44 protein-coding genes and 4 tRNA genes (2 of these 48 cut by a window edge) are annotated in these 57671 nt (G+C 42.8%); 22 read left to right on the top strand and 26 right to left on the bottom strand.

The window, feature by feature from the left end:
* The 10 genes from tpiA to FTU66_RS03550 all read left to right on the top strand — a co-directional run.
* A protein-coding gene (gene tpiA / locus FTU66_RS03595) for a triose-phosphate isomerase (RefSeq protein WP_180112320.1) crosses the window boundary here: on the top strand, window positions 1-163 show its 3' portion. Its footprint begins 629 nt before the window's first position; 163 of the gene's 792 nt are visible here — the last part of the coding sequence; its start codon lies off the left edge, out of view; the stop codon is at window positions 161-163.
* A 13-nt stretch (window positions 164-176) separates the two neighbouring features.
* Window positions 177-506 carry a preprotein translocase subunit SecG gene (secG, locus tag FTU66_RS03590; RefSeq protein WP_004975868.1) on the top strand — a complete coding sequence of 110 codons (330 nt, stop codon included), beginning with the start codon at window positions 177-179 and terminating at the stop codon, window positions 504-506.
* A 53-nt stretch (window positions 507-559) separates the two neighbouring features.
* Window positions 560-644, top strand: a tRNA-Leu gene (locus FTU66_RS03585).
* Window positions 645-693: 49 nt separating this feature from the next.
* Window positions 694-770 (top strand) — tRNA-Met (locus tag FTU66_RS03580).
* Window positions 771-847: 77 nt separating this feature from the next.
* Window positions 848-924, top strand: a tRNA-Met gene (locus FTU66_RS03575).
* Window positions 925-1058: 134 nt separating this feature from the next.
* A tRNA-Met gene (locus FTU66_RS03570) sits at window positions 1059-1135 on the top strand.
* 322 nt (window positions 1136-1457) lie between these two features.
* Complete coding sequence (gene rimP, locus FTU66_RS03565; protein ID WP_180112319.1) at window positions 1458-1982, top strand: ribosome maturation factor RimP; 525 nt, start codon at window positions 1458-1460, stop codon at window positions 1980-1982.
* Between the two features lie 35 nt (window positions 1983-2017).
* Window positions 2018-3502 carry a transcription termination factor NusA gene (gene nusA, locus FTU66_RS03560; protein WP_180112318.1) on the top strand — a complete coding sequence of 495 codons (1485 nt, stop codon included), beginning with the start codon at window positions 2018-2020 and terminating at the stop codon, window positions 3500-3502.
* A gap of 10 nt (window positions 3503-3512) precedes the next feature.
* Window positions 3513-6236 (top strand): translation initiation factor IF-2, encoded by a 2724-nt coding sequence (infB, locus tag FTU66_RS03555; RefSeq protein WP_180112317.1) that lies wholly within the window; start codon window positions 3513-3515, stop codon window positions 6234-6236.
* Window positions 6236-6640, top strand: coding sequence for a ribosome-binding factor A (locus tag FTU66_RS03550; RefSeq protein ID WP_168417577.1), 405 nt, complete (start codon window positions 6236-6238; stop codon window positions 6638-6640). The genes infB and FTU66_RS03550 overlap by 1 nt, the downstream gene beginning before the upstream one ends.
* A 78-nt stretch (window positions 6641-6718) precedes the next feature.
* Here the strand turns inward: FTU66_RS03550 and FTU66_RS03545 are convergent, their stop codons facing one another.
* The 14 genes from FTU66_RS03545 to FTU66_RS03480 form a co-directional block, all read right to left on the bottom strand.
* A complete protein-coding gene (locus tag FTU66_RS03545; RefSeq protein ID WP_168417576.1) occupies window positions 6719-7117 on the bottom strand; it encodes a Na+/H+ antiporter subunit G in 399 nt (132 codons plus the stop codon).
* An 11-nt stretch (window positions 7118-7128) separates the two neighbouring features.
* On the bottom strand, window positions 7129-7404 hold the full coding sequence (locus tag FTU66_RS03540; RefSeq protein WP_104852958.1) for a monovalent cation/H+ antiporter subunit F: 276 nt from the start codon (window positions 7402-7404) through the stop codon (window positions 7129-7131).
* Window positions 7401-7934 carry a Na+/H+ antiporter subunit E gene (locus FTU66_RS03535; RefSeq protein ID WP_168525195.1) on the bottom strand — a complete coding sequence of 178 codons (534 nt, stop codon included), beginning with the start codon at window positions 7932-7934 and terminating at the stop codon, window positions 7401-7403. The genes FTU66_RS03540 and FTU66_RS03535 overlap by 4 nt, the downstream gene beginning before the upstream one ends.
* Before the next feature lie 2 nt (window positions 7935-7936).
* A complete protein-coding gene (locus tag FTU66_RS03530) occupies window positions 7937-9745 on the bottom strand; it encodes a monovalent cation/H+ antiporter subunit D (RefSeq protein ID WP_180112316.1) in 1809 nt (602 codons plus the stop codon).
* Window positions 9745-10110, bottom strand: a complete 366-nt coding sequence (locus FTU66_RS03525) for a Na+/H+ antiporter subunit C (RefSeq protein WP_180112315.1) — start codon at window positions 10108-10110, stop codon at window positions 9745-9747. The genes FTU66_RS03530 and FTU66_RS03525 overlap by 1 nt, the downstream gene beginning before the upstream one ends.
* A gap of 4 nt (window positions 10111-10114) precedes the next feature.
* Entirely contained in the window at window positions 10115-12952 is a 2838-nt protein-coding gene (locus tag FTU66_RS03520; protein WP_180112314.1) for a monovalent cation/H+ antiporter subunit A, read from the bottom strand.
* Window positions 12953-13559: 607 nt separating this feature from the next.
* The gene (locus tag FTU66_RS03515) at window positions 13560-14933 is read right to left on the bottom strand and encodes an AAA family ATPase (protein WP_180112313.1); all 1374 of its coding nucleotides are present in this window, start codon (window positions 14931-14933) and stop codon (window positions 13560-13562) included.
* A gap of 16 nt (window positions 14934-14949) precedes the next feature.
* A complete protein-coding gene (locus tag FTU66_RS03510; protein WP_180112312.1) occupies window positions 14950-16452 on the bottom strand; it encodes a UvrD-helicase domain-containing protein in 1503 nt (500 codons plus the stop codon).
* Window positions 16453-16478: 26 nt separating this feature from the next.
* Window positions 16479-17261: a bifunctional phosphoribosyl-AMP cyclohydrolase/phosphoribosyl-ATP diphosphatase HisIE gene (hisIE, locus tag FTU66_RS03505; protein WP_004975893.1), complete on the bottom strand. Its 783-nt coding sequence runs from the start codon at window positions 17259-17261 to the stop codon at window positions 16479-16481.
* Between the two features lie 126 nt (window positions 17262-17387).
* Window positions 17388-18467, bottom strand: coding sequence for a patatin-like phospholipase family protein (locus FTU66_RS03500; RefSeq protein WP_180112311.1), 1080 nt, complete (start codon window positions 18465-18467; stop codon window positions 17388-17390).
* 193 nt (window positions 18468-18660) lie between these two features.
* Window positions 18661-20280: an AarF/ABC1/UbiB kinase family protein gene (locus FTU66_RS03495; RefSeq protein WP_168541347.1), complete on the bottom strand. Its 1620-nt coding sequence runs from the start codon at window positions 20278-20280 to the stop codon at window positions 18661-18663.
* Between the two features lie 13 nt (window positions 20281-20293).
* The gene (locus FTU66_RS03490) at window positions 20294-21007 is read right to left on the bottom strand and encodes an SCP2 domain-containing protein (protein WP_180112310.1); all 714 of its coding nucleotides are present in this window, start codon (window positions 21005-21007) and stop codon (window positions 20294-20296) included.
* Between the two features lie 11 nt (window positions 21008-21018).
* On the bottom strand, window positions 21019-21963 hold the full coding sequence (gene ubiE, locus FTU66_RS03485; protein ID WP_004975907.1) for a bifunctional demethylmenaquinone methyltransferase/2-methoxy-6-polyprenyl-1,4-benzoquinol methylase UbiE: 945 nt from the start codon (window positions 21961-21963) through the stop codon (window positions 21019-21021).
* 168 nt (window positions 21964-22131) lie between these two features.
* On the bottom strand, window positions 22132-22836 hold the full coding sequence (locus tag FTU66_RS03480; protein WP_180112309.1) for a hypothetical protein: 705 nt from the start codon (window positions 22834-22836) through the stop codon (window positions 22132-22134).
* A 246-nt stretch (window positions 22837-23082) separates the two neighbouring features.
* On the opposite strand from FTU66_RS03480, the gene FTU66_RS03475 reads away from it, so the two are divergent.
* On the top strand, window positions 23083-24501 hold the full coding sequence (locus tag FTU66_RS03475) for a phosphate--AMP phosphotransferase (protein WP_180112308.1): 1419 nt from the start codon (window positions 23083-23085) through the stop codon (window positions 24499-24501).
* Window positions 24502-24551: 50 nt separating this feature from the next.
* On the opposite strand, the gene FTU66_RS03470 is transcribed toward FTU66_RS03475, so the two are convergent.
* Window positions 24552-25061 carry a hypothetical protein gene (locus tag FTU66_RS03470; RefSeq protein WP_218945596.1) on the bottom strand — a complete coding sequence of 170 codons (510 nt, stop codon included), beginning with the start codon at window positions 25059-25061 and terminating at the stop codon, window positions 24552-24554.
* Window positions 25062-25297: 236 nt separating this feature from the next.
* Here FTU66_RS03470 and FTU66_RS03465 point away from each other — a divergent pair, with 236 nt between their 5' ends.
* The 6 genes from FTU66_RS03465 (at window position 25298) to FTU66_RS03440 (ending at window position 39559) form a co-directional block, all read left to right on the top strand.
* Window positions 25298-29038, top strand: coding sequence for an exodeoxyribonuclease V subunit gamma (locus tag FTU66_RS03465; protein ID WP_180112307.1), 3741 nt, complete (start codon window positions 25298-25300; stop codon window positions 29036-29038).
* A gap of 44 nt (window positions 29039-29082) precedes the next feature.
* On the top strand, window positions 29083-32805 hold the full coding sequence (locus FTU66_RS03460; RefSeq protein WP_180112363.1) for a UvrD-helicase domain-containing protein: 3723 nt from the start codon (window positions 29083-29085) through the stop codon (window positions 32803-32805).
* A 109-nt stretch (window positions 32806-32914) separates the two neighbouring features.
* Window positions 32915-34657 carry an exodeoxyribonuclease V subunit alpha gene (gene recD, locus FTU66_RS03455; protein WP_218949287.1) on the top strand — a complete coding sequence of 581 codons (1743 nt, stop codon included), beginning with the start codon at window positions 32915-32917 and terminating at the stop codon, window positions 34655-34657.
* Window positions 34658-35478: 821 nt separating this feature from the next.
* Window positions 35479-35748, top strand: coding sequence for a 30S ribosomal protein S15 (rpsO, locus tag FTU66_RS03450; RefSeq protein ID WP_004975922.1), 270 nt, complete (start codon window positions 35479-35481; stop codon window positions 35746-35748).
* Between the two features lie 261 nt (window positions 35749-36009).
* Window positions 36010-38097 (top strand): polyribonucleotide nucleotidyltransferase, encoded by a 2088-nt coding sequence (pnp, locus tag FTU66_RS03445; protein WP_171257431.1) that lies wholly within the window; start codon window positions 36010-36012, stop codon window positions 38095-38097.
* A 223-nt stretch (window positions 38098-38320) separates the two neighbouring features.
* Window positions 38321-39559, top strand: a complete 1239-nt coding sequence (locus tag FTU66_RS03440) for a magnesium transporter CorA family protein (protein ID WP_004975927.1) — start codon at window positions 38321-38323, stop codon at window positions 39557-39559.
* 287 nt (window positions 39560-39846) lie between these two features.
* On the opposite strand, the gene FTU66_RS03435 is transcribed toward FTU66_RS03440, so the two are convergent.
* From FTU66_RS03435 to FTU66_RS03405, 7 genes are all read right to left on the bottom strand, one after another.
* Entirely contained in the window at window positions 39847-40110 is a 264-nt protein-coding gene (locus tag FTU66_RS03435) for a YdcH family protein (protein WP_026438326.1), read from the bottom strand.
* A gap of 90 nt (window positions 40111-40200) precedes the next feature.
* Complete coding sequence (locus FTU66_RS03430; RefSeq protein ID WP_004975930.1) at window positions 40201-40536, bottom strand: chaperone modulator CbpM; 336 nt, start codon at window positions 40534-40536, stop codon at window positions 40201-40203.
* A gap of 382 nt (window positions 40537-40918) precedes the next feature.
* A complete protein-coding gene (locus tag FTU66_RS03425; protein WP_154321103.1) occupies window positions 40919-41380 on the bottom strand; it encodes a DUF2147 domain-containing protein in 462 nt (153 codons plus the stop codon).
* 209 nt (window positions 41381-41589) lie between these two features.
* A complete protein-coding gene (locus FTU66_RS03420; protein ID WP_004975938.1) occupies window positions 41590-42054 on the bottom strand; it encodes a DUF2147 domain-containing protein in 465 nt (154 codons plus the stop codon).
* Window positions 42055-42311: 257 nt separating this feature from the next.
* A complete protein-coding gene (gene hslO, locus FTU66_RS03415) occupies window positions 42312-43187 on the bottom strand; it encodes an Hsp33 family molecular chaperone HslO (protein WP_004975941.1) in 876 nt (291 codons plus the stop codon).
* 50 nt (window positions 43188-43237) lie between these two features.
* Complete coding sequence (locus tag FTU66_RS03410; protein WP_154321101.1) at window positions 43238-45079, bottom strand: monovalent cation:proton antiporter-2 (CPA2) family protein; 1842 nt, start codon at window positions 45077-45079, stop codon at window positions 43238-43240.
* 72 nt (window positions 45080-45151) lie between these two features.
* Window positions 45152-47374, bottom strand: coding sequence for a primosomal protein N' (locus tag FTU66_RS03405; protein WP_180112305.1), 2223 nt, complete (start codon window positions 47372-47374; stop codon window positions 45152-45154).
* Window positions 47375-47526: 152 nt separating this feature from the next.
* Between FTU66_RS03405 and gspF the strand changes: the two genes are divergently transcribed.
* Together gspF and gspG are read left to right on the top strand one after the other, a co-directional pair.
* Window positions 47527-48732, top strand: a complete 1206-nt coding sequence (gspF, locus tag FTU66_RS03400) for a type II secretion system inner membrane protein GspF (protein WP_004975948.1) — start codon at window positions 47527-47529, stop codon at window positions 48730-48732.
* Between the two features lie 76 nt (window positions 48733-48808).
* Window positions 48809-49243 carry a type II secretion system major pseudopilin GspG gene (gene gspG, locus FTU66_RS03395; RefSeq protein WP_004975950.1) on the top strand — a complete coding sequence of 145 codons (435 nt, stop codon included), beginning with the start codon at window positions 48809-48811 and terminating at the stop codon, window positions 49241-49243.
* Between the two features lie 111 nt (window positions 49244-49354).
* Here the strand turns inward: gspG and lnt are convergent, their stop codons facing one another.
* The gene (gene lnt / locus FTU66_RS03390) at window positions 49355-50911 is read right to left on the bottom strand and encodes an apolipoprotein N-acyltransferase (RefSeq protein ID WP_004975952.1); all 1557 of its coding nucleotides are present in this window, start codon (window positions 50909-50911) and stop codon (window positions 49355-49357) included.
* The gene (locus FTU66_RS03385; RefSeq protein WP_004975954.1) at window positions 50908-51747 is read right to left on the bottom strand and encodes a CBS domain-containing protein; all 840 of its coding nucleotides are present in this window, start codon (window positions 51745-51747) and stop codon (window positions 50908-50910) included. Before FTU66_RS03385 ends, lnt begins: the two co-directional genes overlap by 4 nt.
* A gap of 197 nt (window positions 51748-51944) precedes the next feature.
* On the opposite strand from FTU66_RS03385, the gene tusA reads away from it, so the two are divergent.
* The 3 genes from tusA to FTU66_RS03370 all read left to right on the top strand — a co-directional run bounded on the left by tusA (window position 51945) and on the right by FTU66_RS03370 (window position 55066).
* On the top strand, window positions 51945-52202 hold the full coding sequence (gene tusA, locus FTU66_RS03380) for a sulfurtransferase TusA (protein WP_004975955.1): 258 nt from the start codon (window positions 51945-51947) through the stop codon (window positions 52200-52202).
* A gap of 726 nt (window positions 52203-52928) precedes the next feature.
* On the top strand, window positions 52929-53585 hold the full coding sequence (locus tag FTU66_RS03375; protein ID WP_180112304.1) for a hypothetical protein: 657 nt from the start codon (window positions 52929-52931) through the stop codon (window positions 53583-53585).
* A gap of 20 nt (window positions 53586-53605) precedes the next feature.
* Entirely contained in the window at window positions 53606-55066 is a 1461-nt protein-coding gene (locus tag FTU66_RS03370) for an autotransporter outer membrane beta-barrel domain-containing protein (RefSeq protein WP_180112303.1), read from the top strand.
* A gap of 137 nt (window positions 55067-55203) precedes the next feature.
* Here FTU66_RS03370 and FTU66_RS03365 read toward each other — a convergent pair whose 3' ends face one another.
* Window positions 55204-56337, bottom strand: a complete 1134-nt coding sequence (locus tag FTU66_RS03365) for a hypothetical protein (RefSeq protein ID WP_104852982.1) — start codon at window positions 56335-56337, stop codon at window positions 55204-55206.
* 409 nt (window positions 56338-56746) lie between these two features.
* Window positions 56747-57671, bottom strand: partial view of an electron transfer flavoprotein-ubiquinone oxidoreductase gene (locus FTU66_RS03360; protein ID WP_004975965.1) — the 3' portion only. The gene runs 788 nt beyond the window's last position; only the last 925 of its 1713 coding nucleotides appear in the window; its start codon lies off the right edge, out of view — the gene reads right to left on this strand; its stop codon occupies window positions 56747-56749.

Genomic DNA, 57671 nt, shown 5'->3' with positions numbered 1-57671 from the left:
TTTTGCCGTGACTTTACCGATTTTATATGGTGGTAGTGTAAAACCAGAAAATGCCGTAGAGTTAGCAGCTTGCCCAGACATTAATGGTGCCTTGGTGGGTGGTGCATCACTGAATGCAGCATCGTTCCATCACATTGCACAAGCCTTTGCAAATACACAATAATGAGGAGTTCAGCATGCAAACATTTGTGCTGGTAGTACATATTATCTTGGCCATTTTAATGATTGGACTAATTTTGGTTCAACATGGTAAAGGTGCAGATGCGGGCGCTTCTTTTGGTGGCGGTGGTGCGGCAACCGTATTTGGTGCGTCAGGCTCAGGTAACTTTTTAACCCGTTTAACGGCAATTTTAACAGCATTGTTTTTTGCAACCAGTTTAACTTTAGCGGTGTTTGCCAAGAAACAAACCACAGGTGCATATAGTTTGCAGACTGTACAAACGACTGCACCTGCACAGCCAGTATCGCCTGAAACTTCACCAACTGCGCCTAAAAGCGCTGAATAATTTTATTTAGCACTTTCTTTTTTCGCATGATGCGACTAGAATGCGTCACAGCTGCGGTGGTGGTGGAATTGGTAGACACGCTACCTTGAGGTGGTAGTGCTTTCGGGCGTGGGGGTTCAAGTCCCCCCTTCCGCACCAACTTATAATCCAGAAAACATAAGTTGGTGTTAAGCAGCAAATCTGTTGATGCGGGATGGAGCAGTCTGGTAGCTCGTCGGGCTCATAACCCGAAGGTCGTTGGTTCAAATCCAGCTCCCGCTACCAATCAATCCTAAGCTTATCGTGAATTAAGCGTAGGCAACTTAAATTATTTTAGGTTGAGATAAGTATTTACATGTTGTTGCGGGATGGAGCAGTCTGGTAGCTCGTCGGGCTCATAACCCGAAGGTCGTTGGTTCAAATCCAGCTCCCGCTACCAATATTTTAAAAGTGTGATTATGCTCTAATATGAGTTTTACGATTTATACTGACTAAGGTGCAACTTAAGTCAGGCAAAAATGCTAAGTTTGATTGAAAACTTATTCATATTTGTATATAATTTTTGCACGTTGATGCGGGATGGAGCAGTCTGGTAGCTCGTCGGGCTCATAACCCGAAGGTCGTTGGTTCAAATCCAGCTCCCGCTACCAAGTTTCTAATGGTGTGGTACGTTAGTTTTAGTTGATTGAATTCAGCATAATAAACTAGCAAAGATGGTTAGATTTAGTCTAATCCCCGCAACCAAGTTTCTAAAGAGGCTCACAACTAGGTGGGCCTTTTTGCACAGTGGATATTGGTTTTACTGTGCAAGAATAGGGGCGATTACGCCCTTTTTTATTGGCTATCGTGTAGTGTCGATACAAGCCGTGCGCGGCCTAAAGTCAAAGTGTCATGTTTCACTACTACTATAGTTTGTATGAATGTGTAGTGGTCAAATAAGACCATTGAACCGCAGCAGAATGACGAGAGTAAATGAAGCTATCAAATAAAACTCAAGCACTTCAGGACTTAATTGCGCCAGCAGTGCAAGCATGTGATGTGGATCTTTGGGGAATCGAGTTTATTCCACAAGGTAAGCGTTCTTTGTTACGTATTTATATCGACAAAACTGTCGATGAAAATGCAGAACCTGTCTTAAATGAAGATGGCGAATTAGAGCAAGGTCGTGGTATTGGTGTGCAAGATTGTGTACGTGTAACCCAGCAAGTTGGTGCAATGCTTGATGTGCATGATCCAATTTCAGGTGAATATGCACTTGAAGTATCCTCTCCGGGTTGGGATCGTCCATTTTTCCAATTAGAGCAATTGCCTGCATATATTGGGCAAACCATTGCGTTACGTTTAATCAGTGCTGTAGAAAACCGTCGTAAATTTCAAGCGAAATTGGTTGCTGTAGATCTGGAAAATGAAACCATTCAGGTCGAAGTGGAAAAACAGCAGGTATTGGAGATTGACAGTCACAATATTGATAAAGCAAACCTGATTTACCAAGATTAATCAAATTAATAAGAATCTGAACGAATAGGTGACTTATGGCACGTGAAATTCTTACCGTCGTTGAAACGGTTAGTAACGAAAAAGGTGTAAGTCGTGAGGCAATTTTTGAGGCGCTTGAACAGGCTCTTGTTGCTGCGACGAAAAAGAAATTCTACGAAGGCACAAACTCAGAAGAAGCACGTTTACGTGTGGAAATTGATCGTAAAACAGGTGACTACAGCACTTTCCGTCAGTGGGAAGTGGTGGCAGATGAAGATCATGAAATGCCTGCATGCCAAGATGCAATTTCTGATGTAGACCCTGCAAAGTGGTCAATTGGCGATATTCGCGAACTTGAAGTTGAGTCAATTGACTTCGGTCGTATTGCTGCGCAAATTGCCAAGCAAGTGATTGTGCAAAAAATTCGTGAAGCAGAACGCGCATTGGTTGCAGATGCTTATGAAGCCAAAGTAGGCGAGCTGATTTACGGTGAAGTGAAAAAGCAAACTAAAGATGGTTTTATTATTGATTTAGGCGATAACGCAGAAGCGTATTTGGCACGTGAAGAAATGATTGCCAAAGAAATTTTGCGTCCTAAGCAACGTGTGAATGCAATTTTGTACAACGTAAACCGTGAAGGTCGTGGTGCACAATTATTGTTGTCACGTGCTAAGCCTGAAATGCTGATTGCTTTGATGAAGAAAGAAATTCCAGAAATTTCTGAAGAAATCATCGAAATTAAAGCAGCAGCGCGTCAGCCGGGTGTACGTGCAAAAATTGCCGTAAAAACCAACGACCATCGTATTGACCCTGTAGGTGCATGTATTGGTATGCGTGGTACACGTATCCAAGCAGTACAACAAGAGTTGAATGGTGAGCGTATTGACGTCGTGGTATGGTCTGATGATCCAGCTCAATATATTGCCAGCGCTTTAGAGCCTGCCGATGTATCGGGTATTGTGATTGATGAAGAAGAACGTACGGCTGACATTATTTTTGCAACCAGTGATCAGTTGGCACGTGCAATTGGTTCACAAGGTCAAAACGTACGTTTAGCGTCTGAACTTACAGGTTATAAGCTGAATATGATGCTTGAAGAAGAGTATCACGCACGTCAGCAAAACGAAGCACAACAGTACTTAGATTTATTTGTTTCACGTTTAGACATTGCTGAAGACTTGGCAATGGCTTTGGTTGAAATGGGCTTCACTTCATTAGAAGAAATTGCGTATGTTCCTGCGGAAACATTTGACGAAATTGATTTAGATGAAGAAATCGTTGAAATGCTACAAAGCCGTGCCAAAGAAGTGGCATTGGCAGATGCATTGCAACAGCAAGAAAATATTCAAGATCCGAGTGACGAACTTCTGGCAATGGAAGGCATGACACAAGAGATCGCTTATGCGCTTGCCGCTCGTGGTGTCATCACAGTTGATGATTTAGCTGACCAAGCAACTGACGATATCGAAGATATTGAAGGTTTAGGTTCAGATAAAGCGGGTCAATTGATTATGAAAGCGCGCGAATCATGGTTTAACTAGGAGGTAATGTATGACGGACAAGTCGATTAAAGAGTTAGCGCTCAGTGTAGGTCGTCCAGTTGAGAAGCTCCTGGAACAGGTTCGTGACGCAGGTTTACCACAGCGTAAGGCTGACGATATTATTTCCACTGAACAACAAAATACCCTAGTGAACCACTTGAAAAAGGTTCACGGTCAAGAGGGTAATGCAGGACAAATCACGTTGAAACGTAAAACCACCAGTACGGCTAAAGTGGCAAGTACTTCGGGCAAGGCGAAAACGATTAATGTAGAAGTTCGTAAGAAACATACATTTGTAAAGCCAGACCCTGAACAAATTAAAGCGGAAGCACTGGCAAAAGCACAGGCTGAAGCAGCTGAAAAAGCTCGTGCGGAACAGCAATCACAAGCGACTGCAAAAGTACAAGCAAAAGCTGATGCGCCGCAAGCAGGTGCAGCAAAAGCAAAACAAGCTTTAGATGCAATGCGTGCAGCAGCAAAACAAGAAACAGCGAAGCAAGAAGTGGCTAAAGCTGCGGTTGTGGTGAAACGTAAGTCAACCAACAAGCCAATTGTGAAGCAAGCGGTGAAGGTGACTGAAACACCTGAACAGAAGAAAGCGCGTGAAGCACAAGCGGCACAGTTGAAAGCGACTGAAGAAGCAGCACGTCGTAAGGCAGCTGAAGAAGCGCAGCAACGTACGCTTGAACAAATGCGTCAGATGGCATCTAAATATTCAAATGAAGATGCTACTGCAACTATTCGCGTAGTAGATGATTCTCCATTGGCCGCTGGTTTGGTTGGTCAAGCGTATGAAGATTCATTCGCGAAAGAAGACCGCGAAATCAAACGTGGTACCAATACTACCAATACACGTTCACAGAAAAAAGGTGGCCGTCGTGGTCAAGAAGAGCAATCGTTTAGCCAAAACCCGCATAAACGTGGTTTAAAAACTAGTCAAGCGAATAAGCACGGCTTTGAAAAACCAGTTAAAAAACAAGTTTATGATGTTGAAATTGGTGCAACCATTGTTGTCGCTGATCTTGCAGCAAAAATGGCCATTAAGGTGCGTGAAGTAATTAAGTCACTTATGAAAATGGGTGAACTTGTAACGCAAAACCAAGCGATTGAGCAGGAAGTCGCGGCACTTGTAGTTGAAGAAATGGGCCATAACCCAGTATTGGTTTCAGATACTCAAGCCGAAGATAACTTACTTGAAGCAGCAGAAGAGGCACGTGGTGTTCAAACGACTCGTCCACCTGTTGTAACAATTATGGGTCACGTTGACCATGGTAAGACATCATTACTTGACCGTATTCGTCGTGCCAAAGTGGCTGCAGGCGAAGCGGGTGGTATTACCCAGCACATTGGTGCATACCACGTACAAACCGATAAAGGCATTATCACCTTCTTAGATACACCGGGACACGCAGCGTTTACTGCAATGCGTTCACGTGGTGCGAAAGCGACAGATATCGTGGTATTGGTCGTTGCGGCAGATGATGGTGTGATGCCACAAACTGCAGAAGCCATTGACCATGCGCGTGCAGCGGGTACGCCAATTATTGTTGCCATTAACAAAATGGACAAAGAATCGGCTGATCCAGACCGCGTATTGAATGAATTGACCACCAAAGAAATCGTACCTGAACAATGGGGCGGTGACGTACCTGTTGCAATGGTTTCGGCGCATTCAGGTCAAGGTATTGATGAACTTCTTGACTTAATTTCAATTCAAGCAGAAATGATGGAATTGAAAGCATCTGAAGAAGGTGCGGCGCAAGGTGTGGTAATTGAAGCACGTGTCGATAAAGGTCGTGGTGCAGTGACTTCTATTCTGGTACAAAACGGTACCTTGAATGTGGGTGACTTAGTACTTGCTGGTTCATCTTATGGCCGTGTACGTGCCATGACGGATGAAAATGGTAAACGCATTAAATCTGCAGGCCCTTCAATTCCAGTTGAAATTTTAGGTTTACCTGAAGCGCCAATGGCGGGTGACGAAGTTCTTGTTGTGAATGACGAGAAGAAAGCCCGTGAAGTTGCAGATGCACGTATGGATCGTGAGCGTCAAAAACGTCTTGAACGTCAAAGCGCAATGCGTCTTGAAAACATCATGGCATCAATGGGCAAAAAAGACGTACCATTTGTCAATGTGGTATTGAAAACAGATGTACGTGGTACTTTAGAAGCCTTGATCGTAGCGTTAGGCGAATTGTCTACCGATGAAGTACGTGTTCGTGTGATTGGTTCAGGTGTAGGGGCAATCACTGAATCTGACGTGACATTGGCAGAATCTTCTGAAGCGGTATTACTTGGCTTTAACGTACGTGCGGACAATACTGCACGTCAAAAAGCAGATGCAGATGGTATCGATATTCGTTACTACTCAATCATCTATCAATTAATTGATGATGTGAAAGATGCGATGAGCGGTAAGCTTGCACCAGAACACCGTGAAACGATTCTGGGTGTTGCTGAAGTACGTGAAGTGTTCCACTCAAGTAAATTCGGTGCAGCAGCAGGTTGTATGGTACTGGAAGGCGTACTTCACCGTAACAAACCGATTCGCGTTTTACGTGATGACGTGGTGGTATTCCAAGGTGAGCTTGAATCACTTCGTCGCTATAAAGACGTGGTGGAAGAAGTTCGCGCTGGTATGGAATGTGGTCTTGCAGTTAAAGGCTATAAAGACATCAAAGCACTCGACAAGATTGAAGTGTACGATGTTCAATTGATCAAACGGAGTCTTTAATGGCGGGTAGTCAACGTCTGAAGCGTATGGCCGATTCAGTACAGCGTGAGCTGTCTGAATTGATTCGCCAAGAGCTGAAAGATCCACGCTTAGGTGGTCTTGTGACCATCTCTGCGGTGAAGGTGAGCCCAGACTTAGGATATGCCGAAGTGTACGTAACCGTAATGGGACGTGAATTAGGCGATGAGCAAAGCGAAGCGGCAAACAAAGAAACATTAGATGTATTAAACAAGGCGTCAGGTTTCTTGCGCCATGAGCTGAGCCGTCGTATTAAAACACGCATTACTCCACGTTTGCGTTTCCACTACGACAAAACCAATGCCTATGGTAACTATATGTTTGGTTTAATTGCAGAAGCAGTCAAAGATTTGCCACCTGCAGAACCTAAGCAAGATGATGAATAATCGGATCGAGAAATTCTAAATAAAAATGCCACCTCAGGGTGGCATTTTTTATGGTTAGAAAATAATGAAAGTTCAGTATTACATCAAATCATCATTAGACTTTTTTTCATAACGACGCAAGTTGCGACGTTGGCGTTGCCATGGCAACGGACGCTCTAAGGTTTCAGGTACATTACCACTCATTGAACGTAAGCGTAAATGTAGTGCTGCTTGCGCCATTAAATTGGCTGAAACAGGCGCAGTAATAAACGCAAATAGGGTAATTAACACTTCAGCAAAACCAAAGCGACCTTCAAATGCTGCATAAATAATTGCGGCAATTAAAAAGCTCCCTAATCCTAAAGTACTGGACTTGGTTGGTGCATGTAAGCGCATGAATAAGTCAGGCAGACGCACCATGCCAATGCCGCCGACTAGCATAAAAAACGCCCCAATAATTAAAAAGAATGACACCGAAATTTCCATGAGTAATTGCATGTGTATTCTCCTTAATCAATCACGTGGCCACTAGTAAAGTAGCGCGCCAGAGCAGCTGTTGATACAAAGCCCAACATCGCCACCAATAAAGCGCCTTCAAATAATGAGGTACTGCTCCAATAAATGCCCAATACCACCACCAAGCAGGTTGCGTTTAAAAACAGGGTATCTAATGCCAACAAGCGGTCTACAATTGAAGGGCCAAGAATCAGGCGGAACAAGCACATTAACATTGAGATGGTGATCGCAATCATACAAATCCCAAGGGCATAGGGTAGGATGCTCATACCTTCTCTCCTGTTTGTGCACCAAAAATTTCAATTAATGGTTTTTCATAACGGTTTTTAATGTCCTGAATATCCACATTTTCATCTTCAGTGCTCAGGGCATGTACCAAAATATCACCACGATCTTGATCAATACCTGCGGTAACAGTACCAGGAGTTGTGGTGATGATCATTGCCAGAATACTGTTAACTTGCTCATGTTGCGTTTCCAGTGGGACACGGAACCATTTTGGCTGCATTCGGTCTGTCGGGCCAAGTACCAGTTTTGCGACACGTACATTGGAAATAATAATGTCCCAGAGCACCACAAAAAATAGGTGAATGGCTGCAGTCCATTTGATATCGGGCGTGCGAGCAATAAAAGGCTGAATCAATTTTGGAATTAGTAAAGCCAAAACCAAAGCCATCAACAAATTGCCTGCAGAGATACTATGCGCCAACATTAGCCAGCTCAGTGCGACCAACACTGAAACAAAGGGGTGGGGGAGCAACCTGTCCCAAAACGAAGTTTTTTGTCTCGTTTTTTGCATGTTTAAGGCTCCGCAGGTTTGAGTTGAGTATCACTAGGTTGCTGTGCTTCCTGTCGATTTTGCTGTTGAATCTGACGTTGCTTATAGTCAGAAATATGTTCACCTTCCAAAGTGTTCGGGTGAATCACGTATGGAATTAAGTGTGCATTAGCATCCAGACTTTCTCCACCATATTTGGTTTCAGGTAAATATAGCGGGTCATAAGGTTGTACGCTAATCACATTACCCGCACGGTCTTTTTTCAAAATAATGGCTTCATAGGCCGCATTATTCTGAATTTGCTGGGCTGTACTGGCCATATAGTGCTGAATTGGGTTGGCAAATACTACATACAGCATCAAGCCTGCCAATAAAAAGTAAATCACACGGTCATTACGTGGTGGTGCAATAGCAGGCAGTGCTTGGTACTCATGGTAAGCTTCAGCTTGAATGTCATCTTCAGGTTTGGTTGCACGCCAGAACAGAATAAAACCAACACGAGTAAAGGCAATAATACTCAGCAAACTGACCAATAAAATGATGCCAATAATCCAGCCTTGATAAGGGACATTGGCCGTGGCTTGTAAGATAAAGACTTTACCCAAAAAGCCGCTAAACGGTGGTAAGCCTGCCATCATTAAAGCAATGATAAAGTATGTTAATGCAACCACTTTATGCTGTTTCATTTGTGGTGCGATGGTGAAATGATCTTTGAATTGTCCACGTTGTGAAGTAATCCAACCGCAGAGCAGATAGAACGCAGCAGCAATGAGCGTACTGTGTACCAAATAATACAGTGCGGCAGACCAAGCCTGCGTGTTCATCATGGAAATGGCAATCAAAATGGTGCCAATTGAAGACAGCACCATAAAACCAACAAAACGGCGCAGACGTTCTGCACCAATGGCGCCAATGACCCCATAGAGAGAGGTAATGAGACCAATTGGCAGCAGCCAGTTTTGTAGAATTTTATGGCTGAGCGCATCATCAAATACAGTACCGTTGACCCGTAAAATCGCATAAACACCGACTTTGGTCATGATGGTGAACAAAGCTGCTACAGGGGTCGTAGCCACGGCATAGGTTTTAGGTAACCAGAAACCTACAGGCAACATGGCGGCTTTAATACCAAACACTACAAATAACAGTAACCCACCTGCAACGGCAATTTTGTGAGCATCGGCATCTAACAGCGGGATGAGACGAGCAACATCAGCCATATTCAGGCTGCCCACACTGCCGTAAATCATGCCTAAACCAATCAGGAATAGGGCAGATGCCAGCAGGTTGATGGTGACGTAGTGAATCCCGAGCTGAAAACGTGCTTTACCTTGTCCGTGTAATAACAGGACATAAGAGGCTAGCAATAACACTTCAAAGAAAACGAACAGGTTGAATAAGTCACCTGTGAGGAAGGCACCACAGAGGCCCATGAGTAGGAAATGCACCATGGTGTGGAAATAGCGACCACGTTCATCCCATTTTTTGCTGGAGAACCACAGCAATGGCAAGGCTAGGGCATACGTCAGGACTAGCATTAAAGCCGACAATTGATCCAGCACTAAAATAATGCCAAACGGTGCTGCCCATTCACTCAAATTATAAATAATAATTTGTCCGCTACTGACTTGAATCAGGTAGCTGATGGCAGTGATTAAACCAAGTGTAGCCGAAAGATAGCTGATACCACGACGCCACGGCTGACGCCAGTCACGTGCGAGTGAACCAAACCCCGGGTTACCCAACAGCACTAAAATAAATGCGGTAAAGGTTGGAATTAGAATGCTAAAAATAGGCGAGTGCTGGGTCCAAAATTGGAGGAAATCAGTCATTATGGCTCATCCTCACGTGGATCTAGCAGCGGGTATTCTTCTTTGGCATCGACATGGTCACTACCGGTTTCATAGCGACTGCGCAGTGCCAATTGCACAATAAAGGCAGTGGTAGCAAAACCAATGACAATGGCTGTTAAAACCAAAGCTTGTGGGAGTGGGTCACTGGTTTTACTGGCTTCGGTCAAAATAGCAGGTGCATTTAATTGAATACGCCCCATACTGAATAAGAAGATATTGACCGCATACCCAATCATGGCCAAGCCCAGTACCACAGGAAAGGTACGAGCACGTAAAATTAAATAAATGCCTGTCGCGACTAACATTCCAATGGCAGACGCAATTAAAATTTCAAGACTAATCATTGCATTACTCCTTTGGAAGTGGGCCAGACATGCCTGAGTGACGTGAGTCGCCCAAGACAGAAATCATCAACATTACCGCACCAACCACCGTGACATACACGCCTACATCAAATAAGGCAGCCGAAGCGAGGTGCATTTCACCAATAATCGGAGGATTGACATAAATATGTGCGCTAGTGAGGAATGGACGTCCCCAGAACCATGCGGCAAGTCCTGTCAGACCTGCAATACTTAAACCCACGCCAATCCAGATTTCGTATAAACGTCCAGATTTAGCTTTGAGCATTTGTTCGGTGTGGTCTTGACCAAGCGCAATGTATTGGATGATCAACGCCATTGCGGTAATTAAGCCCGCAATAAAGCCACCGCCTGGTAAGTTGTGACCGCGCAAGAAAATATACAGGCTGACCACAAGGGCGATAGGTAAAATCCATGAGGCGGTAATCCGCAGCATCAACGGTGAAGGATTAAAGCGATAGGTTAAACCTTGGGTCATGATAGTGCCGTGCGCACGCATACCATCCATTAAACACAGCGTACCAATCGCAGCAATGCCCAAGACGGTAATTTCACCAAAGGTATCGAAACCACGGAAGTCCACCAAAATGACGTTGACCACGTTGGTTCCGCCACCGAGTGGAATGGATTGCTGATTAAAGAACCATGAAATTGAATTGTGGTCGCGAGTCATAACCAGCCACGCAATCCAGCCGATACCAATGCCGCCACCAATCGCAATGAAGGCATCTCGCCAACGACGTGAACGGCTAGATTCATACGGGGTCAATTGTGGGAGCAGCGATAGACTCATCAGCAATAAAACAGTGGTGACGACATCAACCGTGATTTGAGTTTGTGCCAAGTCGGGCGCAGAAAGTCCTACAAAAATCATGGTTACGACTAAACCAACCGCACCGCTTATTAAGACAGCCTTGATGCGTTCATGGTGGAACCACAGCATCATCCAACAGGCAGAGAACAGCAATAACCATAAAACAATGGCAATCATAGGCGCATGTGTGAGTTCACGTGTGCCAGTTGTTAATCCCTGATTGAATAATGGTAGCGCGACCATGAATACCGTAAAAGCAATGATCCACACCAAATAGCTTTGCAGTGAACCATTTTCGGTTTTACGTTTGATTTTGCGTGAAACTTGTAGCAAATGTTTTAAGAATAATTCAAACAGCAGTTTGCCTTGGAATTGACCTAAATGTGGGTCGAGGTCAATTTCACGGATTTTTCCACCTTTGGCGAGCGAGAAATAGAAAATGATCCCGCCAAGCAGTGCAATAACACTCATCAGCAGGGGAAGATTAAAGCCATGCCAAATTGCCAGATGTGTGCCTTCAAACTGCGACAGTTGGGTACTGGCACGAGTCGTGCTATTGACAATATGCTCGACCAATAAGGCAGGCATCAAGCCGACTAAAATACATAAAACAGCCAATAAAGTTGCGGGTGCACGCATGCCAAACGGAGGTTCGTGAGCTTCTTTGTTTGGGACATCTTTACCAATTGGACCATCAAAGAAAACGCCGTGTACCAAACGTATTGAATAGGCCACTGCAAAAATACCCGCCAGTGTCGCAACAATTGCAGAAACCAACAGTACAGGGCCAGATAAGTTTGCTACCAGTTCAGTGAAGAACATTTCTTTGGACAAAAAGCCGTTGGTCAACGGTACGCCAGCCATAGAGGCCGCGGTAATCATAGTGAGGGTGGCGGTAAAGGGTAATAGTTGCCATAAGCCACTAAGTTTACGTAAATCACGTGTGCCTGATTCGTGGTCGATAATTCCTGCAATCATAAACAGGGCCGCTTTAAAGGTGGCGTGGTTGATGATGTGGAAAATTGCAGCAGCTACTGCTAACGGTGAACCAATGCCGAGTAAGCACATGATCAGACCTAAATGACTGATGGTGGAATACGCCAATAAGCCTTTTAAATCTTCTTTGAAAATGGCAAAGAATGCTGCCATACACAGGGTAAATAGACCAATAAAGGTGACTAGGTTGTGATATAACGCTGCGCCTGCAAAAATTGGCAATAAGCGCGCCAGCAAGAAAATCCCTGCTTTGACCATCGTTGCCGAATGTAGATAGGCAGAAACAGGCGTGGGTGCAGCCATGGCATTGGGTAGCCAGAAGTGAAACGGAAATTGCGCACTTTTGGTAAATGCACCCAATAAAATCAGCAATAAAGTTGGTACAAATAAATGATGACTTTGAATTTGTTCAGTCATCATTAAGATTTGGTCAATTTGATAGGTGCCTGTGATTTGCGCCAATAACACAAAACCACCGAGCATGGCGAGTCCGCCCATGCCTGTAATGGTCAGTGCCATACGTGAGCCGCGTTGTGCTGCCTCGTAATTGCTCCAATAACCCACCAATAAGAAAGAGGAAATACTGGTCAGTTCCCAAAAAGTCAGCAACAAAATCAGGTTATTGGAGAGCGAAATTCCCAACATGGCAGCCATAAACAGCATGAGGAGAACATAGAGTTTACTGAGCGAGTTTTGTGGACTTAAATAATAATAGGCATAAATAAAAATGAGTGTGCCGATCCCCGTGATCAGCAAGGAGAATAATAAACCAAGCGCATCTAGACGAAAGCTTAAATCAATCCCCAACTGTGGCAGCCAAGACCATGTTTGAATGATCGTTTCGCCATTAAAGACTGCTTTTGCTTGAGTCAGGAGCAGAATAAGACTGCTCAGACTGACGCCAATCGCCCCTAAAGCCGTTACCCCGCGTGAAAATTGTTTCAGCCACGAGACAAGGGTTGTGCCCAGTACTAACGGTAACAATATAATAATCGGTAGCACACTCATATCCATTGTCGTGAATAGGTTGAAAACCTAAAGGATGAATCTTATCTTCCAAGGATTACAGGACAGCAACACACCATCCAAAAGATTCAATCTTGAAAGCCAATCAGTCGTGTCAGTAAACACGTAGTCTATTGTTTTGATGAGCGTATTGTCGCAACTTAAACTCAAAACAAGATCATGCAAAAATAATTTTACATGGCTAGGCGGCTCAAGCAGCAAAAAATATGCTGATCTTTCGCTGACGATGCAGCGAATAAGGTTGTGCTTGGTTTGGTTAAAGCTGTGTTAAAAATATTTAGATGCGTCAATCTACAACCTAGTTGAACTATGGATGAAGTTGATCTGCATCTGCTGCATTTTTACAGCATTCACCGTGTTTGAAAGGTCAATAGACACTATTCAAGGTATAAAAAAAGTTGTATTGCGCAACTTTAAAAACTACAGCAAAATCGGATTTTACTATAAAAGTTCAAAATTAATCTGATTTTATTACATGAATAAAACAACATCAATTTTTTTTGCATACAGCAAAGTCATTATATACCGTCTGTTATATGCGGGATAAAGTATTTCCTTGCTTTTTGCCCAAGTATGCGTTGAAAGACTTCGGCAATTAAGATTCAGGCAATTGATCAGGTGTTGGCTCACTATCCAATTGCTGTAAGCGTTGCAGCAATTCCTGTTTTTGTTCGGCAGTTAAATGGTTTTGAATCTGCTGCAAAATTTCAGCCGTGCCTAATTGTGTTGGGTTTTGTTCTTGTAGGCTGACGTCTTCTGTCGTGTGAGTGGTTTCTAGCACATCAGCATAAATTTCTGCAAACTGCGGTTGTAAACTTTGCCATGCGATGGGATGCAGCTGTTGATGTTCCAGTTTTAAACATTGAAAGCGTTCCGCTTGTTCCAAAAGTTCGCTGCGGTTGCCTGTGGCAATAATTTGTAAGCGCGGAAAAGCTTGATGTAAACGGGTCAGTATTTGTGCGGCCTGTTGTTGATCGAGCTGATGATCAATCTGGTCAATCAACAAAATACCATCTCCCTCGCGACACGGATACAAACTGTTTGGGTTTAGCAAACAGAGGCGACGTACAATATCGCCTACCAGAGCAATCCAGTTGCGCTGACTGTTCGACAATTGCTGATACAGCATATCTTTGCCCTGACAGCGCACCATGAGTTGTAATTTAGGCAGATGTTGTAGATATAGGTCTTCAATTTCAGGCAGCACGATTTGTAAGGCATCTTTCAGTGCTTGTAAACTCGGTGCATGCATTTGGGTATAGGCATGCAATAAGGACTGATTCAGGGTTTGTGCGAGTTCGCTTTGTTGTTGCTGATATAGCTTGTGTAAAAGCTGCGCACTTTGGGCATTTTCAATATCGGAAATTTCCCGCAACCATTCAAAAAAACGAGTAAATGTCGTGAATGGAATCGCAGCAATTTCGTAGGCATGTCCAGGTTGTAAAATCAGCGGATTATTTTTATTGAGTAAATTAACTTCATTCACGAAGCGTTCTGCAGGGTAGTAGGCAATCAGCGGTAGACCTTGCATCGGGTCATGTTTAATGGCGTGTTGATAGAGCTGCACCATTTTTTCAAGCTTGGCGGTTTCTGCTTTGCTTACTCCTACGCCGCTACTATTCAGGGTTTTATATAATTGCCAGTCACAATGTTGGGTGCTTTCAATTTGCGTGTTGCTTGATTCTGCCAAACTGCCTATTTCTGCTGGAATTTCCACACAAACATCAATTTTAGCTTGCAAGCGGTTGAACAAAATATCTTGATCTTGCATCACCAAACCCGCAGTGCGTAAGTCTTTATAGCGAGCGGCAAACCAAGTCAGTGCTTGATAACTAAATCGTAACAGCGAGGTTTTACCCGCACTTTGGTCTCCTAAAATAAGGGTGATGTGAAGATCGTGATAATTCAGTTCAAGTTTTAAGTCTGCAAAATGGGTGATGTGTCTGAAATGAACCGATGTAATTTTCATAGCGCACCTGCTGCAATTACCCCACCGCTTTGCGTAACGATGTCGGCATTTTTATTTTCAGTTGTTGTACCAAATCGTAAATATGATGAATATTTAAACTTACTTTAGCACGTGTGCAGGCCACGTACAGTAATCTTAACTCTTCATCACTAATTTTATGTTCTTTGTCATTCAGCTTAAACTGGTAGTCATCTTCAATATGTACCCGATTCCATTCCAGACCTTTGGCCTTATGCGCTGTTGAAATAATATAGTCAGCTTGGTCAATGGGGGTAATTTTAGCCAGTGCCCGTTTGAGTGGATCGGTACCGTGATCATCCACCAGTTTTACCAAGGGTTTAATGTCACTACCATCGTTAGTTTCGCAATATTCATGGACATCATGCCATGAGTTGAACCACGCCAGTTCAGGTACATCGGTCACGCGTTTGCCTTGTTTTAGCATCGCAGCAGCATCAACAAAACGGTTTAAACGCACATGGTCGGCCTGTAAACTGACTTTATCGCCATGCACCAAACCTGCCAGTAACAATTCCATAGCACGGGCATTGGTGCGGCATAAAATTGCATCACGCATTTTGGTGTGTGGCTTGTTCACTACTTTTGAGTGTAGTTGCGGATTACCAAGCAAAGGCACGGTTTCATTCAGTCCGCCTAAAATGGCATTGGCCGTCAGCGCAATTTCTTCACCAAAACGGAAAGATGTGGTCAGGCGTGATTCAGGCAGGGGTAGTTGTTGCATGGCATTGACTGCACCACGCCATGCATAAATTTGTTGGTGCGCATCGCCCACATAAATCACCTGCGTATTGCGTTGCTTGAGTAAAATACCCAACATGAGCGGGTCAGCATCTTGCGCTTCATCAAACAGGACATAATCGGCAGGAATGTTCGGTTCAGACAAAGCCCAAAGTTTGAGGTAAATATCGTGCCCAATACCAGCCTGATGATTGGGGTCAATCGACTCCAGCCAACGCCGCTCTACCGCAGGGTAAAGATGTTTTTGTAAAGTGTCGATGTCGTCTGGGTGTAACCAACTAGGTGCTTGTAAATGCCGTGGGGCAGGGTATTGCGAACTGGTTGAGCAGAAATAACTGACTGCGTTTGCGACTAAGCTAGCCAGTCGACTTGGCATCAGCACATATTTTTCATAACGTCCGCCCATCATCCGTCTAAGGGTAATTGGCTCTAAACGGTACTCTTTTGCAATAAAGCTAGGGCTTAAGCGTGGCAGACGTAATTTGTCGGTGACTCCACGTGGAATGCTGCGGTAAGCAAGCGAGTGGAAAGTGCGACAATCGACCTGACGGTGAAATTTACTCTGTGCTTCAGAGGCAATGGCTTTGTTAAAAGCCAAATACATGCCACGCCGCTCAGGCATGGCATCACTGATCATTTGTAAGGTCGTGGTTTTACCTGTGCCTGCATAGGCAATCACTTTAAAGGATTTACCCAGACGTGCGTTGTCTATGGCAGTGGCTTGCTCATAGGTCGGGCTGGGCTTGATAATGACAGACACAGATCAGCGTTGGTTTTAATTAAGCGTTAGTGGCTGCGGTTGGCTTTTTCAACTAAGCCAGATAAGCCTTGACGACGTGCCAATTCATTCAGTACCACTTGCGGCTCAATGTCGAAATAACCCAACATCACAATGCTGTGGAACCATAAATCGGCCACTTCATAAATTAGGTCATTTTTATTGTTGGCATTGGCTTCGGTGTTGAAGTCTTTGGCTGCAATAATCGCTTCTACGGTTTCTTCACCGACTTTTTCCAAAATTTTGTTCAAGCCTTTGTGGTACAGCTTTGCTACATAAGAAGAGTCAGGATTGGCGGTTTTACGCTCGCTCATCATTTGCCCTAAATAGGCCAAAACTTCAACTTGCTCAGCTTGTGCTTTAGATTGGCTCATGGCTAAGGTGTGAGCATTGGCGGCTTGTTCACCATAAATTTGATTCGGGTCTTTCAGCTGTGCATCTACAATTTCCCAACCATTGGCGGTGAGTTTGCGATAGAAACAAGATTCACGCCCTGTGTGGCAAGCAATTCCACCATGTTGTTCAATTTGCAGGATAATCACATCGGCATCGCAGTCCAGACGAATCTCGTGCACAGTTTGAAAGTGTCCAGATTCTTCACCCTTGTGCCACAATTTATTGCGCGAACGTGAAAAATACACCGCCTGATTTTTTTCGGCAGTTAGTGCCAAGGCTTCACGGTTCATCCATGCCACCATCAACACACGTCCTGTTTGATGATGTTGTGCAATGGCAGGCACTAATCCTTGTTCGTTAAATTTTACTTCATCGAGCCATTGCAAGTTATTCATGAGTTGTTCACCAAAATTAATTTAAATTGTATGGACGCCATTTTCTAAGCGCACGATTTTGCATCGTCCCTATAGTGTACGTGATTCAGGACAATTTACCTAAATTATCTTGCTAGATTTATGCTGTCAAAGCGTTTGCATAAACTGCGGGAAGTTTTGTTTTTCCACCATTTCCAAGAATTCATCACCCAAACGTTGGCTTTCCGCTACGGACTGTTTCCATAAGCGAATTCGCTGCGCTTGATCTAGACCTTTTAAAGTGAAGTCTTTACGATCTGGCAAACGGCCTAAAGGCAGGCTGCTCAAATATTCTGCCGAAGGTGATAGCAAAAGTGTACGTGCCTGATTTTCAGGATTGGCCTTGCGGTTTTTCAACATTTTATCGAACCAGCCCGGAGTGATGCTGTCAGTAAAGTGTGGATACAGCACGATGCCCTGACTTTGGTATGGCAAATCTAAGTGGTAGTCAATCAAGCCACCATCCCGATAACTGCCCACTGGCGCATCAGGAATGTCACGAATTGCAGACATGACCCCTGGAATAGACGCTGAGGCGAGTAGCCACGGTGCGACATTTTGCTCATTTAGGGCTTGATAATGGGTGACAAAATCATCCTCAACCATAAACTGTTGCCCTTGCGCAGGTTGGCTGATGACCCGTTGCATAAACAAGCGGTTGTGTTTACGTGCAATGGCATTGCTACCAATAATTCCTGCCACAGAAGCGAGCAAAGGTAAGGCTTGGTCACTTTGGAAAATATGCTGAGCTTTGACTGAAATGACCGTTAGGTGATAGTCAGGGTGGTTGATCAGTTGCTGTTGCTGTCCTTGAATCAGTTCAAACAGCATGTTCTGACAAATCTCAGCCACCTCTTGGCGTGACATTTTTTTATGAAAATATAGGTTGGTGTATAAATCGGACAGGCGCTCAGTACCTTGTTTTGCACCCCAAGCCAAAATACTGGCAAAGCGCCAACTGCCAATGGAAGAACCGACAACTGTACGGCGTTTAGGGGCTTGGGCAAAAAACTCACCAAAAATAGCTTGATCTAGTCCTTGTATGCCAATGCCTTTGGGGCCGCCTGCTGCACCAGGAATAATATCAACCTGTTGGGCGTGTAAACCTTCTTGTTCAATCAGTTGGCGGGCCAAATGTCCTGCACGGATACTGAGGGCAGGGGCACGTTTCTGCAAAATCTGAGTCATGCTTAATCTATAACGCTACAAATGTGCATTAATTGTAGGCGTGGTGATTTTTGCAGCAATGGCGAGAGGCATCACTTGGTGACTGATCAGTCATAGAGCTGTTTGTGGTGATGCTGATATTTAGAGGATAAAAAATCCTGCTTTTAAAGCAGGATTTTAAATATTGATGATCTGTTGATCAAACAATGTAACTTTATTTGACTACACGCCAAACCGCCAAAAAACTTGCCAAGACAATCAAAACAATAGAAACATACCACGGTGCAATAATTGCAATGGATAGGAAAATGGCCATGATGCTGCCAAAAATCCAACTGCGTTTTTGCTGATGTTCCATTTGCAGGCGCATGCTTTGTAATTCATGCAATTGTTTAGAATGCCATGCTGACTGGTTTTTAAGTCCGTTTAGGCTGTCAATCATTAAACTTGGCAAGTCTTGCGCACCCAACAGCAGGTCAGGAATTTGCTGACCAATTTCTTTGACATTTTTGACAGGATTCATATTGGCTTTAATCCAGTCGGTCAGAATTGGTTTTGCCAGTTTCCAAATGTCCAGTTCAGGGTATAAGTCTGTGCCTAAGCCCTCAACATGCACCAAGGTTTTAAGTAGCAGCATCAATTGCGGTGGAATTTCCAAATGGAATCGGCGTGCAATGTCCATGACTTGAATCAGGATGCCGGCAAAGTCCAATTCGTGCATTGGTTTTGACACCATTGGCCCGACAGTACGGCGCATTTCACGGGCTAAGGCATCTTGATCTGTGCCTGGTGGAATCCAACCTGCCTGATGTACTACTTGAATCAACTGCATGAAGTTGCTGTTCATGACTGCGAGCAGCATACGTGCCACGGTCATTTGGTCATGCTTGGACAACTCCCCCATAATGGCACAATCTAGGGCAATAAAACGCGGATTGTTGGGATTAATGGTTTCCACAAAGACGTTGCCTGGGTGCATGTCGGCATGGAAAAAGTTGTCACGGAATACTTGGGTAAAGAAAATGGTCAGGCCTTTTTCAGCCAAATCGGCACGATCCATGCCCAAACGGTCAAAAGTGGCTGTGTCAGAAATTGGCACACCAGTAATGCGCTCCGCCACCATGACATCTTTACTGTCCATATAGACTTCAGGCACGTACATCATGCTTGAGCCAGTAAAGTAATGGCGCATGCGGCGAGTATTGTCTGCTTCTAAGGTCAAATCTAGTTCGTTTAGAATAATTTGACGATAGTCCTGAATAATTTCAGACAAATGCAAGGCGCGTGCAGCTTCCAGACGTTTTTCCAGTGCAGCACCTAGCCATTCCAAAATTTCAAAATCTTGCAAAATTTGCTGGCGAATATCGGGGCGGGTGACTTTTACCACCACTTCACGACCATCATGCAAAGCCGCTGTATGTACTTGTGCGATGGATGCTGCTGCTAAAGGCTGTTCATCAAAACGAGCAAATAGGGTGTTGATGTCTGCCTTGAGTGATTGCTGAATCCGCATTTGTGCCACATCAGAACCAAAAGGTTTGACACGGTCTTGCAGCAAGACCAACTGCTGTAAAACTTCAGGCGGAATCAGGTCACGACGAGTAGACAACAACTGACCAAGTTTAATAGCCAGTGGCCCCATTTCTTCTAGGGCTTCTTTTAGCTTAAGCGGGTTTTTACGCTCTTTACTTGACCATGCTGCAGGGTGCATGCGAATCAAACTGAGCGCATGACGTGCCTTTTCTGGTAGTTCTTCCGCAGGAAACAACGTGTCGAGTCTATAGTGCGCGGCAATGCGCCAAAGTTCGAGTAAACGTGAAACGTGCGGAATCATAAAGACTTATTCCCTAGGGTTGAGTGGAGTTTAAGGTGTCAGAAGCGGTATCTGGCTGTGCATCAAGCTGCGCTTGTAGCTGTTGAATTTTGGCTTCGGCGCGGTCTAAATTTTGTTGAAAAATGCGCGTGTCTTGTTGTAAGTCATCCATTTGCCAGCGTGGGGCAAATAGACCACTGTCTTCTTTTAGGGCATCTTCAGCAAAGAACAAATGGCTGTGTAGACTGCGTTTTAAATGCTTGGGTGCAAGCTGAATTTTGCCAACTTCATGAGCCAAAGCAGGACCAATCCAAGGGCTTAAATGTGCGGCCAAGTCTAGTTCAGCCTGCTGCATAATGCGCTGAATATCTTGTAAAAGATGATAGTCACCTTGTAGGGGAATATTGCCCACTTCATCGGATAGCAACAGTTTGAGCAATTGCACCACATTTTTAACATGCAAAGTGGTCGTTGCGGGGCTGATATTTTGCGCTTGATCAAACCTTGCGAAGCTAGAGCGCTTCTCATGCTCAAAAATAGAAGGCTGCTCGCTGTGACCTGTTGCAGTAGGTTCTAAACGAACTTTGTTGTCATCAAAAAAGACATCTACAGAAAGCTGTGGCGAATCGAGCACCACACGCAACATTTTGCCGTGTAGTTGGTTGATTTGGATGCGAGTAATCGCATCCAAATCAATAACATGATGAATCAGTTTCTCAACTGCACCAAGGGCGAGAATTGACCACATTGCGGTACGCCTTAGAGTTTAAAACCACGGTGAACGGCAACAATACCACCAGTCAGGTTGTGGTAATCACAGTTTTGGAAGCCTGCCTGTTCCATCATGCCTTTTAAAGTGCGTTGATCTGGGTGCATACGAATAGATTCAGCCAAGTATTTGTAGCTTTCTGAGTCGTTTGCGACAATTTTACCCATCAATGGCAATGCTGTGAATGAATATAAATCGTAGAGTTTTGAGAACGGTTCAAATACTGGTTTTGAAAATTCTAAAATCAATAAACGACCACCCGGCTTGAGTACGCGGTACATCGCTGCCAAAGCTGCATCTTTATCGGTCACGTTACGTAAACCAAATGAAATAGTCAGTAAGTCAAAGCTGTTGTCTTCAAATGGTTCTAAAGTTTCGGCATTCGCCAACACGAAATCGACATTGGTACAGCCTGCATCAATTAGACGGTCACGGCCAACATTCAGCATAGATTCGTTAATATCTGACAGTACCACATGACCTGTAGGGCCAACTTCACGGCTAAAGACTTTGGCTAAGTCACCCGTACCGCCTGCAATGTCCAGTACGCGCTGACCACGACGTACACCTGACATATTAATCGCAAAGCGTTTCCATAAGCGGTGAATACCAAATGACATTAAGTCGTTCATAATGTCGTATTTGCTTGCAACCGAGTGGAAGACTTCTGCGACTTTCTGGGCTTTATCTTCACTGCTGACGGTTTGGTAGCCGAAGTGTGTGGTTGCACCGACATTGCCTGTGTTGGCACCGCGCGGCAAATTATATTTTGGCACTGAACCCGTAACAGGTGTATCCGTTAATTTTTGTTCTAAAGATTGTTGCTGACCTTGTGGAGCGCCTTGCGGTAGAGGTTCGGTTAAGAATGGACTCACTTTGTCTGTTGGTTGTGCCGACTCGGGAGTAGCGGTAGGCGTTTGATTTTCATTCGACATTGGAGTCACTCCTCAGGATAAAAAGGCTTAAGGCTGCAGTGTATGCATGATGACAGATTCTAAGCACTTGTACAGTAATCATCATGCAATTGTTATGAATAATATACAGAAAAAACCAAAGATAGCGTAAGTGTGCTGAATAAGTGTTGGTTATTTCACACATTGGGATTATGAAAATGGATGTAAATCACCTGCATGTACTTTGGCAATAATTTCCCGTTCTGTGGTAGTAAATTGCTTCACAAATTTCTCTGCAGACTTTAATGGTTTCATGGCTAAAAAGCCATCTTGCATAAACTCATACATAATTTGAAAACTGTATTTTTGCGCCGCGCCTTTACACATTTTAAAAGCGGTATAGACCACAAAAGAGCGCATATATTTATCTAGGTTTTTACCCAGTTCATCCAACATATTTAATTGTTTTAAGCGTGCTTCGCCCTGATCGAGCTTTAAATAAGTCAGACGCATCATCTCATCATTTAAAGGCATATTTTCAGGATAGTCCTGTAGCAATTGTATCGCGACTTGTTCATCTAACTGCACTGCCAAAATCGCCAGACTTACCCCAGAAGTCCCTGTTTTGATTGTATTTTCAGGGATGATTTTTTCAGCTTTGTGTGCATATTTCAGTAGGCGAGCAATTTGACCTGCCAAAGCGTCAAAATCTGGACCGCCATATAAGCGGTTTAAAAAATATTCGGCCATCAAGACATTGTGCTTTTCGGCAAACTGTGTGGCATGGGTGCGTTGCATACGCTGTTTTTGCCATGCTTGAACATCTTGTAAGCGTTGAAAAAGCATAGGATTTTTATGATATTTAAATTGATAATACAGTTCTAACAGCTCATCTAAAGCAGCAAGTTTAGACATAGGGTGTCTCATTATTGAGTTGAATGGGCAAATCTTAATGTGAGTTTGATCTCGTCGCTATGACAAATTACACAGAATTCCAAACGGCAAAGGTCAGTGTGTGAGATTAATCTACAAAAATAAGCGAAAAGTTGTTAAAAAATGGGTCGATATTCGTATACTGATCAAAGTCTGTCGCTCATTCTAATATCGTAAATATAGATGAATGATCAGCAGAGCTTAAATAACACAACAATAGGGTAGATGATGTCACAAGCACATACTGAATTTAAACTCATGGAAGACGAACAACTTTCAGTCGAGCTAATTGAAGCCCAATATGCTTTAAAAAACACCAAAGGTGAAAAAAATGCCAAAAGTTTGCTGATTTTAGTGAGCGGCATTGAATTGGCGGGTAAGGGTGAATCGGTTAAACAATTAAGAGAATGGGTCGATCCGCGTTATTTAAGGGTAAAAGCCGATGCGCCGCACCCGTTTAATCCCAAACAGACACTTTGGCAGCCTTATGCACGTTTTATTCCTGCCGAAGGTCAAATTATGGTGATGTTTGGCAATTGGTATAGTGACTTATTAAGCACAGCCATGCATGTGTCTAAACAAATTGATGACACCATGTTTGATAACTATGTCGAAAAAATGCGTGCCTATGAAGAAGACTTAAAAAATAACCATGTGGATGTCATTAAAATCTGGTTCGATTTATCGTGGAAATCACTACAAAAACGACTAGATGATATGGAACCGAGCGAAGTGCATTGGCATAAATTGCACGGCTTGGATTGGCGCAATAAAAAGCAATATGACAGCTTGCAAAAGCTGCGCCAACGTTTTACCGATGACTGGATTATGATTGATTGCGAAGATGAAACCATCCGCGATCAACAATTTGCACAGCATATTTTACGTGCTTTAGAGCATTGTCCTGTGCATCCGACCAGTTCGGGCATCACTTGGCAAGCTGCAGAAATTCCAGAAGTTTTGCTTAATCCTATATCTGAATCGGTCAATGAGGATGACTATAAAGCAGAGTTAAAGAAACTCACGAAAAAAGTGGCAGATGCACTGCGTTTAGATAACCGTAATGTCAGCATTGTTTTTGAAGGAATGGACGCAGCAGGCAAAGGCGGCGCGATTAAGCGGATTGTAAAAAAACTGGATCCGCGTGAATACGAAATTTATACCATTAGCGCCCCTGAAGCCTTTGAAATCAGCCGTCCTTATTTGTGGCGTTTTTGGACGAAAATTCTGCCTGAAGAAAAAATCAATATTTTTGACCGTTCTTGGTATGGGCGGGTATTGGTGGAACGTGTAGAAAGTTTGATTAGTCCACTGGAATGGCAGCGTGCCTATGACGAAATCAACCGATTTGAACAAGACTTAAATGACCATCAAACTGTCGTGATTAAATTTTGGTTAGCCATTAGTAAAGATGAGCAAGAGCTGCGTTTTAAAGCACGTCAGGAAACCCCACATAAGCGTTTTAAAATTACAGATGAAGATTGGCGTAACCGTAGCCGATGGGATGATTATTTGGTGGCTGCGGCAGATATGCTACAGCGTACCAGTACTGAATATGCACCGTGGCACATCATTCCAAGTAATGACAAAAATGCAGCACGTTTGGAAATTTTAAGAACTATCTTAAAACAACTCAAGGCAGAATAATCTGCCTTGAGGATGTAAAGTCTGTGTGTTGAGTCAGCTTGATTTAAGAATTAAGCATTCACAACTTTGGCTTGTTTAAGCTGAATGCTTTTTGCTAGTTTGTAGCTTTCTTCAACATGCGTTTCGGCAATTTTTTTCATAATAAAATAACCTAACCCTGCAGCCACCATTTGACCACCCAATGGAATAAACTTGGTGACTTGTTTGGCAATGTATTTGGCTGCAACATTATTCAGGGATTTTTTTACTGCAGTGCGCGCTACGACTAAACCTGAAAATTCTACACCGCGTTTACGCAATTCGCTCCAGTGGACTTTTCGGGTTTCAGGGTCGTACACACTGATTTGCTCAGGAGATAAGCCAAAACGTGCATTAATTTCTGGAACCAGTTGCGACAAGATGCCCACATCAATGACAACGTCTAAGAACGGCACAGGAATGACGGCTGCACCTGCAGAAAAATAGGCACGTTTTTTGACCAGTTCTAGGCATTCTGCACGAATCATTTCCAAGTCTAGGCTTGGATCAATACTGTCTGGAATTGTCTCTCTTTTTATCATAAGTACAACCTTAAAATGGCGGATAATCGTATGCTGTTTGGTAAATTAAACCACTTTATTCAAAGCACTTTTTGAATAAAGTAGGCAATAAAAGTATGCTTGTAAAGTGGCATACACCGTTGTAAGTGTATAGCCAATAATCTTTATTCTTTTGTTGTGCTTGAGGCAAATGATAGATCAACGGCCTTCTAGTACATTTAATACATTCTTATTCAAAATAAATTAAAGGATACCTTATGGCGATTCATGTCATACAAAGCCAACGTATAGAAGTTTTAGTCAATGAAATGCTGAAAACCATACGTCAACCGACATCGAATCCGCTTCAGGTGCTACAAACCCAGCATTTTATTGTGCCTTCAGTGGCAGTAGAAAAGTGGCTGACAGAAAAAATAGCCGAGCAAAAAGGCATTAGTGCCAATACTGAATTTCATCATCGTATTCGTGCCTTTCAATGGGCCGCTTATCAGGCAGTTTTAGACGATAAAGATCGGGTGCGTCAGGCAAATATTCCGCGTATTGTGATGCAATGGCGTGTGTTTTATGACTTACAACCGTGGATACAACACGAACAAAACCCACTTCCTGCCGAGCATGCTTTACATCGTTTGATTCAGCGAATTTATGACAGCGCAGAGCAATTGTCACAGGGTTTAGAAAAGCAGCTCAAAAAGCAAAACATGCTGTATTGGGTGGCAGATAAAGTTTCACGTTTATTTAGCAATTACATGGTTTATCGTGGTTTTTGCCAAAAAGGCTGCGAGGGTGTCTGCCAATGTCAAAGCAATTGGTTAGCGGTTTGGGGACAGCAGAAACGCCTGAACTTAAAGCAGCAAATTTATATCCCTAAAAACTTTGAGAGCGAAGAAGAAAAACAAGCGGCATTGGAAATAGCCGCATTTACTCAAGAGCAAGCCGAAGAATTAGAGCAATGGCAAAGTTGGTTGTGGTTGCATATTTTTCATGCAGATTTTGAAAAAATGCAGGAGATTGATCTGCAATTTTGGCAAGCTTTGGGCGAGCCTGAAAATCCAAATTCGTGTATTAACAAATTACCCAAACAGTTGGTGATTTTTACCTTATTGGATTTGCCGCCAAGTCAGTTGCTGTTTATCCGCCGTTTGGCGCAGTATATGGATATTTTTATTCTGCATTACAACCCATCGCAAGAATATTGGGCAGACATGGTCGATCCTAAGTGGAAATTAAACATGGATGCGCGAATCAAAAGTCGCTTTATTCGCGAGATGGAAAGTCAAAATAAAACCGTAAGTGATGATGATATTGCTGCATATATCAAAAAATATAATGGCGAATTTAATGCCGATATGCGCGAGTCACATCATCCCTTGCTGACACGCTTTGGTAAGCAGGCACGCGATCACTTTTCTTTATTGGCGGCGTTGTCGAGTGGTGATGAAGGCGAGTGGTATGATCTTTTCCCTGAAGAAGAGCCGCAACATTTACTTGGCAAAATTCAATCGGATGTATTGAATTTGGTTGAGCCAGTCGCGCAGGCGTATGACTTAGATCCTGCCGATGAGTCATTGCAAATTCATGTGTGTCATTCAAGTTTACGTCAGCTTGAGGTACTTAAAGATTGTTTAATTGCATGGCTAGGACAAGATGACAGCCGCCAAGCCAGTGATATTTTGGTATTGAGTCCGAAACTCAAAGAACAAGAGTCTTTAATTCGCAGCGTATTTGCTGCACCGCCAAGTGAGCGTGATCTCTATCAGAAAGGACAACAAAAAGCACAGCAGAATCAAGCTACTTTAGGGCATCAACTCAGTCAAGATAGTGTGTATTTGCCTATTCAAATAGCAGGTATCAGCTCTTTAGATATTCACAATGCTTGGCGTGCGGTGGTTGGGCGTATAGCGTTGGTACAAGGACGTTTTAGCTTTGAGGAGTTTGGTGACTGGTTGAGTTTAGCTGCCACACAACAGCGTTATGCCTTGAATTTAAACAATATTGAGCGCATGAATGAGTTGTTGGCCAATGCAGGTTTTAAACGTGGTTTAGATGCCGAGCATTTAAAACGCAGCCTGAGTGCAGATGATCAAGATTATCGGTTTAGCCTGAAGTTTGCTTTAGATCGTTTGGCTTTGGGTGTTGCAGTGCCAGAGCATTGCGTGGTTCAGCATACTTTAAGTTATGCCGATGTGCAAAGTAGCGATTTTGAATTGATCTTTAAACTGATTCAAATTTATCAGGATTTTGCACAGCGCCGTGATTGGCTGATTCAGCATGAATTGGGGCAAGCTAAAACGGTGGAATATTGGCTCAAACAACTGATGCAAGACTTGAGTGAGTTTCAGGATGCAGGAGTAGATGTGTTGGCATCGGTGTTTAGTTTGGTGCAAAAACATGACCGTATGCTGACTTTAGCCAGTTATTTTGATGTGCAGTCGGGTCAAGATTTGCGTCATTTAAGTTTACCGCTGGATTATATTCTGCAAGAAATTTCTGCCCAGCTCGAAACCCAACTCGAACAAGCCAGTCCATCGGGCGCTATTACCTTTAGCCAAATTGGTGCAATTCGTCCGCTGCCATATAAGTTGATTGTGATGTTGAACTTGGACAATGGCGTGTTCCCAAGTCGTGATCAGCAATTGGCTTTTGATTTGATGCAATTATTAAAACCACAACTGGGAGATCGTTCACGGATTGAGGATGATCAGGGGGCATTTTTAGACAGTTTATTGTTGGCGCAAGACAGTGTTTGGCTATTTTATAACGGTTTTGATGTCAGCGATGGTGAGGTACGTGATCCATCCGTGGTGGTGCAGGAATTTGTGCAGCATTTGGCATTGATTGTGAAACATCCTGATGGCGCTAGCGATTCACGCTTAAACTTGAATGGTGTCGAAATTCCTGCGCAATTGAAATCTCTTTATTATTTACATAGTTTGCAACCTTTCGATCAGCTGCGTTTTGCTGAAAGCCGTGAAGTTCGCTTTAAAGATCAATGGTATCGGGTGGCTAAACAAATGCAGCAAGAAACCACACCACGTGAAGCATGGTTTGGAGAATATCCATTATTGCCGCAAGATGTGGTGGTCTTAGACAGTATGCAATGGATTCGAGATGTGTGTTTCCCTGCGCGTGCCTATTTAAAAGCGATTGGGGTCGAAAATTTACAATCCGACACTGCTGCAATGAACCACGAGCCGCTGATTTTAAATGGCTTGGAAAAATATAGTGTGCGTGATTTTTTACTGCAACATGGCGAGCAAGATGCAGAAAGCTTGTTGCAAGATACCTTGCCTGTGGGCAAAACCTTAAATGCCACGTTTCAAACGGGACTACAAGAACAGCAATATTTACGTGACACACTGCAGCAATTTGCAGATGAAGCAACCGCAACAACGCAACAGCTATGGAAAATGAATCCACATTTGCATATCCGTATTCAAGTGCCTGAACAGCCGACAAAGCTTTGGTGTAGCGTGGTGGCAGCGAGTGCCAGACCAAAAAAATATGCCGAAGTATGGTTGGAATATCTGTTCTGGGTGGCTTATCAGAACACAGAACAGCAAGATTTAGAGCGGATTGTGGTGTGTAAAGATGCGGTGATTCATTTTGCCAATATCCATGCACAGCAAGCACACGAGTATTTAGCCCAGTGGTTTGAGTTCTGGAAACACGCACAGCAATATCCTGTGTTATTGCCTGCGGCTTTGGTTTTAAAAATGAAAGATAAAAAAGAATTTGAAATTCAGTGGGATGAAGCTCAGTCCGATCAAGTTTTGAATATGGAAAGCTTCGTAAAACATTGGCATGACGGTGCTAGGAGGAGCTTTATTGATGAAAGTGAGAAAAATCACCCAGACTGGTCATTTATTTTTCAAGACAGTGAAACTGAACCGTTGTTGATTGAGGCATTTCAGCAATATAGCCATCGACTGTATCAGCCCATCATTGAAAATTATGAATCTGCGAAAAATCTTCAAAAACAAGGGGAATCTGCGTGAACTCATCTAGCCCATTCCCAATTTGTTATGACCCAATTCAAGAGATGCAATTTAAAGGCTTGCATTGGATTGAAGCATCGGCAGGTACAGGAAAAACCTATACTTTATCTAGTTTGATGGTGCGGATTTTCCTGAAAGATTATTTGCCTAATCAAGTGATTGCAACCACATTTACCCGTGCCGCCGCAGCCGAGCTAAAAAGTCGTATTCGTGCACGCTTGCTTGAAACCCAACAATATATCGACCTGTGTTTAAACCAGTCTTTAGATCAGCGCGCCCTTGCAGAGAAAATTGCACAACTACAAGACCCTTTACTCAAACATGTTGTGCAAGAATATTGCTTAAAACTGGACTATGCCAGTTCACGTTTGAAGTTGGTGATTGCACAACTCGATGAGTTATTTGTCGGAACGCTGGATAGCTTTAGCCAAAAATTATTGCGTGAATTTTCCTTTGAAAGCGGCAAAATTGAGCGCGCCAATATTACCGAACAAGCATCGGTTTATACCGAACAATTGCTGCATGATGTCCTGCGTGAATGGATTCAGGCACAGCCCCAGCATGTTGTGGACTATATGCTGTTATGTGGGCGGTTGAAATCGGCAGCCGAATATGAAGATCTGGTCAATACCAGTTTGAATTTTGCATCGGCAGAGATTCAAGGTATAGATCAGGCACAGTTGGAGGTTCAGGATTTAGCAGAGGCGTTGCAGAATTTAGCCAGTATCAACATCACGCAAATTGAAGAATTAAAAGAATATTATAAGGGTAAATATACTTCTGGTTTTTATAAGAATGTGGCAGGTGATGGAGGGGCGGTATTACATCAAATGTTTACTGATGCTTTGCCAAAACTGATTGAAAAAATTAAGCACAACCCTTTAGAACATTATTTTAATTCACATCTTGCTGCATTATTTAATGCAGTCTTTGCACTTTATCTCACCAAAGAGAGGAAACTAAGAGCAACCCCACATTTTAAAAAGACAGATCCAGCCTGTACGCAAGAGGTGCAAGATGCTTTTTTTGATCATCCTGTGATCCGTAAAATTAAAGCAGTGGTGGATGCCAAACTTAATTTTGAGCATCAAATTGAATTGGTGGATACCAATTTAAAATTCTATTTAGTACAACAAGTTAAACAGCGTTTACCGCAACTTTTACAGCAAAAAGGGGAAACCACCTTTGCCCAACAAATTCGCAGCTTAGCCGAAGCTTTGCAGGGAGAACGTGGGCAGCGTTTTGCACAGTTTGTGCATACGCGTTATCCACTGATTTTGGTGGATGAATTTCAGGATACCAACCAAGATCAAGATGACATGCTGGCACAAATTTGGCGCAATCCAAAGTGGTATGCGCGTGGTTGTATGATTATGGTGGGCGATCCTAAGCAGGCGATTTATGGTTTCCGCGGTGGCGATATGCTGACCTATAACAATGCCCGTGATGACGTGCTGAAAAAGCAAGGTCGCATTTATTCACTCAGACAAAATCATCGTTCAGTGAAAGAGTTGGTCTGTGTGGTGGATGAGTTATTTCAACGCCAACCCGCTTTTGGTGAGAAAGTGATTTATGAACCTGTCATTGCAGGTTCACGTCCTCATCCTGCTTTAATGGATCGGCAACAGGCCAATCCCGCACCGCTGCGTTGGGTAACGGTGGAACATGAACAGGATGAGTCCATTCAAATTGCACGAAAAATTCGCGAGTTATTAAATCAAGGCATTGCAGGCGATTTATATTTTGATCACTCTTCAGGCAAAGTCGCTTTACAAGCCGATGATATTGCCATTTTATCGACCAGTCATCAAAAGCTTGATCAAGCCCAATACGAGCTTGAACGGATTGGAATTCAGGTCAATAGAAGTAGTCAGCGCAGTGTTTTTACAGGCTTTTTAGCCAAAGATGTGGCGGCAATTTTAACTGCAATTTTACATCCTTATGATGAAGCCAAGGTCAAGCGTGCCTTACTGACACGTTTATTGGGTTATAACCTGCAACAGTTGATTGAACTTGAGCAACAGGGGTTAGGTCAGTTTATTTATGACTTCGACTGCATTCGGGAAATGTGGGTCAATAAAGGCTTTTTAACCGCATGGAATTACTGCCTGAACTTATTTAAAATTTGGGAAAATTTGGTGGCAAAACGCAGTTTTGACAATGAACGGCATGTGGTGAATTTACGCCATTTAACCGAATTGCTGAGTCGTCAAAGTGAACGCCATCAAGGGGCTTACATGCTGTATTACTGGTATTTACAGCAAGTTGAATCACCTGCCAAACGCGATTGGGAAATTGAACGAAAACTTTCTAATGCGGCAGGCGTGAAATTGATGACCATTCACCAGTCCAAAGGCTTAGAGTTTAAAGTCGTATTTTTGATGTCGGCAGATCAGCCGCCCAAATCTGACAAGTCTGCTTTGGTGTTTGCAACGCAGGAAGAGCAAGGCATTGAGCAACGTATCATTGCCATTAAACATAAAGACATCGATGCCACAGCAATGCAGCAGCACAGTGAGCGCCGTTTGGCAGAGTTGAATCGGCTTTGGTATGTGGCACTCACCCGTGCCAGTTATCGGGTCTATGCGATGCTAAAACAGCCTACGCCTGCAAAAGAAGGTAAAAAAGAGGCTGCACCAAAATCTGCTGGTTTAAATGTCTGGCGTTTACAAGCGCCAAGTTCAGCAGAAATTGCAGCAGCATGGAGCTGTGATGAAGCACCTCTGACACAATTGGCGGCAGCATTACAACTTGAACAAGTGCAAGAAATTAAGATTGAAGCTGCAGATTTTCCGCAGCGTCGCTTTTATCCACGAACCAAAACCAGTTTTAGTGGCTTGGCACAACATTTACCTGCCGCCATGCGTAGCGATACTTTGGCATTGGCAAGCGAGGAGCAGGCTGCTGCTGCCGACGAAATCAATCAGGAACCTGTCGAAACGGAACAGGAAATCGTACAGGTGGCTCAACCGATTGCATGGATCAAAGCTAATTTTCAGCGTGGTACTCAAGCGGGGAGTTTTTTACATAAACTCTTTGAATATATCGACTTTCAAGCCAGTCATGATGACATTTTTGAAGAAGTCAAACGCCGTTTTCATAACGACAAAGAGTTTAATTCAGATGTGTTATTGGTAGATTTGATTGCAAAACTCGACACTGCCAAAGGCAGCGCGACTGTGCAGGAAGCAGATATTTTTGCGCACATGACCGAGTGGCTGAAGGATGTGTTGAATACTCCTTTGCACGATACTTTCCAGCTTTCCGCCTTATCTACTGCACATTATTTATCAGAGTTTCCATTCTATTTGGCGTTGGCAGATCAGCGCTTATTTATTCAAGCAATTCAGCAATTGTTTGAAGATGCGGGACATCCTATTCAAGATTTAAATGAAGCCGCTACTGCGCGTTATCTGACAGGCTCAATTGACTTGGTTTATTTTGATGGGCAGTGTTATCACATTGCCGACTATAAGAGTAATTATTTGGGTGCCGATCAGCGCGATTATGAAAAAACCAACCTTGAACACAACATGACCCAATCGAGTTATTGGTTACAAGCGGCCTTGTATTTGGTGGCGTTGCACCGTTATTTGGGCAGTCGTTTGCAAGATTATGATATTCGGCAACATTTGGGTGGAGCCAGTTATTTGTATTTGCGTGGTATGCAGGGGCAAGCAGGGCAAGGGGTTTGTCATTGGCGGCCAGATGCGGAATTTATTCTGCAACTAGATCAAATATTGGGTTACTTTGAACTTAAAAAATAACGCTAAGTCAGCTTATCGACTTAATAAAACAATTGCTTATCCTGTGGATAACTTTGAGGATAACTGTGTGGAAAACAAGCATATTCACTTAAATTCAGCTCAAACGCCAATGCAGGCGTGGATGGATTACCTATGTCAGCCGCCATTTAGCAATGTCACTTTTGATGCTTCAGCGCAAATTTTGATGCAACAGGTACTCGATGCTATTCAGCAAGGGGATAGCTGTATTCCTGCAACCGCAGAACAAGTGGCGGCATTGCAACATTTGCACATGAACTTGCAGCGTAGCGCTTTAAATCCTGATCCACAAATTGCACCGTTTGTATTTGATGGGCAGCGTTTGTATTTGTATCGCTACTGGAAACTGGAACATCAGGTTGCTAGCGATATTTTACGGATTCAGGCGCAGCCGCCTTTGTCCTTTGAATTACAAGCCGAACAGCTTAATTTATTGCAAGATCCACAGCAGCAAAAAGCGTTACAGACTGCGGCAACTCAAAGTTTAAGTATTATCACTGGTGGGCCAGGTACAGGAAAAACCTATACTTTGGCGCATATTGTTGCGGTGCTTAATCAAGCTTTGCCAAATATTCGGATTGCGATGGCTGCACCAACAGGCAAAGCGGCACAGCGGATGGATGAAGCTTTGCAAAATGCCTTGAATAGTCAAGCTTTACAAATGTTTAATGTCGATGCTTTACGTCAATTACGACCCGTGACTTTGCATCGTTTATTGGGCTTAGGCAATACAGGCAAGCCACGTTTTCACGCTAAACAACCTCTACCTTATGACGTGATTGTGGTCGATGAAGCGTCGATGCTGGATTTAAGCCTGTCACAGATGTTATTGGCTGCCATTCCTGCGCAGGCACGTTTAATTCTGTTGGGCGATGCCAATCAATTGGCTTCAGTCGATGTCGGTACAGTATTGGCCGATTTACAGCAAGTGCCTGAACTCGCAAATAACCGTGTCAATTTAGTGACCACACGTCGTTTTGCTGAAGGTGCAAAAATTGGCGCAATGGCGAAGTTTATTCAGCAAGAACATTCTCCTGCACAGGTTTTGGCTGAGTTTGAACAGCAAGTCGTGGCAGCAGGTGAATTAAAGCCAATTCAATTTAAGCAAGTCGAAATAGATGCCCTACAACTGCAATATTTACCTCAGCAAAATGGGCAAATTTCAGCGGAAAATTTAGCGCATTATTATGATCAGCTGATGTATGGTTATCAGGCTTATGTAGCGGTATTAAAAGCACATACTTTGGGCTTGGAACAATCAAGTACAGCATTTCAAGCGCATGTTGAGAATGTGGTGAATGTATTTGATGATTACCGTATTTTAACCGCAATTCGTCATGGTCATTTGGGTTTACAACAACTGAATTTGCAGATTGAAAAACGCTTGTTGCAACAGTTAAAACAAACCAAACATGGCGATTGGTATGCAGGACGCCCCGTCATGATGACCTATAACGATTATCAACTGGGGTTGTCGAATGGTGATATTGGCATCTGTTTTATGCGAGAGCAGCATGATCAGCGCCAGTTTGAAGTATATTTTCCAAGTTTAAATAAGTGGGTGCCTGCAACACGCTTACCTAAAAATATTGAAACCGCATTTGTACTTACTATTCATAAATCGCAAGGTTCTGAATTTACTCATACAGCTGTGGTGTTGGATGCTGCGGCAAAAAACTTGCTGAGTAAGGAGCTGATCTACACTGCCATTACCCGTGCTAAAAAAGTCGTAAGTTTGTTGGTTGATGCGCAAGCTTTGCAGCAAGCTTTGATGATTCGTACCCGTCGCAGCAGTGGTTTATTAGCCAGAATTAATGACGCTTTGGATTGTTAAGTAAAACTGAATAAGAGATGGTTTTGTACGAAATGGCTTACATTGATTCGAGAAATTTGCGCATAGAGATTTCAAGATCTTTTTGAGAAGATGACTTCACATAAAAAGCTCAATAGGGATAGTTGAGCATAATCGCAGAATAATAACGATAAATGTCGAAAGACAGCGAACTGACAGGACGTGAGTGAGAAGAGGAAACTTACAGCCGCTAAGCCTTGTAGTTTTGGGAGAGACTACAGGGCTTTTTTATGCCTGTAAGTTTGGGTGATTTGCAAAATGCTGACAATGCTTACCTGTTGTAAGAAAAAGCTTACAAACAGATACGAGAAATACGACTTCTTTCACTTTAGTATTGTGGCAAAATCTACCACACAAGGACGTGAAAGCAAGAACAGGAATGTTCAGAGAATAAGACGCGAAAACGCGCAAATAACCACAATAAACAAGACAATAAGAATAATAAGACAAGAAACTACAGCGCAAAAAACAGCCCGAGCTATGCTCGGGCTGTTTTATTTTAACGGCAAAATATTCCAGTGGATGAAAAGCAGTTGGCAAAATATTACATATTATCAATCATATACAATTGTATATTTATTTTCCTTAGACACTTTATACCTAACATGATGTGTATACCCTTAGCATAAATCATACTTTTATTGGTACATCTCAAAATTAAAAGTGCTTGTTTGTCGTTCTGTTTTGCAATCGGCACGTTTTTGCCTTAAAATAATGCCCTTGCTGTAGTGATGCACGGCAGTCAATTGAGCAATCAATTGATCGGTATCAAATCTTTTTATTAAGCATCTCGGAGAAATCGAATGGCTTTAACAAACGCAGATCGCGCAGAGATCATCGCTAAATTTGCTCGTGCTGAAAACGACACTGGTTCACCAGAAGTTCAAGTAGCGCTTTTAACTGCTCAAATCAATGACTTACAAGGTCACTTCAAAGAGCACAAACACGACCACCATAGCCGTCGCGGTCTAATCCGTATGGTTAACCAACGTCGTAAGTTACTTGACTACCTTAAAGGCAAAGATGTGACTCGTTACAGCGCATTGATTGCTGCTTTAGGTTTACGTCGTTAATTCGATTTAAGCTTTTATTTTCGGACTATTGCATGTTGAATGCTGTATTACTGAAAACTAAAGTATATCTAGCCTTGGCTAGATCAGTGGAAGGGGCGAATGATTCGCTCCTTCTTTGTGTTTAAAAATCGTGTTTCATTCGAGTGAGGTCGGCTTCTAAGCTTTGTCATTTACCTAAACAATTGTATTGTGAATGCCAAACCTTAGGGGTCTCCACGAGAATAATTGTTCACAAGAACTAGGAAAAAATAAAACATGTCGATGTTTAATATTATTCGTAAAGAATTCCAATTTGGTCAGCACCAAGTTGTACTTGAAACTGGTCGTGTAGCGCGTCAAGCCAACACGGTAATGATTACTATGGGTGGCGTGACTGTATTGGTTGCAGTGGTTGCTCAACCAACAGCAAAAGCGGGTCAAGATTTCTTCCCACTGACTGTTAACTATCAAGAAAAACAATATGCTGCAGGTCGTATCCCAGGTGGTTATGGTAAGCGTGAAGGCCGTGCTTCTGAAGCAGAAACTTTAATTTCACGTTTAATTGACCGTCCAATTCGTCCGTTGTTCCCAGAAGGTTACTACAACGAAATTCAAGTTACTGCGACTGTTGTATCTTCTGACAAAACCATGGAAGCTGACATTGCTGCAATGTTAGGTACGTCTGCTGCACTTGCAATTGCAGGTACACCGTTCCGTGGCCCAATTGGTGCGGCGCGTGTGGGTTTAATCAACGGCGAATACGTGCTTAACCCGAACTTTGAACAAATGGCGCAATCTGACCTTGACCTTGTGGTTGCAGGTACAGAATCTGCTGTATTGATGGTTGAATCTGAAGCAAAAGAACTTTCAGAAGACCAAATGTTAGGCGCAGTGCTTTACGGTCATGACGAAATGCAAATCGCGATTCAAGCGATCAAAGAATTTGCTGCAGCTGCAGGTGCAACTGAGTCAACTTGGACTGCTCCAGAGAAAAACGAAGACCTTCGTGCAAAACTAAAAGAAGCGTTTGAAGCAAAAATTTCTGAAGCGTACACCATTGCGATCAAACAAGACCGTTATGCTGCATTAGATGCACTTCAAGCAGAAGCAGTTGCGCAATTCGTTCCTGAAAATGACGAAACTGGCATTGCAGATGACTTGAACGAACTCTTTGAAGATCTTAAATACCGTACCGTACGTGACAACATCTTGTCTGGTAAACCACGTATTGATGGTCGTGACACCAAAACCGTTCGTGCGCTTGACGTACAGGTTGGCGTTCTAGACCGTGCGCACGGTTCTGCATTGTTTACCCGTGGTGAAACTCAGGCTTTGGTTACCACCACTTTAGGTAATACACGTGATGCCTTGATGGTTGATACCTTATCGGGTACTAAAACTGACAACTTCATGTTGCACTACAACTTCCCTGCATATTCAGTAGGTGAAACAGGTCGTGAATCTGGCCCTAAACGTCGTGAAATTGGTCATGGTCGTTTGGCACGTCGTGGTGTGCAAGCAGTTCTTCCTGCAGCAGATCGCTTCCCGTATGTGATTCGTATCGTATCGGACATCACTGAATCAAACGGTTCATCTTCTATGGCGTCTGTTTGTGGTGCATCGTTATCACTTATGGATGCAGGTGTTCCATTGAAAGCACCAGTTGCGGGTATCGCAATGGGCTTAGTGAAAGAAGGCGAGCGTTTCGCTGTACTTTCTGACATTTTGGGTGATGAAGACCACCTTGGCGACATGGACTTTAAAGTTGCGGGTTCTGCCAACGGTATTACTGCATTGCAAATGGACATCAAAATTGAAGGCATCACTGAAGAAATCATGGAAGTTGCATTAAACCAAGCTTATGCAGGTCGTATGCATATCTTAAATGCAATGAACCAAGTGATTTCACGTGCGCGTCCAGAAATTTCAATGCATGCACCAACTTTCCAAGTGATTAACATCAACCCAGACAAGATTCGTGACGTGATTGGTAAAGGTGGTGCTACCATCCGCCAAATTACTGAAGAAACTAAAGCGGCAATTGATATTGAAGACAACGGTACAGTGCGCGTATTTGGTGAAACCAAAGCTGCTGCACAAGCTGCTGTTGCAAAAATTCAGGCTTTAACTGCTGAAATCGAGCCGGGTACAATTTACACAGGTAAAGTAATCCGTATTGTTGAATTCGGTGCGTTCGTAAATATCCTTCCGGGTACTGACGGTTTACTTCACATTTCTCAAATTTCAAATGAGCGTATTGCCAACGTTGCAGACGTGTTGAAAGAAGGTCAGGAAGTGAAAGTACAGGTTGCTGATGTAGACAACCGTGGTCGTATCAAATTAACTATGAAAGATATCGAACAAGCGTAATGCTGTGTTGATGATCTGAAATGGTCAAAAAACCCGTATTCAATCTGAATGCGGGTTTTTTTATGCTAAAAATTTTGTTGCATCGTACAAACCATCTTTGTTGTATGAAAAGCGGCATAAATTACAGCATGTATTTGAAAAGAAGCCTGATCCATGCTTAAACTGAGTACATCTTAAAATCTCAAAAAACCGTACAAGAAAACTGAAATAGAGTGCCCGTTCTATGCAAAGTTATTATTTTTATCTGCATACCAATCATAAAACCAATATTTATGTGCAAAAACAGCCAATTGAAGGGCTTGAGCCTGAATTTATCTGGATTGATTGCACCCGTGATGATGTGCTTAACCGTGCAGAACAGTGGCAACAAGAGATTTTTCAGTACAGTCAATTATCGCTCAATGAATATCATGTGCGCGATATTTTAAATATAGAGCATCCATGTGCGTTTGATACTTTAGATGATTATGACTTATTGATTTTCCGTAAACTGATCACACCCGAAGACCGTATTGCAACAGGGCAACAAGTCGGGGAGAAACATGAACGGATTTTTGGACTGGCCACTACGCCGATGAGCTTTATTATGACACCGCAGATTTTGATTAGTGTGCGGGAACAGGGCAATAAAGTCATGGAAAGCTATTTGTCACGTGTGGAAGCAGCGGTACAACGCCCGATTGAAGAACAGAATAAAGCACGCAAACTGGCAGCAACACCATTAGATTTAACGTTGCGTTTACTGAATTTGGTAGCGGATGATTACTTGGATATTCGCATGCCGCTAACCCGCCGTGTGGAATATTGGCAACAAGAGTTGTTGCAGGGACATCGTCGTTTTACCCGTTGGCATCAATTGCTGCAAGAAAATATGGCGTTTCAGCAAGTTGAAAATTTATGTGAAGAGCAAATAGAAGCCTTGCAGGAATTGCGTGATGAAATTGTCGATAACTACCCACATTTACGTGGCAAAAAACGTAGTGAACGGCAGGATATTATTTTGGTACGTTTGGATGATTTGACCAGTCACATTGAACGAATTCAAAAGCATACCATTCGCTTACGCTCTGCAGTGCAAACCGCAATTGATCTGCATTTTTCTGCTATTGCCAACCAGACCAATGAAAACATGCGGATTTTAGCCATCATTACCGCAGTTTTTGCACCTTTGACTTTATTTACAGGGGTGTATGGTATGAACTTTGAGTTTATGCCGGGGCTGAAACACGCACAGGCCTTTTGGATCATGCTTGGGGTAATGGTGATGACTACTTTGTTGTTGCTGTATTATTTTTATCGTAGGCACCTTGTCGGTCTGGGTGAAAAAAGTGTGATTGATATGTTGGCACAGCAACATAATGACCAACCCATGAATTTATTTTGGTTTTTAGACTATGAACCCATTAAGCAAACCGTGAAAGGCACCATTAAAGAAGTCGAAAAACTGACTAAAATTAAATAATCCAGAAGATAGACTTGCAGATGTGGTGATAAATTGAGTTCCACATCCAATATATGTCACAAGATAATTCGTTGATAAAAGTTGTCCACAGACCTCAAAAGTTATCCATAGGACTGATAAGCTTATCCACAGATTGAACCAGATAGGCAGACACTTAGCTCAAGATGGCAGTTTTTTGAATGCTGTTTTCAGACTTGAATACGCCATCTTGTTTTGCTTTTTGTCTTTTCTTGCTGTGTCCTGCATTTGATCGTATGAGGATTTGCAGTTCAGACTTGTATGTATTTTTAAGCCAATTGATCATTTTGTGCATTACGCAGCAAGTGATACATTTCATCTTTTAGTCTTAATTTTTTGCGTTTCAGCGCTTCAATGTCATCATTAATTTGATGCACAGGATCAAGCTCTAACTGGCTGATTTCACGGTCTAGCTGTTCGTGATCTTCAAAAATTTTTGAAAAATGTGGATTGCTGTCGCGTAATCCCTGAATTAAATCACGAAACTCAGGAAACATATTTTTAATCTTCTTGTTGCAGTCTTTAGTTTTCATTGTGTAGATCATTCTCATCAAAAAAATTTACGGGCATAGAAAGAAAAACGCTCTAGCAAGGTGATGAATCACACAGCCAGAGCGTGAGGATTAACTATGTTGAAAATTCAGATGTTTAACTTCTTTACGTAATTTTTGTACTTCATCAATCAGGTCAAGCATCATGGCGACAGCTGAAAAACTGGCATCAAAATCACGTTGCAACCGATAGGCTTGGCGTGCACGGCTGACATCTTCACCAAAAAATTGGTGGATACGTTCGGCAGGGCGGGAAGGCAGGATGTCATATTCTAAAAGTTGTAAGACCCATTCAGGGCTTTGCCCACACGCTTCGGCAAATTTTTTTAAATCTAACTGGGTAAATTCTTCAATAATTTCTGTGTGCTGTCCGTCTGAAGTGATTTCACGATATAAAATGGTGGTCATGGCATACTCCTTCTGATCGAATTCAAACGAGTTGGCTCGCCTGAAATGAGGGATTGCTTTACATCAATAATTGGTGGATATCCAATAAGTGATTCTCTTTAATTTAGCCTGTGTACGCTGTAATAGAATCTTTTATTTGTATTCCTTTGGTGAAATTCAGCCAACCCTTTGCTGTGCTCACGCCTGTTATATTGATGTGTCAATTTGGCTTGTGCGTATAGATGTCTTATAGATATTAGTCTATTTTTTATTCAATGCCATCCTTTATTTCAATATTTTGGATTGAACGGTCGTACGGTGTTTAAAAGGATTGTTTCAAAATTTGGTAATAAAAAGGGCTCTTTAAAAAGAACCCTGTAAATCAATATCTTAGTTTTTGGAATTAGTATTTTACCCAAGTCACGCTGCGACCAATCACTGAAACACCTACATAGCCACGTAAGGTGAGGCGCTTACCGTTAGCGCTTAAACGAGCTTTGCCTTTATAAACTTTACCGCCAATTGGGTCTAAAACATGACCTTGGTTAAATTCACGTGGGTTTTTAGCATCTTGTTTAAAGCCCCAAATAAATGGCAAGCCAATAAAAGGTTTATTCTTTAAGTTACCTGGACAATTGCTACAAATCACCATTTTTTCTGCACCCGGAATATTACGGGTTTCCACGATAATGCCTTCATAAGTGCCATCTGGCTTTTTGCGAATTTCGACATCGGCACGCGAATAACCAGTGCGGTCATCAATGGTTTTCCATTTACCGACCAGTAGATCGCTTTCTGCAAAGCCAACACTTGAGAGGGTTGTTAAAACTAAACCCACAAAAATCCCTCTGAAATTTATTTTCATGAACAGCATCCCCAAAATTGTTATTTAAAAAAATAGAGTAAAAATTCTATTTCGGGTTTTATAGCAAGAATGTAATAAACAAGCAAATTGAGCAGTGTGAGATGTCAGGCAGGAAAAGATATAAGTGTTATGGAGTTGGTAATTTAAATCTAATCATTCCGATAAAAGTGTGCAGAACACAGCTTTTATCGCATTGGTGAGGAATAATATCAGTATTTCACCCACGTCATTTTGCGGCTGGCATTGGTGGCAAGGTCTACATTATAAAGGGTTAAATGTTTGCCATTGCTGCTTAAACGTGCACGAGTTTTATATTGTTTACCTGTGCGCGGGTCTAAATAGTCACCTTCATAAAATTCAATTTGATTGCTTGGCGTAGCTTTTAAGTGACTTAATGGCACAAAACCTAACAGTGGCTTATCTTTATTTTTACCCGTACAGAGTGTGCAATTTTCCAAACGCGGTGCGCCAGGAACCGCACGTAGTTCTATAATCGTAGCGGCATACGCACCTTGTTTATCTTTACTCATGACTACGTCAGACAATGAAAAACCTGTGCGGTAGTCTAATGTTTTCCATTTGCCCAAAAGTGGGTCTGCATTGGCTGCATAAGCTAAACTTGAACAGCAAATCGCGCTGATGAATGCTAAACGAGAAAAGAATAGGGTGTTCATAAAATCAATATCCCAGAGAAGAAGCAGCCTAAAATATATAAAGGCATAAAAAAAATATGGGATTATTTATACCTAATTTACGCGGTATTTTCTAGTAATTGCATGAAAGTTTTGTGAAATTAATCACATGAAAAGTAATAAAATAATAGGTTTTGACGATGATCGTCACGCAAATAAAAATGAGCAGAATGGACTGCTCATTTTTGGTGAATTTTCAGTATTGCATCACACATTAATCACGGTATTCGCCATGTAATTTAGCTGAGATGTTCTCCGAATAAACCTAAGGCTTCTTCGGCACTAAAGCTATATTGTGTGCTGCAGAATTGGCAATCCATAGTAATTGGGTTCTGATGTTCCAAAGTTTCACGTACCGCAGCAACACCAATTTGCATTAAGGCATTGGCACAGCGCTCTTTGGAGCAAGTGCAACCAAAACGTAAGGCTTCCACTTCAGGCAAACGCACTTGTTCTTCATTGTACAAACGGTACAAAATTTCATTGACGTCTAAATCAGTCAATTCTTCCGCTTTTAAGGTTTCAGTCAGCATGGTCACACGCGGCCATAAATCTTCATCGACCCGTTGTTGTTCTTCTTCACTGTTACGCGGCAACAATTGAATCAGCAAACCGCCCGCACGTTCGGCATTGCTTGCCAACACAATACGAGTTGGAATTTGTGCCGATAAGTCGTAATACTGCATTAAACATTCAGCTAAATTGGCTTTGTCCAAAGGCACAATACCTTGATAACGCTCACCAAATTCAGGCTCGATATTAATAAACAGTACAGGACTGACCAAACTTTTCAGGACGGTACTGCTGTCTTCAGCGCTTAAAAAGCGCGGGTCTTGTTCGTAGTCTGCCAACGCACGCACTTCACCCAAGTGGTTACATTCCGCCATGGCCCATTTAAATGTGCCAGATGCCTGAATTTGTAAGCTAATACGCCCTTTAATTTTTAGGGTACTGGCCAGTAGGGCAGTGGCGCAAAGCATTTCTCCCAACAACACTTGTACCGCAGGCACATAATCACGTTGTTTCAAAATGGTTTGCAAAGCTTCTTCGAGATGAACTACTTCACCACGAACAGGGCTATCTTCAATAAAAAAGCGTTGGCGTAAATCAGACATAAAATTCTCCATAACCCTGTTTTAATGGTGGCAATATTGTAAAACACAAGTCAGTTTGCTGCATCACGTGTTACATCAATATGACTGCTATGCAAGCCGCGTTTTAAATCGACACCCAAGGGCATTTCACGGTTTTGTGCATCACTTTCAAACAGGTGTTCCAGTTCTGCCAAAGCGTTACGATGGGTTTCATATACTTTTTGTTCATCGGTATAAATGTGCTGCTGTTGTGCCAAGAGTTGTTCATCATAATCACGGAACAACTCAATGCTTTTATAGGCATCTTTTTCATTAATGCCCAAATCGCGCAAAGCCTGATAGGCCATGCCTAAAGAGGATAAATACGTTTCACGCCAAATATAGGTAACGCCTAAATCGCGCAATAAGTGCACATGATGACGATCACGAGCGCGTACCAGTAATTTTAGCGCTGGATAATTCAGGCGAATATGCCGTGCCACGTTCATTGAGTCTTCAATATCATCAATGGCTAGAATAAAGATTTTGGCATGCTCGATGCCTGCGGCACGTAAAATTTCAGGTTGAGTGGCATCGCCATAATAGACTTTACCGCCGTAATTCCGCACAAAATCAATTTTATCCATATTGCTGTCGATGGCAGTAAAGTGCAGATGCTGCAAGTACGCCACACGGGCAATAATTTGTCCAAAACGACCAAAACCCGCAATAATCATGGGGTGATGTGTATCGGGAATTTCGTCATATTCAGGCGATTTTTCACGTTCTAAGCGAGGAATAATTTGACTGCTCATCAACCAATATAAAATTGGGGTCAACACCATCGACAAAGTCACAATTAAGGTCAGTGGTTGCAGCATGGCCTGGCTGAGCACACTTTCACTTTGTGCGACACTGAGCACCACAAAGGCAAACTCACCGCCTTGTGCCAAGCAAGTCGCCAACAACAAACTATTGCGCCAAGAATATTGGAAATAACGGGCAATGGCCGTGAGGCTAATCAGTTTGATGAGCAGGAGCAGCAATGCACCGCCTACAATCAGCCAAGGGGTATTCATTAAGATTGCCAGTTCGGTGCTCATCCCGACGGTCATAAAAAATAAGCCTAGCAATAAGCCTTTGAATGGGGCAATACTGGCTTCTAACTCATGTCTAAATTCGGAATCTGCCAACAATACGCCTGTTAAAAATGCACCTAAGGTGGTGCTAATGCCCAGCACATCCATAATGCTGACCACGCCAAGTACAATGAATAAACCGACAGCAGTGATCAGTTCATGTGCGCCACTTTTAGCCACAAAACGAAAAAATGGACGCATGAGATAACGGCTAAATAAGAACAAACCGCTAAAGGTCGCCATGATTGCAGCAAAATAAGCAATGCCATGATGAGTCGATTCTGCACCTGCTAACATGGGAATGATGGCAATTAAAGGAATGGCGGCAATATCTTGAAACAGCAGAATGGAAAAGGATTGTTGTCCATAACTGCTGTTGAGTTGCTGCTTTTCTTGCAACATTTGTAGCACAAAGGCTGTAGAGGAAAGTGCCAGTGCAAAACCTATCACCACACTTGAGGCAATGCCTTGCTGTAAGGCAAAAAAAGCCAAGATTGCAAGTAGAATACCCGTGATGCCGACCTGTAAACTACCCAAAACAAAAATGGGCTTGCGCATTTCCCACAGCCGTTGTGGACGCAGTTCTAAGCCAATAATAAACATCAGGAACACCACACCATATTCTGCCAGTTCCTGAATATCATCGGGGTCGCTGGCAATATTGAATACGCTAGGCCCTAGCAAAATGCCTGTAAACAAATAGCCCAATACGGTCGCAATACCAAAGCGTTTTAGTAAGGGAACCAAAACCAATGAAGCGCCTAGAAAAATGGTTATTTGTAACAATAAGGACATGTGGTCATCCAAAGTTTAAAGCGGTGGATTATTGAAATAAGTGCTGATACAGCTAAGTTTCAATTTACAGTATTAGCTAAATTCTTGCGGATCTATATCTAAACTTAGTTTCATGCTGGATGGCTTTTCATGCAACATATTTTGCCACCAGTTCCTGATATAAAAATGTAAGCGTGCCCGATCTTTAGACAACAACACCATGTGTGCATGGAAACGTCCTGCTTTACGTTCCATTGGCGCAGGAATCGGCCCCCAAATTTCAATTAATTGTTCTGAATATTCTCTAAGCCATTGTGCATGTTGTTGTAAAAATTGCTGGTTTAATTCCTGACTTTTAGATTCACAGCGAATCAAAGCACTGTAACGATAAGGCGGTAATTGTGCAGCTTTGCGTTCTTTTAAACTTTGTTTGGCGAACTTGCGGTAATCTCCCTCGACCAATGTGGTGAGAAGTGGATGATCAGGACGCACACTTTGCAAATAAACATCACCTTTATGCTCACCACGCCCTGCACGTCCCGCCACTTGCACAATCAGTTGAGCCGTGCGTTCAGGTGCGCGAATATCCACACTGAGTAAGCCTGAATCAATATCTAAAATTGCCACCAATGTCACATACGGAAAATGATGTCCTTTGGCCAGCATTTGCGTGCCCAATAAAATCAGTGGTTCGCTGCGTTGAATACGGTCATAAATTTTTTGCCAACTGCCAACACGACTGGTCGAGTCACGATCGACCCGAATCACATCTACATTGGGAAACAGCTCATTTAAACTGTCTTCGACTTTGGCAGTGCCCATGCCAATTGGTTTAAGCTCTGCATGGTTGCAGGCTGGGCATTGCTCAGGTTTACGATGAATCGTACCGCAGTGGTGGCAATGCAAATGTGTATAAGGTTGATGATGCAAGGTAAAGTTGGCATCACAATTTGGGCATTTGGCTTGCCATGCACAGCTCTCACAAATCAATACAGGTGCATAGCCGCGTCGGTTTAAAAACACCAAAACTTGTTCTTTTTTAGCCAAGCGTTTTTTGATTTCATCAATCAATTGTTGGCTAATACCGTGCTGTTTTTTGGCAATTTTTAAATCAATCAGGTGGATTTTGGGCATGAGTGCCGTGCCCGCGCGTTGATTTAATTCCAGACATTGCATTTTGCCTTGATCGACTAGTGCATAGCTGTCAATGCTTGGAGTTGCCGAACCTAAAATAACAGGGCAATTTTCCAGATGGGCACGATAGAGCGCAACATCACGGGCATGGTAGCGAAAACCTTCCTGCTGTTTAAAAGACAGGTCGTGTTCTTCATCTAAAATAATCAAGCCTAAATTTGGCAATGGGGTATAAATCGCAGAACGTGTACCTAAAATAATCGAGGCTTTGCCCGTTTGTGCGGCTTGCCACGCCTGCAAACGCTTGGAATCATTTAAACCTGAATGTAAGAGGGCGATGTGGCAGTGAAAACGCGATTGGAAACGGCTAATGGTTTGTGGCGTTAGACCAATTTCAGGTACTAACACCAACACTTGTTTGCCCTGTTTTAGTACCTCATGCATGATGTGTAAGTACACTTCAGTTTTACCGCTACCCGTTAAACCATCCAGTAAAAATGCCTTATATTGCTGCCGTACTTTAAGTACGCTGTCGATGGCTTTTTTCTGATCTGGATTAGGGGTTAAAGGCATTTGCGCCAAAGTCACTGGCATTGGGCTAAAATCTTGGGCTTCCAAAACACATGCGCAAATTTCTTTATTCGCCAAGGTTTTTAGGGTTGCTGTTTCAATGCCTGCCAAATTTAAAATATTTTCAGAAGTTCCCGAAGGATGCAGCTTTAAAATTTTATAGGCTTCTTGTTGTTTTTCTGAGCGTGTAATTTTAGCTTCGGCATGTGCATCCAACAATTTCCAAGTACGTGCCAATAAATTATAGGGTTTGGCTTGGCGCAATAAGCTAGGTAAGGCACTTTGCATCACTTCACCAATCGGGAATTGATAATATTGTGCCGACCATGTCAACAAAGTTAAAACTTTAGGGTCTAAAATCGCTTGCTCATCTAACAGTTCGCTAATGGCTTTGAGTTTAAAACGTGGATCAATTGGGGTGTCGAGTGCCAGTTTTTCGACAATAATTCCGACCAAGTTTTGCCGACCAAAAGAAACCAAGACCCGCGCGCCCACTTCTGCTTGCTGATATTGTGCTGCACTGAGCATATAATCGAAGCAGTCGTAAAGATATACGGGTACAGCCACTCGAATACGATAAACAGGCTGTGGGTCTAAAGTAGAATCTGGCATAGAAAAAGTCGTATCGTCCTGTGAAAAATGGCTTCGTGCTCGACTTTGGCATGTGTTAGAGTGAGCACAGAATTTATATCTAAGAATATGAATGATTTTAGTGGTCTGACGCAACTGCGTTGCAAGAAATTTTGGAAAATTAGAGCATTACAATGCCAGCATATCAATTTACTGCCATTGACGCTTCAGGGAAGCAGCAAAAAGGTGTTTTAGAGGGTGATTCTGCACGACAAATCCGTCAGCAATTACGTGACAAAGAATGGATTCCTGTCAGTGTCGATACCGTTGAACAAAAAGATAAACACAGTGGCAAACAATGGTTTCAGAAAAAAATCACCGCCTATGATTTGGCTTTGCTGACCCGTCAGTTATCGGTTTTGGTGGCTGCTGCGATTCCTTTGGAAGAAGCCGTTCGCGCTGTGGGTAAACAAAGTGAAAAAGCCCATGTGCAAAATTTGCTGATGTCGGTGCGTTCCAAAGTTTTGGAAGGTTATTCACTGGCCAATGCTTTACAACAATCGGGGCGTTTTCCAGACTTATATATTGCCACCATTGCCGCAGGCGAGCGTTCGGGGCATTTGGATTTAATTCTGGAACAATTGGCAGATTACACCGAAAACCGCTTTGCCATGCAGAAAAAAATTCAAGGGGCGATGATTTATCCCATCATTTTAATGCTGATGTCTTTTGCGATTGTGATGGGTTTAATGACTTATGTCGTACCCGATATTGTTAAAACCTTTGATCAGAGCAAAGATGCCTTGCCGTGGATCACCGTGGCATTAATGAAAGCCAGTGATTTTATTCGTGTTGCATGGCCGTTTTTACTGGTGGCTTCTGTGGTGGGGGTATTGTTGTTGGTGCGTTTTTTACGCACCACCGCAGGGCATTATGCCTTTGACCGTTTAACCTTAAAGTTGCCGTTATTTGCAAAATTATCACGTGGGATTAATGCCGCGCGTTTTGCCAGTACCTTGTCTATTTTGACTCAGTCGGGTGTGCCTTTGGTGGATGCGCTAAATATTGGTGCTGCGGTCAGTAACAACTGGGTCATTCGTGATGCGGTCAATTTGGCGGCAGAAAAAGTCACTGAAGGTGGTAACTTGGCGACGCAATTAGAGCGCAGTGGTTATTTCCCACCGATGATGGTACAAATGATCAAAAGTGGTGAAGCCTCGGGCGAGTTAGACCGTATGCTGTCACGTGCTTCAGACATGCAAGACCGTGAAGTGACCACACTGATTTCTACCCTGTTGGCATTATTAGAACCGTTGATGTTGGTACTGATGGCGAGTATTGTACTGGTGATTGTGATTGCGGTAATGCTGCCAATTGTGAATATGAACAATATGATTTAAATCGTTTTGAAGCATCGTTCTTCAAACAGAATCTAAAATAAATGTCGAATTGATATAAATAAATGAGAGAGATTGAATGAAACAGAAGCAACCGAGTAAACAGTCTGGTTTTACCCTGATTGAAGTCATGGTGGTGATTGTAATTTTAGGTGTGTTGGCGGCTTTAATCGTACCGAACGTAATGGGACGTGGTGAAAAAGCCAAAGTAGATACTACGGTTATTACTTTAAAAGGTGTGGCTGGCGCACTCGATCAATACAAACTCGATAATCAAAAATATCCTTCAATGCAAGACGGTGGTTTAGACGCCTTGGTGAATCAGCCTGCTTCGGCTAAAAACTGGTTGCCAGGCGGTTATGTGAAAGGGGGCTATCCGAAAGACAGTTGGGATAATGACATCCAATATGTGATTCCGGGTTCAGAAGGTCGCCCATTTGATTTATATTCTTTTGGTGCAGATGGTCAGCAGGGTGGTGAAGGTACCGATGCCGACATTTATTATCAGCCTTAATAGAAGATGAGTTGAGTCTATATATTGATTCAGTGAACTCCAAAAAAACCGAGCGCTTAATGCTCGGTTTTTTTATGAATGGTTATTTCTAGCCGCTATTGAACAGTACTATTAACGACGTGATTTAAACGACACATCCACCTGACGTGGTCGATAAATCCACCCCATAATTAACAACAGCAATGAGAAAATCAGCACAGGCCAATCGCTGAGTTGGGTATACAGTGTTTGACCTTGCATGGCAGGCAGATCACCACGCAGCACAAATTCCTGATCCATTGGCGCTTGTTTGACAATATGCCCATGATGGTCAATAAATGCGGTCACACCTGTATTGGTGGCACGAACAAACCAGCGTCCATTTTCTTTGGCGCGCATTTGTACCATTTGTAAATGTTGCAATGGCCCTGCAGTACCCGTAAACCAAGCATCATTGGATACTGTTACCAAAAAGTCACTTTGGCTAGCATTGCGGCGGGTCAGGTTCGGATAAGCCACCTCATAACAAATGGCTGCCCCCAAATGATGCTGTTTAATTGCAAGCGGTTTTTGCTCAGACGCTCCACGTGAAAAACCACTCATGGATGGGTCATTTTGCATCGCAGGTAGTACCCAACTCAGTAAGCCTGAAAGCGGAATATATTCACCAAAAGGCACCAGACGCTGCTTTTTATACAAGCCTTCAGCCGCATCTCCCGTTGCCATAATGCTGTTGTAATACATTGGATGTTGCTGCACTTGTGATTCAGGCAAGTCCCAATACGGAATACCTGTCACCCACGAACTGCCCGTTTTTTCAGCCTGTGTTTTCATGGCATCCAAAAACGGTTCAATATCGGTCTGGAACATTGGAATGGATGATTCAGGCCAAACAATAATGTCGCGTCCCCATTCAGTTCGGGTCAAGCGGGTATAAATTTCCAAGGTCTTAATTTGGTATTCGGTTAGCCACTTTAAGTCTTGAGGAATGTTGCCTTGAATCAGAGAAACCGAGAGTGGCTTTTCAGATTTTGCAGTTACAAAACTGAGTTGTGCTGCACCCCATGCACCCAAAAGTAAAATTGCCGATGGAATCAGCCAGAAGATACGCTTTTTAAGGACTTCAACCAACGCACAGGCCAGCAAGATGACCACAAAAGACACCCCGAAAATACCAAACAACGGTGCATAGCTATCCAAAAAGCGTTCGGTGAAGGCATAACCTGCAAACAGCCATGGAAAACCTGTAAAGACCCAAGTTTTCGCCCATTCAAAAAATACCCATAGCGGTGCAAAAGTCAGTGGTGTTTCAGGGAAAAACCGACGATATAACCACGTTTGTACGGCAGTAAACAAACCCATCAACAGCGCCATAATGACAATCATCAGCACGCTTAAAAAGGCATTGGTGTCGCCATAGACGTGAATGGATGTATAGAGCCAAAATGCTCCGACAAACCACAACCCAATCCCGTAAGACCAACCAATCAAAAAGGCCTGTTTCGGGGTGCGTTTGCTTAAAGTCGCATACAGCAAAGCAGGTGAAAGTAAGGCAATCCACCAGTAATGATAGGGAGCAAGTGCCAAACTAAACACTGCACCTGCCAATAGGGCAATGATTAATGGATAAATTAAGGGCAGTTGTTGATGTTCTGCAGGATTAGACAGCTTGGAAAAAAAAGTCCTCATTGACGTACGGCTCGAATCAGATGAATAGTGCGGGCATCTGCTTCAAGAATGGTAAACTCCCAGTTGCCAATCACAATCACTTGTCCTTGCAAATCACTCACCAAACCAATTTCCTGAAGCAATAAACCGCCCACAGTTTCTACTTCATCGTCAGAAAAATCTGCATCTAAAACATTATTAAAATGTTCGATTGGTGTAAGTGCTTGTACTAACCAAGTATTTGCCGTTTTTGGGTCGTGATCGGGGATGATGTATTCTGCTTCTTCGTCAATATTGTCGTGTTCATCTTCAATTTCACCGACAATTTCTTCTAAAATATCTTCTAAAGTAACCAAGCCCGAAGTGGTGCCATACTCATCAATCACCACTGCAATATGGGTTTGGGTGTTTTTGAGCATACGCAATACTTGGTCTGAACGAGCACTTTCAGGCACAAATAACGGCTGACGCATTAAGGCGCGAATATCGACTTTGGTTCTTTGTTCGGTCAGTAAAGGCAATAAATCTTTTGCCAATAAAATCCCCACCACGTTGTCGGGTTGGTCAGATGAGAACACAGGAAAACGTGAATGTGCCGATTCGACCAGTACATGCAAAATGTCGAGTAGCTCATCATCTTCTTGTAAGCTAATCATGGCGGTACGTGGGGTCATGACTTCACGGATTTTGGTGGCAGGTAAATCCAGAACACCTTCGAGCATTGCCACCGTATCGGGTTCTAAAAAACGACGTGAATCTTGTACTAATTTTAGCAATTCATCGCGGGTTTCTGGTGCAGTGCCTAACCATTTTCTTAGGCCACGCATACCCCACGATGGGCCTGATTCCTCGTGCATGATCTTTCCTAAAGACTCTTTATATCTAAAAAACTTAGCTTAATCATACCTTAGAAAATACAGTTGTCTATTGCTAATCTTGGGAGAAAATGACGGCAATTACGTCACGAGATGTGTTGCTGTGCGTAGCGGGAACACATAAAACAAGGCTGCGCTTTATGCTAAACTAGCCCGATGTTTTAATATCGAGTCTGTGCATGTCTGAACTTCCTGTCACACCTAGTATTCAACTGAATACCCGCGGTTTGCGTTGCCCTGAACCTGTGATGATGCTGCATCAAGCCATTCGCAAATCTAAGTCTGGCGATGTGGTTGAAGTGTTTGCAACTGACAATTCGACGTCTTGGGATATTCCAAAATTTTGCATGCATTTGGGGCATGAGTTGTTATTGCAAGAAGAACGCTTAGATGAGCAAGGCAATAAAGAATTTCATTATTTGGTGAAAAAAGGCTAATAGGCAAAAATTAGCCTCAGCACTTTTAGAACACTATAATTTAAACACGATAAAATAGTCATGTGATCCATATAGGCATATTTCATTTGCAATTCATGCAAGTTGAAATATGCCTTTTGTGTTTTTAGCCATGACGTTCAACTTTATTTTTAATTTTTCATCAATTTTGCATCAATCCAACCTGCTTCACAGTTTGAGTTAAAAAATGGCGAAACGATCCACGAGTTGCGTTATCTGCTACACATTTTTTAAGGGACTTTTCAACTTTTCTGCATTTATAGGGCAAGTTGTGTGCTTGTGCAAAATCTAACAAAGCTCTGTGTGTTGTATAAGAAATAATTTTTAGAGTGTGAGTTTAGTCTATTGTTTAGTTATTGATTTTTAACAAAATTATTTTAAATATTTTTTAATATATGGAAAAATTAGCCTATAATGCGATCAGTTTATTGAGTTCGATTGCAGAACATTTGGGGATAAAATTAAGCAGATTTGGGGTTTTGCTTGGTTTGAATGTTATATGGCAGTGTTTATGTTTTATAAGGCTGAAAAAGCTGATTAAGCTGTCGCATTAAAGTAGTCAAGTTAAGAAAAATAATTTTGGGGGGCTTAACTGATTGTCTTTATCTTAAAAAAATATGCCATTTAGACTGAGCAAAATCTGCTTAATTTTTTACGTGATCAATCATCAATAAATCTTGCGTTATCATCATTTTGATTGAGTACGGTATGATTTTAGATAAAAAGCAAAACTTTTCTTTAAAGCCACTGAGTGTGGCGTGTTTATTGGCCATGAGTATCTCAGGCTGTTCATCGAGTTCAGGCTCTCAGTCAAGCACGGTTCAAGTCACTGATGTGTTGGGGGCAGAAAATGTCAGCCAAGAAGATCAACCGACTACAAATGAAGGCATTGGCAGCGGAGTAGAGCAACCTGTCGCACCATCTGCACCCATTACCGATCAACCTCCTGTGAATTTAGAGCTAGATCATGGCGATGTATCATCCAATGGTGGTGGTTTGAGTGGTGGCAGTACAGATCATGGCAATACATCACCAACTGAAGATTCACTTTTAGACAGCAATGATGCTGTACCTAGCGATGATGCTACCGTTTTAGAAAATAATGATGTTAATCAGCCTGATACGATACCTACACTTGAATCACCTCCGTCAGAAGCAGAGCAACCTGTCGATGTGGTAGCTCCACCTGCAGTAGAGCCTGCTTTAACCGACACCGTTTTGGTCGATAGTGCAATTCAAGATATTGAAGTACCACAAGATACATCTGAAGTTGAGATGGGTAGTACGATTCAAGAACTTGAACCCTCACAAAACACTTTAGAAGTCGAAACAGGCAGTGCATTTCTTGAAAGGAAGGCAATTTAACCATCACAGGCAACTATTCGATGCAGATTGCTGCAGATCAGCAGCAATATGCGGGTTTTAAAGCACGTTTTGGCAATTTGCTGACGGTAACGGGAACCGCCAATTTGGCAGGGACTTTGAACCTGTTTGATGAAGTGCCACTTGATCAGCCACTTATTACTGCACAAGGTTCACAAACTACCGTATTACGTGCGCAACAAGGCGTACAGCGTGAGTTCGATGCTTATCGCTCAAGCAATCCATTATTTGAGTTGACACAAGTTAGTTATCGTCCTGAACTGAATGCAACGGGCGAGCCTGTACGTGCGGCAGATACAATCAATACCGATGTGGTGATTACGGCAAAGCGTAAATCGACTGAAACGGTGGCGGCTCTTGCTGCTGAACTTGAAGGACGTACTCAGGTTGCCCGTAATTTAGATGTAGTTTTAGCAAGTCTTGATCAGAAACAACAGTTAGAAACGCTGGAAGATGCTGAAAAAGTTTTTGCCAATCGCTTATTTAACAATTTTGCTCAAACTATACGTTATAGCAATGCTGCTGAAAGTACAGTTTCTACGCAGGCATTGAATCAACTGTTTCATCAACTTGATCCAAGTTTTTATGCCAATACCGTTTTAAATGTCGCAGAAGAAAGCAGCAAGCAAGAACGTCAGTTTGCACAGCGTTTGGCAACCGCACAACCCAAACAGCTTTGGTTTTCGGGTGATTACCAAAGTTATGATATGGATTATGTCGGCTTAAATAGTGAGCGCCGTAGTCATCATCAAGGTGTTGGTGTGGCAACAAAACTGGCAGGGATGACCTTGGCAGCGCAGGCCGATTTCAGTCAACTGAACTTAGATGATGCCGTACAAACAGGCTCAAAAAATAGCAGTCAGAGCAAAGCCTATGCACTAACTATGGGGACAGCACAGCAGCTTAATCCTGATTTAAGTGTCGCGGCATGGTTAAAAGGCATGCAGGTGGATGTTGACGCGCAGCGTGGTCATGCTCAAGCACAAAAAATACAGTTTGATGGACAAATGTATGCCGCAGGTTTGCGTCTAGATTATAGCTATCCACTCAGTCAAAAAATGCAGATTCAACCGTATTTAGACGCTTCGTTCCAACATTATGTTCATGCCGAACAAACTCAGCAGGATGGTGTCAACAGCTTAGATGATTTGGTGATGCAGCGCTGGAATTTTGGTGCAGGTTTGCAAGCCAATTACCAGTTGAATCCAGCATGGCAATTGCAAGGCAGCTTGTATTACAGCCAACCGATTCAGGAAAAAGCATATTTAGATACCCATTATGTAGGCACAGCGGAGAAACTGAAGTTTGATGCATGGCATGCCGATCAAGGTCAATATCATGCTGCCTTAGGTTCACAACTTCACTTTGGACAACATAGTTTTCTCAATTTGAATTATGAATATAGCGGGCGATCACATAGCGACAGTCATCGGGTACAGTTGGCGGTAACGACTCGATTCTAATTGATCGTTTTATTCATGAGAAAGTCATGAAAAAGCGTAGATTTGCGTATGAATGAGAAGTTTGAATCTTGATTGAAACAGCCATGTAGATAAATCTGCATGGCTGTTTTTTAGATCACAGTCAAATGGACTGAGTTTTAGACCGCATAGCGACTCATTAAAGTCAGTGGTGCTTTGGACTGTAAATAATCGGCAGGAATAAATACGATATTGGCAGCGTGTTGCTGTGCTGCATCAATAATATGGTTGATCACATCGTCTGTGGCTTGTGCGCTGTCAGGTGCGTGCGCTTGATCTAGATAAATTCGTTGCTGGTCGGTATCGACCCAACCTGTCTGCATGTAGCCTTGTTGAACATATAAAGTATCGACATTATTTTGCAACACTGCCTGATAAATTTGCTGCAGATCGGTCACAACACGGTCACTGGCATAGAGTTCATCCAGTTGCTGCGCATGTTGCTGATGCAATTGTTGTTGATGGCTTTTTAGCTCGGTCTGAATACTGTCAATAATGTGTTGTGCGCTGCCTTGTTCTAGCTGAGTGACGTTATCTACACTGAAAATAATGGCATTGGGTTGGTCGCAAATAGATTCATAAAAACTGATATTGCGTCGATCACCCACAATGACCAAGCCCAATGGCTCACTGGCACGTACAGTTTGCACATTTTTATCGACACGGTTTAAAAACTCTTTGAGTAAACGGTCTTCATTGGCGGCTGTGGCACGTTCTGCACCGCTGGTGCTATATAAGTTATCATTTTGAACAGGAAATGCACCATGTGGCAGTCGTTCATTCAAGTCGCTGTCATCTACAGAAAACTCATGGATTACACGATCATTGGAGGCCTTAATCAGACGTCCAACTTCACGACTGATCACTACCACATAGTATTGCACTGCATAAGATAGCTCACGAATAAAATCACGCACTGAAAATTGTTGATCAATCACAATACGTTCTTGGGTAGGGAATGGCAGACGCAGTACTTGTGCACTGTCGGCTGTGGCAAAAATAGCCAGACTGTCTAAATGGTAGTTGGGATTCAAATCTTTGGTTTGATGATGAATCTGTTCTAAAATTTGTGCCACCAGACGTTTGTCATAGTCTGCCAACAGGCGTTCTTCGAGTTGTTTAAGTTGGTTTTTAAGAGCAATCACATCTTGCTGATTGTCTGGAAAGGTACGATGTGTGGGTAGAAATAAGCTGACTGCAGGTTGTGCCTGCACATTTTTAAGTTGGTTGAGGGTGTCTGTTAAATTAAGCATGTTGGAATTCCTCTTCTAATGAAAATAAGAAGAACAACCAAATGCTTGAGCAAGATAAAACTCAAAGTACTGCTTTATACTCCACTCAAGTCAGTTTTAGTCAGCATCTACAACATTTTGCTACCGTGCTAAGTGCTGCATAAAATGCCGAATAGCATTGTATAAAAGCTGACAAAACAACATTTTCGGTTGTTCAAGTCTGAAAAAAACGAAATAAAAAACTAAAAATAGAAAAGATAAAAAATAAGCAAAAACAGCATAACAAGGAAAGTTATTCAATCGCCTGCTTTTGAATAGAGAAATACCTGAAAAATGTAAGGGATTATGAGACCTTGGTAATTTTGTAAACTGTGTATAAAAAAAGCAGTGCCGAGGCACTGCTTTTGGGTTTCTCAATTGCGATTCGCAATTACATATTCGGGTAATTCGGACCACCGCCACCTTCAGGTGTTACCCAAGTGATGTTCTGTGATGGGTCTTTAATGTCACAAGTCTTACAGTGAACACAGTTGGCTGCGTTAATCTGGAAGCGTTTTGAACCATCATCATTTTCCATGATTTCATAAACACCCGCAGGGCAGTAGCGCTGTGCAGGCTCATCCCATTTAGGTAAGTTTACGTTCACTGGAATAGAGGTATCTGTCAACTTTAAGTGTGCTGGCTGATTTTCTTCATGTACGGTATTCGATACGAACACTGAAGATAAACGGTCAAAAGTCAGCTTGCCATCTGGTTTTGGATAGTTCGGTTTAAAGCTGGTTGCATCTACAGTTTTGAGTGCGCTGAAATCAGGCACTAAATCATGCAAAGTAAATGGTACTTTAAACACGTTCTGGTCGATAAAGTTAAACGCACCACCCATCCATTGACCAAACTTATGCATTGCAGGGCCAAAGTTACGTGCGCTATAAAGTTCTTCTTTCAGCCAGCTGTTGTTGAATTTTTCAGTGTAAGCCGTTAGCTCTTTCACAAAGAAATCTTCGCCTTCAGTTACGCGAGCAATCGCCAAGTCACCGCCTTTTGCGACACCTGCAGCAATCGCTTCAAATACTGCTTCACCGCAAAGCATGCCAGACTTCATGGCGGTATGAGAGCCTTTGATTTTGGCAAAGTTTAAGAAGCCTGCATCATCACCAATTAAAGAACCACCTGGGAAGGTGAATTTTGGCAATGAGTTAAAGCCACCTTTGGTCACAGCACGTGCACCATAAGAAATACGCTTGCCGCCTTCTAGATACTGTTTAATTAGAGGGTGAGTTTTCCAGCGCTGCATTTCCATAAATGGATACATGTGTGGGTTGGTATACGACAAGTCCACAATCATACCCAAAGTC

This window comes from Acinetobacter sp. YH12131, assembly GCF_013418635.1.
GTDB lineage: Bacteria > Pseudomonadota > Gammaproteobacteria > Pseudomonadales > Moraxellaceae > Acinetobacter > Acinetobacter towneri.
The sequence above is the reverse complement of the archived record's forward strand: the minus strand, read 5'-3'. Positions and strand labels throughout refer to the sequence as shown.

Coding starts and splice junctions, on each gene's coding strand:
- gspF (WP_004975948.1), top strand. CDS start 47,527: ATGCCAGCATATCAATTTACTGCCATTGACGCTTCAGGGAAGCAGCAA.
- FTU66_RS03410 (WP_154321101.1), bottom strand. CDS start 45,079: ATGTCCTTATTGTTACAAATAACCATTTTTCTAGGCGCTTCATTGGTT.
- FTU66_RS03480 (WP_180112309.1), bottom strand. CDS start 22,836: ATGTCTAAACTTGCTGCTTTAGATGAGCTGTTAGAACTGTATTATCAA.
- FTU66_RS03430 (WP_004975930.1), bottom strand. CDS start 40,536: ATGACCACCATTTTATATCGTGAAATCACTTCAGACGGACAGCACACA.
- lnt (WP_004975952.1), bottom strand. CDS start 50,911: ATGAGGACTTTTTTTTCCAAGCTGTCTAATCCTGCAGAACATCAACAA.
- recD (WP_218949287.1), top strand. CDS start 32,915: ATGCAGGCGTGGATGGATTACCTATGTCAGCCGCCATTTAGCAATGTC.
- FTU66_RS03440 (WP_004975927.1), top strand. CDS start 38,321: ATGCAAAGTTATTATTTTTATCTGCATACCAATCATAAAACCAATATT.
- FTU66_RS03545 (WP_168417576.1), bottom strand. CDS start 7,117: ATGCAATTACTCATGGAAATTTCGGTGTCATTCTTTTTAATTATTGGG.
- gspG (WP_004975950.1), top strand. CDS start 48,809: ATGAAACAGAAGCAACCGAGTAAACAGTCTGGTTTTACCCTGATTGAA.
- FTU66_RS03405 (WP_180112305.1), bottom strand. CDS start 47,374: ATGCCAGATTCTACTTTAGACCCACAGCCTGTTTATCGTATTCGAGTG.
- FTU66_RS03370 (WP_180112303.1), top strand. CDS start 53,606: ATGCAGATTGCTGCAGATCAGCAGCAATATGCGGGTTTTAAAGCACGT.
- FTU66_RS03500 (WP_180112311.1), bottom strand. CDS start 18,467: ATGACTCAGATTTTGCAGAAACGTGCCCCTGCCCTCAGTATCCGTGCA.
- FTU66_RS03550 (WP_168417577.1), top strand. CDS start 6,236: ATGGCGGGTAGTCAACGTCTGAAGCGTATGGCCGATTCAGTACAGCGT.
- FTU66_RS03385 (WP_004975954.1), bottom strand. CDS start 51,747: ATGCACGAGGAATCAGGCCCATCGTGGGGTATGCGTGGCCTAAGAAAA.
- infB (WP_180112317.1), top strand. CDS start 3,513: ATGACGGACAAGTCGATTAAAGAGTTAGCGCTCAGTGTAGGTCGTCCA.
- rimP (WP_180112319.1), top strand. CDS start 1,458: ATGAAGCTATCAAATAAAACTCAAGCACTTCAGGACTTAATTGCGCCA.
- FTU66_RS03465 (WP_180112307.1), top strand. CDS start 25,298: ATGGCGATTCATGTCATACAAAGCCAACGTATAGAAGTTTTAGTCAAT.
- FTU66_RS03425 (WP_154321103.1), bottom strand. CDS start 41,380: ATGAAAATAAATTTCAGAGGGATTTTTGTGGGTTTAGTTTTAACAACC.
- FTU66_RS03420 (WP_004975938.1), bottom strand. CDS start 42,054: ATGAACACCCTATTCTTTTCTCGTTTAGCATTCATCAGCGCGATTTGC.
- secG (WP_004975868.1), top strand. CDS start 177: ATGCAAACATTTGTGCTGGTAGTACATATTATCTTGGCCATTTTAATG.
- FTU66_RS03495 (WP_168541347.1), bottom strand. CDS start 20,280: ATGATTCCGCACGTTTCACGTTTACTCGAACTTTGGCGCATTGCCGCG.
- pnp (WP_171257431.1), top strand. CDS start 36,010: ATGTTTAATATTATTCGTAAAGAATTCCAATTTGGTCAGCACCAAGTT.
- FTU66_RS03460 (WP_180112363.1), top strand. CDS start 29,083: ATGCAATTTAAAGGCTTGCATTGGATTGAAGCATCGGCAGGTACAGGA.
- FTU66_RS03525 (WP_180112315.1), bottom strand. CDS start 10,110: ATGATTAGTCTTGAAATTTTAATTGCGTCTGCCATTGGAATGTTAGTC.
- FTU66_RS03375 (WP_180112304.1), top strand. CDS start 52,929: ATGATTTTAGATAAAAAGCAAAACTTTTCTTTAAAGCCACTGAGTGTG.
- FTU66_RS03490 (WP_180112310.1), bottom strand. CDS start 21,007: ATGTGGTCAATTCTCGCCCTTGGTGCAGTTGAGAAACTGATTCATCAT.
- FTU66_RS03540 (WP_104852958.1), bottom strand. CDS start 7,404: ATGAGCATCCTACCCTATGCCCTTGGGATTTGTATGATTGCGATCACC.
- FTU66_RS03470 (WP_218945596.1), bottom strand. CDS start 25,061: ATGATAAAAAGAGAGACAATTCCAGACAGTATTGATCCAAGCCTAGAC.
- tusA (WP_004975955.1), top strand. CDS start 51,945: ATGTCTGAACTTCCTGTCACACCTAGTATTCAACTGAATACCCGCGGT.
- rpsO (WP_004975922.1), top strand. CDS start 35,479: ATGGCTTTAACAAACGCAGATCGCGCAGAGATCATCGCTAAATTTGCT.
- FTU66_RS03515 (WP_180112313.1), bottom strand. CDS start 14,933: ATGAAAATTACATCGGTTCATTTCAGACACATCACCCATTTTGCAGAC.
- FTU66_RS03365 (WP_104852982.1), bottom strand. CDS start 56,337: ATGCTTAATTTAACAGACACCCTCAACCAACTTAAAAATGTGCAGGCA.
- FTU66_RS03475 (WP_180112308.1), top strand. CDS start 23,083: ATGTCACAAGCACATACTGAATTTAAACTCATGGAAGACGAACAACTT.
- FTU66_RS03535 (WP_168525195.1), bottom strand. CDS start 7,934: ATGCAAAAAACGAGACAAAAAACTTCGTTTTGGGACAGGTTGCTCCCC.
- FTU66_RS03435 (WP_026438326.1), bottom strand. CDS start 40,110: ATGAAAACTAAAGACTGCAACAAGAAGATTAAAAATATGTTTCCTGAG.
- FTU66_RS03520 (WP_180112314.1), bottom strand. CDS start 12,952: ATGGATATGAGTGTGCTACCGATTATTATATTGTTACCGTTAGTACTG.
- hisIE (WP_004975893.1), bottom strand. CDS start 17,261: ATGAATAACTTGCAATGGCTCGATGAAGTAAAATTTAACGAACAAGGA.
- FTU66_RS03530 (WP_180112316.1), bottom strand. CDS start 9,745: ATGACTGATTTCCTCCAATTTTGGACCCAGCACTCGCCTATTTTTAGC.
- nusA (WP_180112318.1), top strand. CDS start 2,018: ATGGCACGTGAAATTCTTACCGTCGTTGAAACGGTTAGTAACGAAAAA.
- ubiE (WP_004975907.1), bottom strand. CDS start 21,963: ATGTCGAATGAAAATCAAACGCCTACCGCTACTCCCGAGTCGGCACAA.
- hslO (WP_004975941.1), bottom strand. CDS start 43,187: ATGTCTGATTTACGCCAACGCTTTTTTATTGAAGATAGCCCTGTTCGT.